Source organism: Hylemonella sp. GW821-FHT10B10 (assembly GCF_059415585.1).
On sequence record NZ_JBWKNN010000002.1, the window covers coordinates 273,731 to 331,401 of the forward strand.

Annotated in this window: 42 protein-coding genes and 1 tRNA gene (2 of these 43 running past the window's edge); 19 read left to right on the plus strand and 24 right to left on the minus strand. The window is 60.9% G+C overall.

Going from position 1 to position 57,671, the window contains the following annotated elements; translation table 11 throughout:
* Positions 1-481 carry the 3' portion of an HD-GYP domain-containing protein gene (locus tag AC07NT_RS11540; RefSeq protein ID WP_498598885.1) on the plus strand. The gene continues 482 nt to the left of window position 1, outside the view, so only the last 481 of its 963 coding nucleotides appear in the window; its start codon lies beyond the left edge, outside the window; the stop codon is at positions 479-481.
* A 10-nt stretch (positions 482-491) separates the two neighbouring features.
* Here the strand turns inward: AC07NT_RS11540 and plsY are convergent, their stop codons facing one another.
* The 3 genes from plsY to ybaK form a co-directional block, all read right to left on the minus strand.
* Complete coding sequence (gene plsY, locus AC07NT_RS11545; RefSeq protein ID WP_498599166.1) at positions 492-1,124, minus strand: glycerol-3-phosphate 1-O-acyltransferase PlsY; 633 nt, start codon at positions 1,122-1,124, stop codon at positions 492-494.
* A gap of 66 nt (positions 1,125-1,190) precedes the next feature.
* Positions 1,191-2,570 (minus strand): diguanylate cyclase domain-containing protein, encoded by a 1,380-nt coding sequence (locus tag AC07NT_RS11550; RefSeq protein WP_498598884.1) that lies wholly within the window; start codon positions 2,568-2,570, stop codon positions 1,191-1,193.
* 76 nt (positions 2,571-2,646) lie between these two features.
* Positions 2,647-3,138: a Cys-tRNA(Pro) deacylase gene (gene ybaK, locus AC07NT_RS11555; RefSeq protein ID WP_498598883.1), complete on the minus strand. Its 492-nt coding sequence runs from the start codon at positions 3,136-3,138 to the stop codon at positions 2,647-2,649.
* Positions 3,139-3,201: 63 nt separating this feature from the next.
* Here ybaK and AC07NT_RS11560 point away from each other — a divergent pair, with 63 nt between their 5' ends.
* Positions 3,202-3,819 (plus strand): YitT family protein, encoded by a 618-nt coding sequence (locus tag AC07NT_RS11560; RefSeq protein WP_498598882.1) that lies wholly within the window; start codon positions 3,202-3,204, stop codon positions 3,817-3,819.
* Here AC07NT_RS11560 and AC07NT_RS11565 read toward each other — a convergent pair.
* Positions 3,804-5,033: a GGDEF domain-containing protein gene (locus tag AC07NT_RS11565; protein ID WP_498598881.1), complete on the minus strand. Its 1,230-nt coding sequence runs from the start codon at positions 5,031-5,033 to the stop codon at positions 3,804-3,806. The two genes, AC07NT_RS11560 and AC07NT_RS11565, sit on opposite strands and share 16 nt — an antisense overlap.
* Before the next feature lie 111 nt (positions 5,034-5,144).
* Here AC07NT_RS11565 and AC07NT_RS11570 point away from each other — a divergent pair, with 111 nt between their 5' ends.
* Complete coding sequence (locus AC07NT_RS11570; RefSeq protein ID WP_498598880.1) at positions 5,145-6,581, plus strand: coniferyl aldehyde dehydrogenase; 1,437 nt, start codon at positions 5,145-5,147, stop codon at positions 6,579-6,581.
* A gap of 15 nt (positions 6,582-6,596) precedes the next feature.
* On the opposite strand, the gene AC07NT_RS11575 is transcribed toward AC07NT_RS11570, so the two are convergent.
* Both AC07NT_RS11575 and AC07NT_RS11580 read right to left on the minus strand, forming a co-directional pair.
* Entirely contained in the window at positions 6,597-7,664 is a 1,068-nt protein-coding gene (locus AC07NT_RS11575; RefSeq protein ID WP_498598879.1) for an aldo/keto reductase, read from the minus strand.
* A 31-nt stretch (positions 7,665-7,695) separates the two neighbouring features.
* Positions 7,696-9,492: an acetate--CoA ligase gene (locus AC07NT_RS11580; protein WP_498598878.1), complete on the minus strand. Its 1,797-nt coding sequence runs from the start codon at positions 9,490-9,492 to the stop codon at positions 7,696-7,698.
* A 25-nt stretch (positions 9,493-9,517) separates the two neighbouring features.
* Between AC07NT_RS11580 and AC07NT_RS11585 the strand changes: the two genes are divergently transcribed.
* From AC07NT_RS11585 to AC07NT_RS11605, 5 genes are all read left to right on the plus strand, one after another.
* Entirely contained in the window at positions 9,518-10,432 is a 915-nt protein-coding gene (locus tag AC07NT_RS11585) for an alpha/beta fold hydrolase (RefSeq protein WP_498598877.1), read from the plus strand.
* A gap of 94 nt (positions 10,433-10,526) precedes the next feature.
* A protein-coding gene (prfB, locus tag AC07NT_RS11590; RefSeq protein WP_498598876.1) for a peptide chain release factor 2 occupies positions 10,527-11,631 on the plus strand; the annotation gives its coding sequence in 2 pieces (ribosomal slippage) (positions 10,527-10,607 and positions 10,609-11,631; 1,104 coding nt in all).
* Between the two features lie 9 nt (positions 11,632-11,640).
* Positions 11,641-14,331 (plus strand): aminopeptidase N, encoded by a 2,691-nt coding sequence (gene pepN, locus AC07NT_RS11595; RefSeq protein ID WP_498598875.1) that lies wholly within the window; start codon positions 11,641-11,643, stop codon positions 14,329-14,331.
* Positions 14,332-14,347: 16 nt separating this feature from the next.
* Positions 14,348-15,367 (plus strand): class 1 fructose-bisphosphatase, encoded by a 1,020-nt coding sequence (locus AC07NT_RS11600; RefSeq protein WP_498598874.1) that lies wholly within the window; start codon positions 14,348-14,350, stop codon positions 15,365-15,367.
* Between the two features lie 11 nt (positions 15,368-15,378).
* A tRNA-Thr gene (locus AC07NT_RS11605) sits at positions 15,379-15,454 on the plus strand.
* A gap of 1,006 nt (positions 15,455-16,460) precedes the next feature.
* Here AC07NT_RS11605 and AC07NT_RS11610 read toward each other — a convergent pair.
* Together AC07NT_RS11610 and AC07NT_RS11615 are read right to left on the minus strand one after the other, a co-directional pair.
* On the minus strand, positions 16,461-17,468 hold the full coding sequence (locus AC07NT_RS11610; RefSeq protein ID WP_498598873.1) for a tyrosine-type recombinase/integrase: 1,008 nt from the start codon (positions 17,466-17,468) through the stop codon (positions 16,461-16,463).
* The gene (locus tag AC07NT_RS11615; protein ID WP_498598872.1) at positions 17,465-18,325 is read right to left on the minus strand and encodes a rolling circle replication-associated protein; all 861 of its coding nucleotides are present in this window, start codon (positions 18,323-18,325) and stop codon (positions 17,465-17,467) included. Before AC07NT_RS11615 ends, AC07NT_RS11610 begins: the two co-directional genes overlap by 4 nt.
* A gap of 1,375 nt (positions 18,326-19,700) precedes the next feature.
* Between AC07NT_RS11615 and AC07NT_RS11620 the strand changes: the two genes are divergently transcribed.
* Positions 19,701-19,877, plus strand: a complete 177-nt coding sequence (locus AC07NT_RS11620) for a hypothetical protein (protein WP_498598871.1) — start codon at positions 19,701-19,703, stop codon at positions 19,875-19,877.
* Between the two features lie 87 nt (positions 19,878-19,964).
* On the opposite strand, the gene AC07NT_RS11625 is transcribed toward AC07NT_RS11620, so the two are convergent.
* Both AC07NT_RS11625 and AC07NT_RS11630 read right to left on the minus strand, forming a co-directional pair.
* Positions 19,965-21,251: a gallate dioxygenase gene (locus AC07NT_RS11625; protein ID WP_498598870.1), complete on the minus strand. Its 1,287-nt coding sequence runs from the start codon at positions 21,249-21,251 to the stop codon at positions 19,965-19,967.
* A 38-nt stretch (positions 21,252-21,289) separates the two neighbouring features.
* Positions 21,290-22,264 carry a Bug family tripartite tricarboxylate transporter substrate binding protein gene (locus AC07NT_RS11630; protein WP_498598869.1) on the minus strand — a complete coding sequence of 325 codons (975 nt, stop codon included), beginning with the start codon at positions 22,262-22,264 and terminating at the stop codon, positions 21,290-21,292.
* A 159-nt stretch (positions 22,265-22,423) separates the two neighbouring features.
* Between AC07NT_RS11630 and AC07NT_RS11635 the strand changes: the two genes are divergently transcribed.
* From AC07NT_RS11635 to AC07NT_RS11655, 5 genes are all read left to right on the plus strand, one after another.
* Positions 22,424-23,326, plus strand: a complete 903-nt coding sequence (locus AC07NT_RS11635) for a LysR family transcriptional regulator (protein WP_498598868.1) — start codon at positions 22,424-22,426, stop codon at positions 23,324-23,326.
* A gap of 726 nt (positions 23,327-24,052) precedes the next feature.
* Complete coding sequence (locus AC07NT_RS11640; protein WP_498598867.1) at positions 24,053-24,949, plus strand: DUF4007 family protein; 897 nt, start codon at positions 24,053-24,055, stop codon at positions 24,947-24,949.
* On the plus strand, positions 24,942-28,280 hold the full coding sequence (locus tag AC07NT_RS11645; RefSeq protein ID WP_498598866.1) for an ATP-binding protein: 3,339 nt from the start codon (positions 24,942-24,944) through the stop codon (positions 28,278-28,280). Before AC07NT_RS11640 ends, AC07NT_RS11645 begins: the two co-directional genes overlap by 8 nt.
* Positions 28,273-29,118, plus strand: a complete 846-nt coding sequence (locus AC07NT_RS11650) for a phosphoadenosine phosphosulfate reductase domain-containing protein (protein WP_498598865.1) — start codon at positions 28,273-28,275, stop codon at positions 29,116-29,118. The genes AC07NT_RS11645 and AC07NT_RS11650 overlap by 8 nt, the downstream gene beginning before the upstream one ends.
* Complete coding sequence (locus tag AC07NT_RS11655; protein WP_498598864.1) at positions 29,097-29,942, plus strand: hypothetical protein; 846 nt, start codon at positions 29,097-29,099, stop codon at positions 29,940-29,942. The genes AC07NT_RS11650 and AC07NT_RS11655 overlap by 22 nt, the downstream gene beginning before the upstream one ends.
* A gap of 19 nt (positions 29,943-29,961) precedes the next feature.
* On the opposite strand, the gene AC07NT_RS11660 is transcribed toward AC07NT_RS11655, so the two are convergent.
* From AC07NT_RS11660 to AC07NT_RS11720, 13 genes are all read right to left on the minus strand, one after another.
* Entirely contained in the window at positions 29,962-31,866 is a 1,905-nt protein-coding gene (locus AC07NT_RS11660; RefSeq protein WP_498598863.1) for a hypothetical protein, read from the minus strand.
* On the minus strand, positions 31,866-34,235 hold the full coding sequence (locus tag AC07NT_RS11665; RefSeq protein WP_498598862.1) for an ATP-binding protein: 2,370 nt from the start codon (positions 34,233-34,235) through the stop codon (positions 31,866-31,868). Before AC07NT_RS11665 ends, AC07NT_RS11660 begins: the two co-directional genes overlap by 1 nt.
* Positions 34,236-34,296: 61 nt before the next feature.
* Positions 34,297-39,771 (minus strand): FtsK/SpoIIIE domain-containing protein, encoded by a 5,475-nt coding sequence (locus AC07NT_RS11670; protein ID WP_498598861.1) that lies wholly within the window; start codon positions 39,769-39,771, stop codon positions 34,297-34,299.
* The gene (locus AC07NT_RS11675) at positions 39,771-41,297 is read right to left on the minus strand and encodes a methylation-associated defense system protein MAD7 family protein (RefSeq protein ID WP_498598860.1); all 1,527 of its coding nucleotides are present in this window, start codon (positions 41,295-41,297) and stop codon (positions 39,771-39,773) included. Before AC07NT_RS11675 ends, AC07NT_RS11670 begins: the two co-directional genes overlap by 1 nt.
* Positions 41,294-43,195, minus strand: coding sequence for a hypothetical protein (locus AC07NT_RS11680; RefSeq protein ID WP_498598859.1), 1,902 nt, complete (start codon positions 43,193-43,195; stop codon positions 41,294-41,296). The genes AC07NT_RS11675 and AC07NT_RS11680 overlap by 4 nt, the downstream gene beginning before the upstream one ends.
* Positions 43,196-43,277: 82 nt before the next feature.
* On the minus strand, positions 43,278-43,586 hold the full coding sequence (locus AC07NT_RS11685; protein ID WP_498598858.1) for an N-6 DNA methylase: 309 nt from the start codon (positions 43,584-43,586) through the stop codon (positions 43,278-43,280).
* 338 nt (positions 43,587-43,924) lie between these two features.
* Positions 43,925-44,644: a hypothetical protein gene (locus tag AC07NT_RS11690; RefSeq protein ID WP_498598857.1), complete on the minus strand. Its 720-nt coding sequence runs from the start codon at positions 44,642-44,644 to the stop codon at positions 43,925-43,927.
* Positions 44,645-44,786: 142 nt separating this feature from the next.
* A complete protein-coding gene (locus AC07NT_RS11695) occupies positions 44,787-46,856 on the minus strand; it encodes an AAA family ATPase (RefSeq protein WP_498598856.1) in 2,070 nt (689 codons plus the stop codon).
* Between the two features lie 84 nt (positions 46,857-46,940).
* Positions 46,941-47,306 (minus strand): hypothetical protein, encoded by a 366-nt coding sequence (locus AC07NT_RS11700; protein WP_498598855.1) that lies wholly within the window; start codon positions 47,304-47,306, stop codon positions 46,941-46,943.
* Between the two features lie 202 nt (positions 47,307-47,508).
* The gene (locus AC07NT_RS11705) at positions 47,509-48,579 is read right to left on the minus strand and encodes a ParM/StbA family protein (RefSeq protein WP_498598854.1); all 1,071 of its coding nucleotides are present in this window, start codon (positions 48,577-48,579) and stop codon (positions 47,509-47,511) included.
* A gap of 181 nt (positions 48,580-48,760) precedes the next feature.
* Complete coding sequence (locus AC07NT_RS11710) at positions 48,761-49,135, minus strand: hypothetical protein (RefSeq protein WP_498598853.1); 375 nt, start codon at positions 49,133-49,135, stop codon at positions 48,761-48,763.
* Positions 49,136-49,232: 97 nt separating this feature from the next.
* Positions 49,233-49,457: a helix-turn-helix transcriptional regulator gene (locus tag AC07NT_RS11715; RefSeq protein WP_498598852.1), complete on the minus strand. Its 225-nt coding sequence runs from the start codon at positions 49,455-49,457 to the stop codon at positions 49,233-49,235.
* A 508-nt stretch (positions 49,458-49,965) separates the two neighbouring features.
* Positions 49,966-51,399: an integrase domain-containing protein gene (locus AC07NT_RS11720; protein ID WP_498598851.1), complete on the minus strand. Its 1,434-nt coding sequence runs from the start codon at positions 51,397-51,399 to the stop codon at positions 49,966-49,968.
* Between the two features lie 1,907 nt (positions 51,400-53,306).
* Between AC07NT_RS11720 and AC07NT_RS11725 the strand changes: the two genes are divergently transcribed.
* From AC07NT_RS11725 to AC07NT_RS11745, 5 genes are all read left to right on the plus strand, one after another.
* Entirely contained in the window at positions 53,307-54,380 is a 1,074-nt protein-coding gene (locus AC07NT_RS11725; protein WP_498598850.1) for a ParM/StbA family protein, read from the plus strand.
* A gap of 14 nt (positions 54,381-54,394) precedes the next feature.
* Positions 54,395-54,715 carry a hypothetical protein gene (locus AC07NT_RS11730; RefSeq protein WP_498598849.1) on the plus strand — a complete coding sequence of 107 codons (321 nt, stop codon included), beginning with the start codon at positions 54,395-54,397 and terminating at the stop codon, positions 54,713-54,715.
* 58 nt (positions 54,716-54,773) lie between these two features.
* A complete protein-coding gene (locus tag AC07NT_RS11735) occupies positions 54,774-55,118 on the plus strand; it encodes a 50S ribosome-binding protein YggL (RefSeq protein ID WP_498598848.1) in 345 nt (114 codons plus the stop codon).
* Between the two features lie 361 nt (positions 55,119-55,479).
* Complete coding sequence (locus AC07NT_RS11740; protein WP_498598847.1) at positions 55,480-56,076, plus strand: DUF6088 family protein; 597 nt, start codon at positions 55,480-55,482, stop codon at positions 56,074-56,076.
* Positions 56,069-57,091: a nucleotidyl transferase AbiEii/AbiGii toxin family protein gene (locus AC07NT_RS11745; RefSeq protein ID WP_498598846.1), complete on the plus strand. Its 1,023-nt coding sequence runs from the start codon at positions 56,069-56,071 to the stop codon at positions 57,089-57,091. Before AC07NT_RS11740 ends, AC07NT_RS11745 begins: the two co-directional genes overlap by 8 nt.
* A 55-nt stretch (positions 57,092-57,146) precedes the next feature.
* On the opposite strand, the gene AC07NT_RS11750 is transcribed toward AC07NT_RS11745, so the two are convergent.
* On the minus strand, positions 57,147-57,671 hold the final stretch of the coding sequence (locus AC07NT_RS11750) for a tyrosine-type recombinase/integrase (protein ID WP_498598845.1). It continues 672 nt past the right edge of the window; the window shows 525 of its 1,197 coding nt (coding positions 673-1,197); its start codon lies off the right edge, out of view; it ends in the stop codon at positions 57,147-57,149.

Here is a 57,671-nt window from a genome sequence, read left to right on the forward strand (position 1 = left end):
GTCCTCGCATCACGACGAATTCACGGAAAAGATCGAACTGCGCCTGCTGCCGGCCCATAAACGGCTGGTGCGCATCCTGCGCGTGGTGGACCGCTACGCCGCCATGATTTCGCCGCGCAAGTCACGGGAAGGCCGCAGCGCCACCGAGTCCGTGCGCACCATCATGACCGGTGCCAACGCCTACAACGATGAGATCGGTCACGCGATGGTGCGCGCCGTGGGCCTGTGCCCACCGGGCACCTATGTGCGTCTGGAAGACAACACCTTGGCCATCGTGATGCGCCGCAGTGTGCGCCCCAACCTGCCCCATGTGGCCGTGGTCTCGGGTACCGATGGCCAGGTGCTGCCGCAGCCGCGCCTGCACCGCACCATCAGCGGCCGGCCGACCATCCAGGCAGCACTGGCCACCTCCCTGGTGCGGCTGCGCCTGAACCATCACATGATCCTGCAGCTCGGTGCACACGCTGCCCAGACGAGCTGAGCGCGCGATCTCAGGATTTTTTCTTCTGGCCGAGCCGGGTCTCGGTGCCACGCGCCAGGCGACCGATATTTTCGGCATGGCGATAGATCAACAGCAGCGACATCAGGCTGACGGTGAACAGCACCGCCCCCTCCATGTACCAGGCCAGACCATCGCCAAAGATGTAGTACAGGGGTGCGAACACAGCAGCCACCAGCGCGGCCAGCGAGGAATAGCGGAAGAAGGCCGCGATGATGACCCAGGTCCCTAGTGTGGCCAGGCCCAGGGCCCAATGTACGCCCAGCAGCACGCCCGCTGCCGTTGCCACGCCCTTGCCGCCCTCGAAGCGGAAGAACACCGGGTACAGATGGCCCAGAAAAGCCCCCAGGCCCACCAACGCGACGGTGCCAGCCTCCAGCCCGTAAGGCTTGCCATACCACTGGACCAGGGCGACGGGCAGCCAGCCCTTGGCGCCATCGAGCAAGAGGGTCACGATGGCGGCCTTTTTCGATCCTGAGCGCAGCACATTGGTCGCCCCGGGGTTCTTGCTGCCGTAAGTGCGCGGATCGTTCAGACCCATGACGCGACTGACGATGACGGCAAAGGACAGGGAGCCCAACAGGTAGGCGACCACAGCGGCCAGGACGGGATAGATCGCAGACAGGGAATCCAAGGCTCTTTTCTCCTCTAGCGTCCCTGCACAGGACAGGAACTGTTTTGGTATTGGCCGCTATTCTGCCAGCGGCGCAGGCCTGGAGGCGGCAACCTTGCGATCGGTCTTGTCGCTGTACATATGGCCGTCGGCTGCGTGCAGCAGCTGGTCCAGATCGGTACCGTCCTCCGGATAGATCGCCACCCCGATGGAAACGCCGACCTGCAGCCTGCAGCCCTCGAAATCGATGGGCTCCTGGATGGAACTGCGCAAGCGCTGCGAGATCGTCTCCAGCATGTCCCGGGAGACCTGCTCCAGCAACACGATCAGTTCATCCCCGCCCCAACGCGCCACCGTGTCGTTCTGACGTACGGCCGCCAGGGCCCGGTTGGCCACGACCATGAGCACAGCATCACCCGCCTTGTGGCCATGCTGGTCATTCACATGCTTGAAATCGTCGAGATCGAGGAAGAGCAATGCACAAAGCTGTTCCGGCTGCCGCTGCTGGCGGGAAAAGGCCATCAACGCCCGGTCTTCGAACAGGCGCCGATTGGGCAGTCGCGTCAAATCGTCGTACATGGCACGGTGCGCCATCAGGCTGCGGTTACGGATCAACATGTAGAGCATGGTCGCCACCAACAGGCCCGCCGCCACGGAACTGGCACGGATCAGCCAGCGCAAGCCGCTGCTGTCGTCTGGGATCTGGCTGCGCACGCCTATGGCCCAGCGCCCGCCGGGAACATCCATCTCCTGCACCATCACGTCCGGTTGCTCAAACAGCGCCATCGAACCCCAGACCGGCCCGCCCCCCAGCCCCAGGGCATCACGCCCCCGGATCGCAAACTCGAACCGGTCGTCCTCCGACTCGGCCTGTACCGCCTGCAGGAGCGAGTCCGAATCGATGACCGTCGACAGCAAACCCCAGTAACGCCCTTGCAACATCAGGGGCATGCGGTAGATCAGACCACGGCCACCCTGCACCAGATCCACCGGCCCGGCCAGCCCGGCCAGGCCGCTCTGGGCGATCTTCTGGATCACGGGCCATTGGGCCGGCTGCTCGGGGTAGTACAGGCCGATGGCCCGCTCGTTGCCCTGGAGGGGGTAGACATACTGCACCCGGAAACCGACCGCCACCCCAAAGCTGCGGACATGCCGGTTGCTGCGATGCAGGACGGCCAGGATGTCCTGGATCTCGCTGGCCTGCATGCTGTTGTTGCGCACGACCAGATAGGCACCCAAACCACTGCTGAGGTAGAGCAGGGAATTGAGCTCGCGCTCCAGGCGCACACGCAGCGTGGTGGCGTAGGACAGCGTCTCGATATGGCGCTTGTTCAGGCGGTCCTGCAGCTGGGATTGCAGGAAAACTTCCCCGGCGATCAGCAACAAGGCGAGCACGATGACCGCGCTGGCCAGTGCCCCGGCACGCCTGGAGAAGAATGCAAAACCCGGAAATCGCATGGAACAAACTCCGTTGCAGGTCCATTCTCTCAGACTCCGCCCGGGAACAGGGTGCCCTGCCCCGACATGCCCTGGTCTATTCGACCAAGGCGCAGTGCACCGGCGTGGCCTCCAGCAGCTGCATGCAGACCTGCGGCGCAATGCCCACCAGATAACCACGCCGCCCGCCATTGATCAGGATGCGCGGCAATGCCAGGATGGTTTCCTCGATGTAGACCGGCATCTCGCGCCGGGTACCAAAGGGTGAGGTCCCGCCCACCAGGTAACCGCTGTGGCGGTTGGCCACCTCGGGCTTGCAGGGCTCGACCGACTTGGCGCCAATCTGCCTGGCCAGGTTCTTGGTCGAGACCTTGCGGTTGCCGTGCATCAGTACCACCAGGGGCCTGGCGTCCTGGTCCTGCATGATCAGCGTCTTCACCACCGTGTACGGATCCCAGCCCAGCACCTGCGCACTGTGCTGGGCGCCGCCATGCTCCAGGTACTCGTAGGGATGTTCGGTGTAGTCCACCTTGCGGGCCTTGAGCAACTGGGTGGCGGGGGTTTCGGAAACATGTTCTTTCTTGGCCATGCCGCGATTTTCCATCAGCCGGCTCAACCGGCCGCCTTTGGCCCGATGCCACAATCCAGCCCCATGGACACCCCCCAAGACACCCCGGCGCTGCACCACAGCAGGGCCGAAGACGCCCTGGCCCTGCTCTCGGGCACGGCCCTGATCGCGCTGGCCGTGGCTCTTTTCCAGCATGCGCAGCTGCTCAGTGGCGGCACGGCGGGCATCGCCTTCCTGCTGCACTACGGCACGGGCTGGGGCTTCGGGCCGGTGTTCTTCCTGCTCAATCTCCCTTTCTATGTACTCGCCTGGCGACGCATGGACCGGGCCTTTCTGATCAAGACCATGATGGCCGTGGCTCTGCTCTCGGTGCAGACCGAGCTCACGCCGCACCTCATCAGTTTCGAGCAGGTGCGCCCGCTCTACGCGGCGCTGCTGGGCGGGGTGCTGCTGGGCGTGGGTTTTCTCATCCTGTTCCGGCACCGCGCCAGCCTGGGCGGCGTGGGCATCCTGGCGTTCTGGCTGCAGGAGACACGCGGCTGGCGTGCCGGCCATGTGCAGATGGCCGTGGACACGCTCATCCTGCTGCTGGCGCTGGCCATGGTTCCGCTGGTGCAGGTGGCCTTGTCCGTCGTCGCAGCCGTGGTGCTCAACCTCACGCTGGCCATCAACCACCGCGCCGGGCGCTACATGGCGACCTGAGTCTCGACCGCAGCCTCTACCCGGTTGCGCCCCAGGCGCTTGGCTTCATAGGTCGCAGCATCGGCACGGTGCACGAAGTCCTCCTGCGCCTCGGCGTTACCCAGGACCGCCACCCCGAAACTGGCGGTCATGTGCAGTTCGACATCCTGGATGCGCAGGGGCGAATCCTGCAAGGCCAGCCGCATGCGATTGGCCGCCTCCAGCCCACCGGCCAGATGCGTGTCAGGCATCAGCACCATGAATTCCTCGCCACCAAAGCGGCCTAGGACATCCACCGTGCGCAGATGTCCCTTGATCACCTGCACGGTGTGCTTGAGGGCGAGGTCGCCCGCCGTATGGCCGTGTGCGTCGTTGATCCGTTTGAAATGGTCCAGATCGAAAAACACGCAGGCCAGGGGATTGCCACTGCGCCGGTTGCGGTCAAACTCGATCTGCAGCCGGGCTTCCCAGGCACGCCGATTGAGACAACCGGTCAGGTAATCGTTCTCGGCCAGCGTGCTGATGTGCATGACCAGCCGCCCGGCGGTCAGGCCCGACAGGGCGATATTGGTCGCCAGCAGCAGCACCGTCAACGCCCAGAGAAAGGGCGTGAAGTCGGGCACCGGAACAAAGGTAGCCGTCTGGTCCACCGGAGGGCTCAACAGGGTCACCACACCGCGCACCCCCATGGCCAGGGCCACCATCAGAAAAGGCGTGCTGATCGCCCAGCGAGCCATGACCGGGAACCGCTCCCCGGTCAAACCGCGGTAGCAGTCCAGGAAACACTGCCCCGCCAGCCATGCCACGGTGAATGAAAACACCAGGGCCCGGACCGTGAAGGAGCTGGGATCCGGTGCAAACGGCGCGGTGATGCCCACGGCCAAGGCCACGGGTAGCAGCCGGCGCCATAGCGGCGGTGGATGGTGTGCACGCACCTGCACCACGATGCCCGCGTGAAAGGCCAGAAACCCCGCAAAGATGAGCCACTCCACGCCGTGGTAGTGCAGGTAGCTGGGCTGGGGTGTGCGATGGACCAGCAAATAGATGCTGATGGCGAGCAGGGCGTTCGCCAGGGCAAACCACCTGGAGGCCGCGTTGAAAATTCTCAGGGAGCCGCCGATCAGCGCCCAGGAAATGCCAAACATGCCCGCCTGCACCAGGTTCATGGTGAACAGCGTTGGATCAGCGGTATAGGTCAAGGCCATGCCAGGGGAGAAACAGAGCGCCGCTTGCATCAGCCCTCTGCCGAATATCGTACCTTGAATCAGCGCAGGCAATCCCGCAAAATGAGTGCCCTTCCCGCAGTTCGCTATATTCCGGCCTGCATGCATCTTCCGGAGAAAACGATGAACGCAGTCAACGATTCCGCCACCGCACTGCTGCGTGCGCCGCTGGAAGCCGCGCTCAAGCGCCAACGCGCCGCCTACCTCGCCAACCCGGAACCTGATTACGCCAGCCGTTGCAACGACCTGCGAAAACTCAAACGCTTTGTGCTGGAGCACCAGGAAGCCATCTGCGCAGCCATCAGCGCCGACTATGGCAACCGCTCACGCCACGAAACGCTGCTGACCGAAGTCATGCCGGTGATCAAGGGCGTCGACCACGCCCTCAAGCACCTCAAGCGCTGGATGAAGCCGCAGCGTCGTGGCATTGACCGCCTGGCCTTCGGCCTGGCCAGCAACCGCGTGATCCCGCAACCCCTGGGCGTGGTGGGTGTGATCGTGCCCTGGAACTTCCCGCTCAACCTCAGCCTGCTGCCACTCACCGCCATCTTCGCTGCCGGCAACCGTGCCATGGTCAAGATGAGCGAGAACTCGCGCCACTTGGCCAAGCTCCTGATCAAGGAATTGCCGGATTATTTTCCCGAAGAGAAGCTGCAGATCTTCGACGAGACCGGCGGTGTGGGCATTGCCTTCTCCAGCCTGCCCTTCGACCATCTGCTTTTCACCGGCTCGGGCCAGACCGGCCGTGCCGTGATGGCTGCCGCTGCGGCCAACCTGTGCCCGGTCACGCTGGAGCTCGGCGGGAAATCACCAGCCATCGTCTGCGAGGACTTTCCCCTGCGCACGGCGACCGAACGCCTGCTTTACGTCAAGTACCTCAATGCCGGCCAGATCTGCACCACGGTGGACCACGTCTACCTGCCTGAGCGAAGCATCAAGGAGTTCGTACGCCTGGCCCAGGAAATCGTGCCCAAACGCTATCCCAAACTCGACACACCGGACTACACGGCCATCATCGACGAGATCGCCTACGCGCGGCTGCTGCACGCGCTGGATGAGGCCAAACAACGCGGCGCCCAGGTGATTCCGCTGATCCCGGGCAAGCCCTTCGATGCCAAGCTGCGCAAGGTCGCACCGCACATTGTGCTGGACGCCCCCGCAGACTGCCTGCTGATGCAGCGCGAGATCTTCGGCCCCATCCTGCCGGTAATCGCCTACGAAGACCTGGAAGACGATGTAATCAAGCGCATCAACGCCGGGCCGCGGCCACTGGCGCTCTACCCCTTCACCAACGACAAGGCCGTGCAGGCGCAATTGCTGACGCGCGTAATGTCGGGTGGTGTGTCCATCAACGACGCGCTCTTCCATGTGGGCCAGGAAGAGCTGCCTTTCGGCGGTGTGGGCGCCTCAGGCATGGGCCACTACCACGGCAGAGAAGGTTTCCTGACCTTCTCCAAGCTGCGCCCGGTGTTCCATCAGGCGCGTTTCTCCACGGCCAAGCTGCTGGCTCCACCCTACGGGCCGCTGACGGACAAGCTGCTGAAGTTCCTACTCAAATAGGCAGGAGCTTCCAGCCTAGACAGCCGGGTCGCGCATCTCCTTGCGGATCGCGTCGATGGCCTTGAGTAGCTCGGGGCTCAGTGTGGTACCCCAGGCGTTGAGATCTTCGTCCAGCTGCGCGATCGAGGTCACACCAATGATGGTGCTGCTCACCTGCCACTTGGTGTAGCAGAAGGCCAGGGCCATCTGCGTCGGTGTGAGGCCGTGTTCGCGCGCCAGCGCGTTGTAACGACGCGCAGCATCCAGCGCCTCGGCGCGGCCCCAGCGCTGCTTGCGCACGCTCTCGAACTTGGCGATGCGCCCGTCCTTGGGCGCATCACTGCCGAGGAAACCACTCTGGTCGTATTTGCCCGTCAGCAGGCCGAAACCCAGCGGTGAGTAGGCCAGCAGCGAGACGCCCAGACGGTGCAAAGTCTCATCCAGGGCATTTTCGACCGTCCGGTTCACCAGGCAATAAGGGTTCTGCACCGTGGCCACACGCGGCAGGCCGTGCTGCTCGGCCAGGCGCACGAACTCATGCACACCATAGGGCGACTCGTTCGAAAGACCAATGGCGCGCACCTTGCCCGCCTGCACCAGCTGGCCCAGGGCTGCCAGCTGTTCGTGGATCGACGTGACCGTGAGATCGTCCTTGGCCGGATCGAAATACATCTGACCGAACATGGGCACGTGGCGCAGGGGCCAGTGGATCTGGTAAAGATCGATCACGTCGGTTTTGAGGCGTCTGAGACTGTCGTCGCAGGCCGCCACCATTTCGGCCGGCGTCACATTGGGGCTGCCCTTGCGCACCCAGTCCATGCCGCGCGAAGGGCCGGCCACCTTGGTCGCGACCTGCATCCTGGCACGGGCACCGGGACGGCTGGCAAACCAGTTGCCGATGATCTTCTCGGTGGCGTTATAGGTCTCGGGCCTGGTGGGTACCGAGTAGACCTCGGCCGTGTCCAGGAAGTTGACGCCTCGCTCCAAGGCGCGGTCCAGGATGGCATGGGCCTGGGCTTCGTTGACCTGTTCACCAAAGGTCATGGTGCCCAGGCAGATGGGGGTGACTTGCAGATCGCTCTGGCCGAGCCGGACGCTATTCATTGTTTTCCCTCTCAACAGAAAGACGTGGAGTTTACGGAGTCTTCAATATCCCCGCTTGCCGCGCCCGTTCCTCCTCACGCAGGCGCAGCACACGGCGCTGCACCTTGCCGGTGGTGGTCATGGGCAGGGCGTCGATGAACTCGACTTCCTTAGGGTACTCGTAGGGTGCCAGCATGCCCTTGACGTGGCGCTGCAGATCCGCCACCAGGCGCGCGTCCCATTGCGCGCGCGCGATAGGCTCATCGCCGCGTTTGGCCTGCGCATCGGGCGTGAGCACCACGTAGGCCTTGACGAGCGCGCCGCGTTCGGCATCGGGCTTGGGTACCACTGCCACATTGGCCACGGCCACGTGCTTGACCAGGCAGTTCTCGATCTCGCCCGGGCCGATGCGGTAACCCGCGGCCTTGAACATGTCGTCGGCCCGGCCCTGGTACCAGAGGTAGCCGTCGGCATCACGCAGCGCCAGGTCGCCAGTACGGCACCAGTCGCCGGTGTATTTGTCGCGTGTACCCGCCTCGTTTTTCCAGTAGCCCAGGAAGAAGATCGGGTCCGGGTGGCCATGCACGTCGTAGCGATGGATCGCCACCTCGCCCACCGTGCCCGCCGGGCATTCCCTGCCCTGCTCGTCGATCACCGTCACGCGATGGCCCGGATAGCCCTTGCCCATGCTGCCGGGTTTGGCCGGGTAGAAAATCGCGCAGTTACCCACGATGTAGTTGACCTCGGTCTGGCCGAACATCTCGTTGACTGTCACGCCCAGCTCTTTCTGGCAGTAGGCGAACACCGCGTCACCCACGGCCTCGCCCGCGCTCATGATGGCCTGTAGCCTGAGCCTGAAGAACTGTCTCGGCTGCGGAAAGGCCTTCATCATGGCCTTGAGCGCTGTGGGGAAGAGGAAGGTGTGTGTGACTTCGTACTTCTGCAACAGCTCAAAGGCGGTCTGCGGGCTGAAACGGCCGTTCCAGGCCACGATGGGACGGCCGAAATACAGCGAGGGCAAGAGTGCATCCATCAGTCCACCCGTCCAGCTCCAGTCGGCCGGACTCCAGAAAACGCTCGGCGTTTTGGGCTGCGGCAGTTCCGGCAACGGTCCCCTGGCCTGGGGATCAAAACCAAACCAGTTCTGGCTGCAGACGAAACCCGTGAGGTTGCCGATCAGCGCGCGGTGCGGGATCAGCGCCCCCTTGGGGTTGCCCGTGGTGCCGCTGGTGTAGATCAGCACCGCGGGGTCCTCGGCACGGGTGGGCACGGGCGCGTAGGCGGACGGCTGCGTCGCCAGCAGCGCCGCGTAATCCAGGTCGGCCGCGCCCGCTGCACCACCGCCGGCATCTCCGCCAACACTGTCGCCTACGCCGATCACGTACCGCAGGGCCTCGCAATGGCCGCGCAGGTTCTGGATGGTGAGGATGGCCGCGTCGTCACAGACCAGCACCGAAGCCGCGCTGTCGTTCAGGCGGAATTCAAGAGCCTCGGGCCCGAACCAGGTGGACAGGGGCGTGGCCACCGCCCCCATCTGTAGCACCGCCATGTAGGTCACTGCGGTCTCGAAGCGCTGCGGCAGCACGATAGCCACACGGTCACCGCGCCGCACGCCCAGCGTGCCCAGGGCCGTTGAGAGGCGATTGGCCTGCTCCTGCAGTTCGGCGTAACTGTGGGTACGTGCCCGCAGACCCGCCCCGTCGGCATGGACCGCGACACGCTGCCCCGCGTCCGCGGCCTGCGCCCAACGCCGGCAACAGACCTCGGCGATATTGAAGGACTCGGGCACCTGCCAGCGAAACTGGCGATGCAAGGATTCGTAGTTGTCCCGCTCCTGACTGCGCGCCATACGGTGTCTCCTTATGATGGTGCAAATGTACCAAGCCCGCCGCCCCGCCCACAGCGAATTCGCCCCAGTCCGCAACCTGAAGTACCACGTCTGGCGCTGGGGGGAGGCCGAATCCGCCCTGCCTCCGCTGGTGCTCATGCACGGCTGGATGGATGTGGCCGCTTCCTACCAGTTCGTCGTGGACGCCTTCAGCCCGGCTTTTTTCCAGGGTCGCACCATCATCGCGGCCGACTGGCGCGGTTTTGGTCTGACAGACTGCCCTGGCCATGACAACTACTGGTTCCCGGACTATCTGGCCGATCTGGATTTTTTGCTCGACCAGTACGCCGGCGACAAGCCCGTGGACCTGGTCGGTCACAGCATGGGCGGCAATGTGGTCATGCTCTACGCCGGCGCGCGCCCCCAGCGCATACGCCGCCTCGTCAACCTGGAAGGCTTCGGCATGCCGGCCACCAAAGCGGCACAGGCGCCCCGTCGCTACGCCAAGTGGATGGATGAGCTCAAGAGCCTGCACCGCGGTGAACTGGACCTCAAGACCTATACCAACGCCGACGGCGTCGCGCGCCGCCTCATGAAGACCAACCCGCGCCTGGGCGAGGACAAGGCCCAGTGGCTGGCCCGGCACTGGGCACGCCCGAATGCGCAAGACCAGTGGGCCATCCTGGGCGACGCCGCGCACAAGATCGTCAACGCCCAGCTCTACCGCGTCGACGAGGTGCTGGCCGCCTTTGCCGCCATCACGGCCCCCGTGCTTTCCGTGGAGGCCAGCGACAACCAGATGGAGCAGTGGTGGGAAGGCAAATACACCCTCGCCGAATTCCATGAACGCCTGAAAAGCGTGCCCCAGCTGCAGCAGGCCCGGGTCCAGGATGCCGGCCACATGCTGCACCACGACCAGCCTGAGCAGCTGGCGCGCCTGATCGAAGACTTCCTGGCCTGAGCCCGCGTGGACATGAGAAAATGCGGGGTTACGGGTAAAAAGCGTGCTCCCAGCACCCTGCCCGCCCCCGCAGAACACAGACAGGATCCCCATCATGGACGCAGAACAAATCAATGCCATCGGTACCAAACTGGCTGACCTGAGCCAGCGCACGGTCGAGCTCCGGAGGTATCTTTGACTACGATGCCAAGGCTGAACGGCTGAGGACGGTCAACGCATCGCTCGAAGACCCCACGGTCTGGAACGACCCCAAGCGCGCCCAGGAACTGGGCAGGGAAAAGAAGGCCCTGGACGATGTGGTCGTCACGCTGGACAAGCTCACCAGCGAACTGGCCGACAACTCCGAGCTCTACGACATGAGCAAGGAGGAAGGCGACGAGGCCGGTCTCAAGACCATCTCGGCCGAAGAAGCCAAGCTCTCCGAAATCGTGGAGAAGCTGGAGTTCCGCCGCATGTTCAACAACCCGGCCGACCCCCTGCCCGCCTTCCTGGACATCCAGGCCGGCGCCGGTGGCACCGAAGCCTGCGACTGGGCCAGCATGCTGCTGCGCCAGTACCTGAAGTACGCCGAACGCAAGGGTTTCAAGGCCACGGTGGAAGAGGAAACCCCGGGTGACACCGCCGGCATCAAGAGTGCTTCCATCAAGATCGAGGGGGACTACGCTTTCGGCCTGCTGCGCACCGAAACCGGTGTGCACCGCCTGGTGCGCAAGTCGCCTTTCGACTCGTCTGGCGGGCGCCACACCAGCTTTGCCAGCGTCTTCGTCTACCCGGAGATCGACGACACCATCGAGATCGACATCAACCCGGCCGATGTGCGCACCGACACCTTCCGCGCCAGCGGCGCTGGCGGCCAGCACATCAACAAGACCGACTCGGCCGTGCGCCTGACCCACATCCCCACCGGCATCGTGGTGCAGTGCCAGGACGGCCGCAGCCAGCACAGCAACCGCGACGTGGCCTGGAAGCGTCTGCGCAGCCGTCTGTACGACCACGAGATGCGCAAGCGCCAGGAAGAACAGCAGAAGCTCGAAGACAGCAAGACCGATGTGGGCTGGGGCCACCAGATCCGCTCCTATGTGCTGGACCAGAGCCGCATCAAGGACCTGCGCACCAACTACGAGACCTCGGCCACCCAGAAAGTGCTGGACGGCGACCTCGACCCCTTCATCGAAGCCTCGCTCAAGCAGGGCGTTTAAGGAATCACCATGCGTGAAGGACAAGCCAACGTCATCCGGCGTGAAGACTACGCCGCCCCGGCCTACTGGATCGACACCGTCGACCTGAGCTTCGACCTGGACCCGGCCAAGACCCGCGTGCTCAACAGGATGACCCTGCGCCGCAATCCGGCCGTGGCAGCCCAGCCCCTGCGCCTGGACGGCGAGGAGCTGAACCTGGCGCGCGTGCTGGTCAACGGCCAGGGCACGAGTTTCAAGATGGACGGCAGCCAGCTGGTTCTGGAAAACCTGCCCGAGGGTGAGGCGCCTTTCGAACTGGAAATCTTCACCACCTGCGCCCCGGTGAAGAACAGCAAGCTCATGGGCCTGTACGTGAGCAACGACTCTTTCTTCACGCAATGCGAGGCCGAAGGCTTCCGCCGCATCACCTATTTCCTGGACCGTCCGGACGTGATGGCCAACTACACGGTGACCCTGCGCGCCGACAAAAAGAAATACCCGGTGCTGCTGTCCAACGGCAATCTGGTCGAGCAAGGCGATCTGGAAGATGGCCGCCACTTTGCCAAGTGGATCGACCCCCACAAGAAGCCCTGCTATCTCTTCGCCCTGGTCGCCGGCCAGCTGGTGGCGCGTGAACAGCGCATCACCGCGCGCAACGGCAAGGACCACCTCTTGCAGGTCTTCGTGCGCCCGGGCGACCTGGACAAGACCGAACACGCCATGAACTCCCTCATGGCCTCCGTGGCCTGGGACGAAGCGCGCTTCAATCTGCCGCTGGACCTGGAGCGTTTCATGATCGTCGCCACCAGCGACTTCAACATGGGCGCGATGGAGAACAAGGGCCTGAACATCTTCAACACGAAGTACGTTCTGGCCAACCAGGCCACCGCCACCGATGCCGACTATTCGAACATCGAAAGCGTGGTCGGCCACGAGTACTTCCACAACTGGACCGGCAACCGCGTGACCTGCCGCGACTGGTTCCAGCTCAGCCTCAAGGAAGGCCTGACCGTCTTCCGCGACCAGGAATTCAGCCAGGACCTGGCAGGGGACCTGTCCGCACGCGCCGTCAAGCGCATCGAGGACGTGCGCGTGCTGCGCACCGCCCAGTTCCCCGAGGACGCCGGCCCCATGGCGCATCCGGTGCGGCCCGACAGCTATATCGAGATCAACAACTTCTACACCGTCACCGTCTACGAAAAAGGCGCCGAAGTCGTGCGCATGCAGCAGACGCTGACCAGCCGCGAAGGTTTTGCCAAGGGCATGGCCCTGTACTTCCAGCGCCATGACGGCCAAGCCGTGACCTGCGACGATTTCGCCCAGGCCATTGCCGACGCCAACCCCGGCTCCGAACTCGCGCGCCTGTTGCCGCAGTTCAAGCGCTGGTACAGCCAGGCCGGGACCCCGCGCGTGACGGCCCAGGCCCAGTACGATGCCGCCACCCGCAGCTACACGCTGACGCTGAGCCAGTCCTGCGCCCCCACACCGGGCCAGGCGCTGAAAGAACCCTTTGTCATCCCGATCAGCCTGGGCCTGATCACCGCTGACGGTCGCGCCCTGCCCCTGCAGCTCGAAGGCGAGAACGAGCCCGGACCGAGCTCACGCACCATCGTGCTGACCGAGACGACACAGACGCTGCGCTTTATCAACGTCGATGCCGAGCCCGTCCCCTCCCTGCTGCGTGGTTTCAGCGCCCCCGTGGTGCTGGCCTGTGACTACAGCGACGAACAGTTGCTGGCCCTGCTGGCCCACGACACCGACCCCTTCAACCGCTGGGAAGCCGGCCAGCGCCTGGCCGTCAAGCGCGCTCTGGCCTTCATCCGCGGCAGCGCCCAGCCCGGCGAGGCCAAGGTACTGGACAGCGCCTATGTCGAAGCCATGCGCCAGGTGCTGCGCCACCCCACACTGGACGCCGCCTTCAAGGAGCTGGTGCTCACCCTGCCGGCAGAGACCTATATGTCCGAGCAGCTCGATGTGGTGGACCCGCAGCGTGTGCACGCCGTGCGCGAGTCCATGCGCCAGCAACTGGCGCTGGAATTGCGCCACGACTGGGCTTGGGCCTATGAGGAACACCATGACACGGGCGCCTACCGCCCCGACGCCCTATCCTCCGGCCGCCGTGCCCTGACCGGTCTGGCGCTCACCATGCTTTGTCTGGCCGCGCGCGAGACCGGCGACGTGATCTGGCCCGGCAAGACCTACCAGCGCTTCAAGGACGCTGGCAACATGACCGACCGCTTCAACGCTTTGGGCGCCCTGGTCCACAGCGGGCATGAGCTGGCCGGCCAGGCGCTGGCGCGTTTCCACGCCCTGTTCAAGGACGAGGCCCTGGTGCTGGACAAATGGTTTGCCCTGCAGGCCGGCGCCAGCGACCGCGGCGGCCAGGTGTTGCCGGCCGTGCGCCAGCTCATGAACCACCCGGACTTCAACCTGCGCAACCCGAATCGCGCGCGCAGCCTGATCTTCAGCTACTGCAGCGCCAACCCCGGCGCCTTCCACCGCGCCGACGCGGCCGGTTATGTCTACTGGAGCGAGCGTGTGCTCGAGCTCGACGCGATCAACCCGCAGGTCGCCGCCCGCCTGGCGCGTGCGCTGGACCGCTGGAAGAAACTCGCCGAGCCCTACCGCCACGCCGCGCGCGAAGCCATCGCCCGCGTGGCCGCCAAGCCCGACCTGAGCAACGATGTGCGCGAAGTGGTCACACGCGCCTTGGCCGAATAAGAAAATCGGAGCCCTTATGTCTTCCAAAATTTCCCTTACCCGTTACCTGGTCGAACAGCAGCGCGTGCACGGTCACATTCCGTCCGAGCTGCGCCTGCTGCTCGAAGTGGTGGCCCGCGCCTGCAAGAGCATCAGCCAGGCCGTCAACAAGGGTGCACTCGGCGGCGTGCTGGGCAGCGCCGGCAGCGAGAACGTGCAGGGCGAAGTGCAGAAGAAACTGGACATCATCGCCAACGAGGTGCTGATCGAAGCCAATGAATGGGGTGGCCACCTGGCCGCCATGGCCTCGGAGGAGATGGACGACATCTACGCTGTGCCGAATCGCTATCCCCTCGGTGAATACTTGCTGCTGTTCGATCCCCTGGATGGCTCCAGCAACATCGACGTCAACGTCAGCATCGGCACCATCTTCAGCGTGCTCAAGAAGCACAACGACGACCCCAAGACTGCCGAACCGGTCAGCGCGAGCGACTTCCTGCAACCGGGCAAACAACAGGTGGCCGCCGGCTACTGCGTTTACGGCCCTCAGACCACGCTGGTGTTGACCGTGGGCGACGGTGTGGCCATGTTCACCCTGGACCGCGAGCAGGGCTCCTTCGTGCTCACCCAGGAAAACGTGCAGATCCCGGTCGACACCAAGGAATTCGCGATCAACATGAGCAATATGCGCCACTGGGACGAGCCCGTGAAGCGCTACATTGACGAATGCCTGCAGGGCAAGGAAGGCCCGCGTGGCAAGGACTTCAACATGCGCTGGATCGCCTCCATGGTGGCCGACGTGCACCGCATCCTCACGCGCGGCGGCATCTTCATGTACCCATGGGACAAGCGTGAACCCAACAAGCCTGGCAAGCTGCGCCTGATGTACGAAGCCAACCCCATGAGCTGGCTGATCGAGCAGGCCGGCGGCGCTGCCACCAATGGCCGCCAGCGCATCCTGGACATCCAGCCCACCAGCCTGCACGAACGTGTGAGCGTGATCCTGGGTTCGAAGAACGAGGTGGATCGGGTCACCAGCTACCACGCCAAGGTATAATTTCGCCCAACGCCGGTGTAGCTCAGTCGGTAGAGCAGCTCATTCGTAATGAGAAGGTCGGGTGTTCGATTCATCTCTCCGGCACCACTCTTAAAAGCCCCTCGCTGTCATGGTGAGGGGCTTTTTTACGTAGCTAGCGCGTAACTTGTTAAAAATCCTACTCCCAAGTCCGCCGCTTATCAAATTCCATAAAACAAAATTTCCCAGTAGCATGTCAATCACAAGACTGCTTTGATTTCACGCGTGTTAGGCCATGCCTGGCATATTGACATGGCATCCTCCTATGCGCCCAAGATCTACCAATGCCGAAAGCCCCAGATAACGCAAAGTAGCCGGGGGGGTACCTTCCTCCAACGGCGAACAAACCATAAAGGGGAAATAACCACGCTCATCGGAAATTCCCATTTGCAAATCTCCACCAATGCCGGGGTAGGTATTCTTAGAGATGATCTTAGAAATGACTGACTTAGGTGCCCGCCACCATTGAATCGATCCGTACTCCAAACCGGCCCTCTCCCTTTGAATTTCCTTAAGAATCTGATCCCTGCACTCCCCAAGAAGGAGGATCTGATCCTCAGCAGAAGTACACGCCTCCGAACAATCAACCCTAAAAACTTGCGCAGAAACGATAGGAGTTAAGTGGAAAATCCTGAACCGTGACTCCACGCAGCAAAATCCAAATATTGAGACCTCCGCAAGCGCACGATCCAATAAGTGCTGATTCCGGGAATGGGTAAGTCGATGCAGCAACCGCGCGACAAATTCAGCGATGTGGTCCAACCTCGGAACGCTCCCGTCAACGCTCGCCAAACGAGATAAAAGAGGCGGCAATGCGGAATACAAATTCAACCCAATAGCGGCATTGCCGGCATACGCAAAACCGATAGTGTGCGAAAAATAACAGTCAGAAAAAAAACCGCTTGAGTCAGGTCGGCAACACTGGATTGGCAAAGAAAAAAGCTTTGTAGCCTCGTCTAACACGCTAACTCTCTCATTGCCGGTAGACGATAAACGCGTATCTCCGACTGCCCAAATATGCGGCGCGGGCATCTCTCGATTGATCCAAATCGCAACAGTAGTCATACGAAAGCCCCTAAAGGAGACGAATAAATGAGTCTAGTCGACCAGCAGCAACTTGTAGCCCTTCCGGCGCAACATGCGCATAGCGTTCGACCATCGACTGCGTTTTCCATCCTCCTAGACGCTGCAGCTCATGGGTAGGAGTCCCAGCCTCTCGATGCCATGTTGCGAAGGTATGGCGCAGGTCATGCCAGCGGAAGTTCTCTATCCCTGCCCGCTTTAACGCCGCTCTCCATGCCTTTGTGCTTACCTGCTCGACTGGGTTACCCTCATAAATGAAAACGTGCGTCGGGTGGTCGCCTTGGCGCCTTACCAGTACATCCATTGCCGCAGCATTGAGAGGAACTGAGTGGGCCTTGCCGTTCTTGTGCTGATCAGCCGAAACCCATAGGTGCTGACGCTCCAGGCTAATTTGCTTCCATTGGAGTCGCTTCACGTTCGCCTGTCTCAGCCCGGTTGCCACGGAAAAACGCGCCATATCAGCCAGGTGGTCGGGTAGCTCGGCCAGCAGGCGGGCGAATTCCTCTCGCGTGAGCGAACGAACCCGACCGTCTGACTGGCGCATCATTCCGACTTTGGGCACTCGGTCTATCCATTCCCAGTCGTAGCAAGCGCGGCGCAGGATAGAGCGCACCAAGGCCATATAGCGATTGACCGTGGAGGGAGTAACGCCCTTAGACCTCACACGCCGCACTTCATCCAGCAGTTCCCGATTGATCGTGTTCAGGGAGCGGGCACCGAGGTGTGGCTGGAACCACCGAATCATGGATTTATCCCATTCGTGCGTACGCTTGTGGCAGGTCTCTTCCAGCCATTTGGCTGTTGCGTCATCCCACGTGCGAGCGGGCTTGGTCCCGATCTTGTCGAGCTCCCATCGCTCCGCACAAAGCTTGTCATGCAACCGCTGCGCCTGGCGCTTGTTGCCCGTGCCTGTGCTTTTGTAGAAGTCCCGCAACTCCCCCCGGATTGGAGGGAGCTTGATCCACCAATTGGGCGAGTCCTTGCGTTTGTACAGGCTCATGGCACGTACATCCTTGGACGTATGTTGAGATCTATGACCCACCAGAAGCCGTCCTTCCAGCGATGCAGACCCCACCGCAACTGTTCACCAACGCAGGCCGGCAGGTCATCGAAAACAACGCGAGCCATGTCCAGCAAGGTGTAACCAGTAAACCGCATGCGTTCTGGTTTTGGCACTGTGACACCCCGGCTTGAGCTAAAGCGGTTGCTCCATGGCTCTCCATCGGCAAATGCCTTGGTCATGTACTTGGAGATATACGCCGCGATCTTGGATGGTGCTCGACTGCTGTTGCGCTTACGCGCCTGGACGTCAATGTTTCCGCCCATCTCGCCAGCAACAGCACGCCAGACAGCCCGAATGACGTTGAAGCTTTTGACCTTCACGCCGTTTGCGGCTTCCAGCTCCGCCGGGAGGCGATGCACGGCCATATGGGCGTGCCATGCACCCCTCTTTTGCCGCTCAAACGCGGCCACATAGAACCACCCCGGGATGAGCTTGGCCATCCTCCGGTTGAATTCCTTCATGTGCCGTTTGAGTTGCGCCCAGTCCGTCATGTTTTGGGCATATGTCAGCGTCAGCAGGGTATCGATACCAGCAGCCTTGCAGAGATGTCGGACACGGGTTTTGGCACGCTTCGCCGCACGCTCAAGGTTCGCTTGCCTGCGGTCCTCTTCCGTTGCGGCCATGCACTCCAGGCGATGCTCGTATGCGATATCGGACAGCTCCCCGACGTGCTCCCAGGTCTTGATAGGGGATGTCCGGTACTCAAAATGTCCATTACCCAAGGGACGCCGGACCAGCTCATACCCTCCGCCTACGTGACAACGCAGGATGTCACGTCCTACAATGCGTTCCATCGACATTCCCCTTTTGAATGTTGGTCATGACCCCCGGAGTGTTCGTAGCACTCGCGGGGGTTTTCTGCTTCCCAGGGCGCGAAGAGGTGCGAGGGCGCATCACTGCGTTGCCCGCGGAATCAGATGGTTTGAATGGCCTCTGCTGGGCTTGCATGGGGGGAACACCCCCCATACCCCCAGACAAGGTGCGTTGAGGCTGTGCGACGCTGTTTTGGCGCCTCCAGCTGGCATAGAGCCGATCGGTGAAGGCGCTCATGGCATCGCCTCCCCAGGCGTGTAACCACGAACGCGTAGATCCTCTGCGCAGTGGGCGTGCAAATTGAGCAGCCAGCGCATTACATCGGGAGGTGTAGTCCCGAGCTTGACCCCTTGCTCCGCGATCTGAACCAGCCAATCACAGGAGCAATACGTTGTATGCAGCGCCTCAGTAGACACACTAGCGGGGGCGGTCATGACTTGCCCCCTCGTCAACCCGCAGGCACATTCCAGCAATAAGCTGGCCAGCTTCCTTAAGGAAAGCCCTCTGGGCGCGACGTCGCTCGGCCCGATTCTCGAAGGCATCAGCGTTGACATGCAGAACCGCTGTCCGAGCCACGGTGTCAACGGACAGCCGGAACACATCCACTTCCTCGGAGAAGCAGCGCTTCCCCGTTTCTGTTGTTCCAAAGTGTCCTAGTGATAAATCTAGGGGCGGGTGCGCCGCCCCCGTCCGGAGCGCAAGCGCTTCCCGGAACGGGGTCGCCGCAGCCTGCCTACTCGTAATTGCCTTAGCCATACCTGGCCTCCACACAGTTTCGTTGTGAACACGCAGCAGCCGACCCGAGCTAGGAGCTTGGATGCGTTGAGGCGTGGATTGGAGTGCAGGGACCGCGTACCGGGTAACCGGTACTCCTGCTAGGTCAGGTTCAGGTACGTGGACCTGTGGCGCGAAGGCCGAATGAAAGTCATTCTGATACCAATGAGACGGGCGCGTCAAGCTTTTCGCCTGACGAATGCAGCAAATAGCAAACATTCGCGTAACTCCTATGTAGTCAATGACAGCCACCACGAGTTACACGCAAGGGGCAAAGGCCCCGCCAGAAGCAACCTAGACCGATTCGTAATGAGAAGGTCGGGTGTTCGATTCATCTCTCCGGCACCAAACCAAAAGCCCTGATTCGCAAGAATCAGGGCTTTTTTCTTGGCGGCCCGGCGCCCTCTCGCACCGGACTCACTCCGGCCCTTTTTTCCGCCCCATCCGGGAAGACTTTACGCACAAGGTGCGCAAGGTGTGAAATTTGCCGCACAGACTGCGCTAAATCGTCGACCCGGCCGTTGACCTATAGGAGGGGCGAAGGAGAATGCGTCTGGCCTGTCCTTCAGGCAGGATCAATCCATGCACCCAGCCCTTCCCCCGTCTACCGAAGACGCCGCGCGCGAGATCGAAGCGATGGCCCGTGCGGCGGCCCTGCTCCTGGACATCGGCGACCTCAAGAGTTCGGAAAACGTGGCCCGCCTGCTCATGGCGATCGAGCAGCGCGCCGCGGAAATTGCCCGCAATACCGCAACCTGAGCCCGATGCCTCAGGTCCGACAGGATGCCCGACGCACGGTACCAGCGCTCTTGGACCCAGCGCGATTTTGAAGCGCCTGCGCCTCGACTATTTGCTTTCGACCCAGTCCTTCTTGCCCGCCTCCGTGCTCGCCACCGAATACAGCACCGGTGAATTGCGCGTCTTCTGGAAATCTTCCAGACTCTCGCCGCGCATCGCTGCGTAGATGTGCAGGTTGGAAACCCCCAGTACGGCGCCGAGCTTTTCCAGGCCGAAGAAGATACAGCCGTAATGGATCATGCCGCGCCAGTCACGCCGACGCAGCAGGTCCTTCTCTTCTTCGCTCAAACCGGCCTGGACGTAACTCGCCTCCTCGTCCAACTTGAAGGCCGTGCGGTGCGCGGGGTCAATCATGTCGTGCAGGAACTTGTTCAGGCGATAGGTTCTGACGCTGCGCTCCAGATTGAAGGGATAGGTTCCTTTTAGCCGCTCGGCACCTGCCAGCTGCTCGACCATGCGGGCACGGTGGCGCGCGACTTCACCGGCCAGGGGAACCGAGGCCTCGTTCTCGTAGATCGCGGTGGCAATGCCCGTCATGGACGGCAGATAGTAGGTCTGGTGGATCTTCTTCACCTGGGCGGACAGTGCCCCGCGCATGATGAGCCACATGATGATCTCGGCGCCCTCCAGGCCACCGAGCTCGGCCAGTTCGGCCTGGGTCATCTCGGTCACACGCACGGGGTCTTTCTCGATCAGGTCGAGGAACTGGGCGTCCCAGGCCGTGTTGTTGAAACCGGCGCGCTCGCCATGCACCTGATGCGAAAGACCACCTGTGGCGACGATGGCCACCTTCAGGTCCTCGGGGTAACTCTCAATAGCCCGGCGCAGGGCTTGGCCCAGCTTGTAGCAACGCAGGGCCGAGGGCACGGGGAACTGCAGCACACCAACCTGCAGCGGCACGATCTGCACCGGCCAGTTGGGCTCATGCGGGCACAACATGGACATGGGCGAGAAGCAGCCATGGTCCAGCGCCTTGTGCTGGAAGAAGGACATGTCGAACTCTTCGGCCACCAGCGACTGCCCGATGTGGCGGGCCAGCCCCGGGTGGCCGGGCAGCGGCGGCAGCTTGCGCGCGCCACCGCCTTCATCGGCCACGGGGTAGCTCTCGCCCACCCCCAGACTGAAGGCCGAGTAGTGGTCAAAGAAGAAGGAGGTGATGTGATCGTTGTAGATCACGAACATCACATCCGGCTTCTTCTGTTCGATCCACTGACGCACCGGACCGAAGGCCTCGAAGATGGGGCCCCAGACCGGGTCGTCCTTCTGGTTCTTGTCGAAGGCGAAACCGATGGTGGGTGTGTGCGAGGTGGCGATGGCGCCGATGATCTGTGCCATGTTCGTCTTCCGTGTTGCTGTAGGGAATACCTGGAACTTCAGTCCAGTGCAGCCTTGGCTTTCTGGATCACGGCCGCCTGGCGTGCCGATTCGGCCTGGATGTACTGCGCGAATTGCGCGCCCCGCAAGGACGACAACTCATAGCCGAAGGACAGGTACTTTTCCTGGATGTCGGCCTCGGCCAACACCTTGTCGACATCCCGCGTGATCTTCTCGGCCACGGCACGCGGCAGGCCCTTGGGCGCGGCGAGTGTGGTCCAGCCGCTGACCTCGAAGCCTGCGGGGCCACCAGCCTCGGTAAAGGTCGGCACATCCTTGTAGGCGGGAATGCGGCGCGGTGCGGCCACGGCCAGGAACTTGATCTTGCCCGAGCGGTAAAGCGGTCCGGCCGTGGCGCTGGTGCCAAAGGCGAAGTCCATGTCACCCTGCGCCACCGATGTGTAGAGCTGCGAGGTTTCCTTGAAGATCACGTGCTGCATCTCGGTACCGGTGACGGTCTCCAGCAGGGCCGAGCCTAGGTGGACAGGATTGCCAACCGACCAGGAGCCGTAGTTGAGCTTGCCGGGATGGGCCTTGGCGTCGGCGATCAGGTCACTGGCATTCCTGTACTTGCTGTTGACCGATGTGGTCAGGAAGAAGTAGGTCTTGAACAGCGGGAGCAGCGGATCGAAATCGTTCTGGGGGTCGTAGGGCAGCTTCTTGAACAGGTGCGGATAGGCTGTGAGATGCACGTTGTCGAGCTGTATCAGGTCGTGTCCATCGGTGGCACCACGCTTGAAGGCATCGATGGCGATGAAACCATTGCCGCCCGGGCGGTTCTCCACCAGCACCGGCTGGCCCCAGAGACGGGAGAGCTTGTCGGCGACCATGCGGGTTACACCCTCGGGGCCGCTACCCACCGGGAAGGGTGTGATGATGCGCACGGGCTTGGTCGGGAAATTCTGGGCCTGTGCGACCAGGGCCAGCGTCAGGCCCAATGTGATGAAGATCTTGGTGACGATCGGTTTGAGCATCTCGGTTCCTCGTTTTTGATTTCGGTCAATTCCACTCCGGGGAGCGGGCGTGATTTTGGACAGGCACGGGCCAGCTGCACAGATGCCAAATTCACGGTCGCGATAACATGGGGTTATCGCGACCGTGTTTCACGGCCGCCATCCTTTCCCGTCCTGACCATGAAACTGAGCACCTTGCAGGCCCTGGTGGCCGCCATCGAAGACGGCAGCCTGCGCAGCGCCGCCCGCCGCCTGAACGTCTCGCAACCCGCGCTGACCAAGATGATCCGCGAGCTGGAGATCGAACTGGCCGCGCCCCTGCTGGTACGCACCTCACAAGGCGTGCTGCCCACGGCCCAGGGCCAGGTGCTGTTCGAGCGGGCGCTCAAGGTGTCCAAGGAGTTGCAGACGGCCACCGAGCAGATCAGCCAGCTGGGCGGGCAGATGAAGGGGGAACTCAACATCGGCGCCGTGCCGGTGGCGGTGATGCTGCTGATACCGGAAGCGCTACGGACTTTCGGGCGGGATTTCCCCGACATCAAGCTGCGTGTCAGCGAAGAACTCTACATTGCACAGCTGCAACGCCTGCGCTCGGGGCAGGTGGATGTTGCCGTGGGTGGCATCCCCACCGGCCTGTCCAGCGGCGAGTTCATCACCGAGGAGTTGATGACCACCACCATGGTCGTGGTCGTGCGCAAGGGCAGCCCGCGGGCCAGGGCCAGAAGCCTGGCCCAGCTCTCGGATGCCAGATGGGTCTACACCGGCTCCTCCACGGACACGGGCTACGCCAAGCTGCTCTTCGAAAACCATGGCCTGCAAGCCCCGCCTGTCGGCGCCGTGGTCAACTCCACGCTGACGCTGCTCTCGCTGGTGGGCTCGGGCGACTACGTGGGCCTGCTGCCGCGACAGATCGCACAACACCCGCTGGCGGCGCCCTACATCAGCATCGTACCGGTAGCCGAAACCGGGCTCCCACTCAGGGTCGGTGTCATCATCCGCAGCGACTCGGTGATCTCACCGGCCATCCGGCACTTCATCGCACACCTGCACCGCGCGGCACATCAGCTGTCCAAGCTGGATTGATGCCGATCCCTGCGGGACATTGAAGGCGCAAAGAAAAAAGCCGCTGCATTTACATGCAACGGCTTTTCGATTTTTGGCGGAGTGGACGTCCCCTTTTAAACTAATAAATACGAGGGAAAATTTGGCATTTGATTTTTTACCCCACATAAAACCCCACTAATTACCAGCCACAGTTATCGCAATCCATCGAGCCACACCCAAGACGAATTCAGGCTCGGGCGGGATGTCCCCTTAACGATGTGCCCAGGTGGGGAACGCGCATGACGGCAGTTATGTAGAGGGCGCTCAGAGCTTTTTAAGCAGCGCGTCCCACATCTCAAACGTCTATGCTGTATATAATTACAGTATCTATGAATAAGCCGATGCCAACCCAATGGATCTCGCGATGCGCAGCGCGTCTTGGGCAACGCTGGACGACGGTTCCTCCGACCGAACTCGAAGAAGTGGCGGTTGATCTTTGGCGGGACTTGCGATTTAGGCCGCTCGAGCCGGAAGACGCGGCGGCCGCGTGGCTCAGCCCGGTCGGCGTCAATCGTCCGGACCTAGACTGACAGAAACGCTCATGCGCCGGTTCGGAGCAGCGTTTCCCCTGTTGAGTTCGAATGCCTGTGCATCTAAGATACACATCGGAGTGCAGACGTCTGCACTTACCCCTGCCCCCACTTACTGGTCGAAGTCATCCAGTAAGATGCGGGTATGAGGAGAAAAAATACTGCTGAAAGACCCGTGGCGCATTTCGCTGGCCATGAGACGTTTCCTTTACGGCAGATGTGGCTCAAGAAAGCGTTCGACCAAGCCAAAGATGGTGTAGTGAAACGCTCCGCCTTCGCTGACGAGGCAGCCATCGCCGAATTTGGCGTCGGTAAGAACATGGTGGCAGCCATCAGGCATTGGGCCTTGGCGTGCGACGTGATCAAAGAGCCCGACGGCAACGCGGACTACCCGTTGACGGAAAACGGGCGGCTCATCTTCTCCGACGACGGATACGACCCTTACGCCGAGCATCCCACCACGGCTTGGTATTGCCATTGGTGCCTTGCGGGCCGGGGAACGCGTGCGACAACTTGGTATTGGCTTTTCAACCACGTGGTGGGCCCCACGTTCACGCGCGATGAGCTCGAGGAGCCCTTGGCCGACTATGCCAAGAGCATCGACGCCAATCGGCGCCTCTCGCCTGCGACCTTCTCGCGGGACATCGAGACTTGTATCCGCGGCTATGCGCCCCGCGCGTCCGGCGCGTCGCCCGAGGAATACGCGGAGCCCATGCTCGCCGAGCTCGGCCTCATCTACGAGGAGAAGAAGGGGCATTTCGCCTTTCGGAGAGGCCCGAAGTCCACCCTGAGCGACGGACTGTTCGCATTCGCGCTGCTGGACTTTTGGAAAAACAAGGGCGGCAGCCAGAACTCGTTGGCCTTCGAGACTATCGTGTATGGGGAAGGCTCGCCGGGCCGCGTGTTCAAGCTCGACGAGGAGTCGGTCGCCGAGCGACTTTTTGGGCTTGCCGACCTTACGCGCAACGCACTGACCTGGACGGACTCGGCAGGCTTGCGCCAAGTCATGCGCGACCCATCTAAGGGAGCTCAGCTCCCCGATCGCATGTTGAAGAAGGCCTACCATGGCTAAGCGCGGCGAAGAGCCACTATCGGAATTTGTCAGCATTTCGCGGCTGTATCAGCGCTCGATCCGAATCGATGTCGACCTGGGGCGAACTGACGCCCTCGACGGCTACATCTGCCACGCGACTGCGCGCGGCGCTCTGGAGAGCATGGCCACGCAGCTCGCGCAGAGCAATCAACGAGCCTTCACCCTCACCGGCCCCTTCGGCGGAGGCAAGTCATCGTTGGCCGTCGCGCTCGCGAGCGCCCTCTCAGAGTCCAAGCCCGTGCGCCAAAAGGCTCGTGACTTGCTGCGTACCTCGGAGATTCCGTCGTTCGATGAGGCGTTCGCATGCAGGCGCGGCTGGCTGATTCTTCCGGTCGTCGGCAAACGGGCAAGCGTCGTCGAGGAGCTCACCAAGGCTCTGCACAAAGCGCGAGGAGCGCGAGGTGAGCCGAAAAGGCTTACCCCCACCGCTCTGATCGATCAACTCTGCGAAGCCGCGGAGTCGCGAGTCTGGGACGGCGTCTTAGTCCTGATCGACGAGATGGGGAAGTTCCTCGAAGCCTCCGCGCTTGAGCTCGGGGACGATGTCAACTTCTACCAAGACCTTGCGGAGCGCGCTGGCCGCGTGAAAGGCAAGATCGTAGTAGTCGGCATCTTGCATCAGGCGTTTGCCCAATACGCGAAGCGCCTGGGCATCGAGACCCGCGACGGGTGGGCGAAGGTCCAAGGCCGCTACTCCGACATCCCGCTCGTCGCCGCGAGCGACGAGGTCGTCGAGCTCATTGGGCGCGCGGTGATCAGCAAGATCCCGGAGGATCGGGGCGACCCGGCAGCCGAGGCGGTAGCGTCGTCGATCCGCGCGCGGCGGCCGGCCGTCGGCCCCGATTTCGCCACGAGCCTCGCCAAGTGCTGTCCTCTGCATCCGGCGATGGCCGCCCTGCTCGGGCCGATCTCCAAACGTCAATTTGGCCAGAACGAGCGCAGCGTGTTTGGCTTCCTGGCATCCGTGGAGCCACACGGGTTCCGTTCCTACCTGCAGGCGACGCCCTCGAAAAGCCAGCGCTGGTATCGGCCCGACGATTACTGGGACTACCTGCGAGCCAATTTGGAGCCGGCGATTCTGGCCTCACCCGACGGACACCGCTGGGCGCAGGCCGTGGAGGCCGTAGAGAGGGCCGAGGCAAAGAGCGGCGACAAGCTACTTGTCGCATTGATGAAAAACGTGGCGGTCATCGACCTGTTCCGCAACGGTTCGGGGTTGGCCGCGGAGCTCGACGTGCTCGCTGCGATCTTCTCGGATGTTCCTAGAGAGCGAGTTGACGCGGCGCTCTCGGAGCTTGCCGCGATGCGGGTATTGCTTTTCAAGAAGCACATCTCGGCCTGGTCGGTATTCGAGGGCAGTGACTTCGACATCGAAGCGGCCATCGCGCAGACGCGCTCCGCTCAGCCCGCGCTCGATTTCGGCTTGCTATCGAGCCTCGCGAACCTTCATCCCGTGGTCGCCAAGCGGCACTATCACAAGACCGGGACGATGCGCTGGATGAACATGGCGCTCTGCCGGCTAGCGGACGCCTCGAATCTCGCCGAGAAGTTTGAACCGGTGGCAGGCGAATTCGGAACGTTCCTCCTCGCTCTGCCCGATCGAGGCGCGGACCTCAAGGGTTCGTCGCGCCTGGCCGCGCAGCACGCGCGGCTGCGACCTTGGCCCGTCGTGGTGGGCGTGCCCCCAAATTTCGCGAAGATCGAAGACCTCGGCTTCGAGCTCGTCGCGCTTCAACAGGTCCAAGCCCGACATGAGCTGCAAGGCGACGCCGTCGCGCGGCGCGAGGTACACGCTAGGCTTGCCGAGGTCCGCTCCAGCCTCCAAGAGGAGCTGCGGGCCGGCATTCTCAACGCCCGCTGGCAGTTCGACGCCGAGCCAGCGGAGAGTGGGCTGAAGCTGTCCCGCATCGCCTCCAAGCTGGCCGACAAGCTTTACGATCAATCCCCCGGGGTGTGGAGCGAGCTCGTGAATCGCGAGAGCCCGTCTAGCAACAGCGTCAAGGCGCGTCGCGACCTTATGCACAGGATGCTCTCACACGAGAGCCTGGAGAACCTCGGCATCGAGGGATTCCCTGCGGAGCGCGGGCTGCATGTTGCGCTTCTCGCCCACCCGAAGCTGCATGTGCAAGCGCCCGATGGCCAATGGAAGTTCTCGGCCCCGCGCGACGACGAGTCTGCGGGCTTCAAGGGTCTCTGGGAGGAGACGCGAAAGCTGCTGGGCGACTCTGCGGCGCGCGTTTCGGCGACTGATATTCTCGCGCGTTGGGCGGCCCCTCCGATTGGCATGAGGGCCGGCATCATGCCGGTCTACCTGACGGCCTTCCTGCTCTCCAACAAGGGAAACTTGGCGCTCTACAAGGACGGCGTGTTCGTCCCCGAGTTGACCGAGGCAGACCTCGACGAATACCTTCAAGACGCGAGCCGATTCTCGCTGCGTTGGATCGTGATCGACGAGCAAAAGACGGCGATTCTCGAAGGCGTGGCCAAGGTCCTCTCCGAGCTCGGAGCCGCGCCGGAGTCCATGGACCCCTTGGAAGCCGCGCGCGGCCTGGTGGCCGTCGTCTTCGCCCTACCCGCCTGGTCGCAGCGCACGATGCGCTTGAGCGCCAAGGCCCGCGCAGTTCGCGACACCCTTCTCAAAGCGAACGACCCTCACCGCGTGCTGTTCGTCGACCTGCCGGCCGCACTTGACGGGAAAGTGGGGGCCCAGTTCGTCGAGGAGCTGCGCGCGCCGGTCGCCGAGCTTGTAGGCGCATACGACCAACTCTTGCTCGGGATAGAAGAGGCCATGCTCGCCGAGCTTGACGCTTCTCGCGACGACCTGGCGAGTCTGCGCCGCCGGGCCGAGACGCTCGAGGGTGTGAGCGGCGACCTTCGCCAAGAGGCGTTCTGCGCTCGCTTGGCCAAGCACGACGGTGGCCGCGCGACCATCGAAGGCATTCTGAGCTTGGCTGCGAACAAGCCTCCGCGAGACTGGAACGACCGCGATATCGACGCAGCGAGCCTCGACATCGCCCAGGCTGCCCTGCGATTTCGGCGCGATGAAGCCTTCGTGGCAGTCAAGGGCCGCAAACCCAAGACTGAAGCGTTTGCGGTGGTTTTCGGAGCCGGTCCCGAGACGCGCACGCTCGCGCGCGCATTCTCCATCCCCGACAAGCACGCGCCGAAGTTAGACAAGCTCGTCGACAGGCTCGTCGCGGACCTGATGGCGCAAGGCCTGGACACCGAACTGCTGTTCGCGGCTCTGGCGAAGACTGGCATGCGGCTCAGCGAGAAAGACATCAAAGACAGGAGTTCCACCCATGGCTGAACGACATGTGCTCGGCATCTCGGGCGGGCGCGACAGCGCGGCGCTGGCGGTTTACGTCAGGCAGCATCGCCCCGAGCTCGACGTGGATTACTTCTTCACCGACACCGGCAAGGAGCTGCCGGAGGTCTATGAGTTCCTAGGCCGCCTCGAAGGCTTCCTGGGCAAGCCGATCGCCAGGTTGAACCCGCGCCGCGACTTCGACTTCTGGCTGCGCGAATACAACCATTTCCTGCCCTCGCCTCAGACTCGATGGTGCACTCGCCAATTGAAGCTCGCGCCGTTCGAGCAGTGGGTCAAGCCAATGCTCGCTGCGGGAGACATGGTGACAAGCTATGTGGCGATCCGATCCGACGAGGACTACCGGGAAGGCTACAGCGCCAAGCATCCCAATCTGAAAGTGAGCCTGCCCTTTCGGGAGGCGGGGGTCGACAAAAAGGGAGTGCACGACATCCTCGAGTCCTCGGGCGTTGGGATGCCAAAGTATTACGACTGGCGCTCTCGCAGCGGCTGCACTTTCTGCTTCTTCCAGCAGAAGATCGAGTGGGTCCGCTTGAAGGAGCGGCATCCCGACGCGTTCGAAGAAGCTAAAAGCTATGAGAAGAACGCCTTGGAGCATGGCTCGCCCTTCACTTGGTCGAAGGGTGAATCGCTCGACGAGTTGGAGAAGCCAGCCCGCGTGATCCAGATCGTGGCGGACTACGATCGCCGCAAACAACGAGACCTGGCTAACCGCCCCGTCAACCCACTGCGTCCCACCTCGATCGCCAGCTCCGAGGACATCGACGACCTTTTCGGCGAGGACGAAGGCGGCGGTGCTTGCGTCGTTTGCCACAAGTGATCGGCTCGACACACGCCAGCACAGGAGCACCAGCCCCCACCAAGCTCGAGCCGATCGATCGGCATGCGATGGCCATGGTAGCGATTATGGTGCGATGGCCCGACCGGGTGGATTGGTCCCTCGCCGCGGACTGGCTGTCCATCGTCGGATCGCTCGGCAGCGTGTCCCTGGATTCCGAGAAACTCAATCCGGATTTTGGTTGGTGCTCGGAAGCTGACGCGTTCGATGCGGCACGAGAGGACTTGTTGACCGCGTTCGTGCGCGAATTGACTCAATTTAGCTTTTGCTGGGGAGCTCTCGAAGCCGCATTGAACGTCATGGCTTTGGAGCGACCTGCCAGGTCGGACAAACGCGGAAAGATCCAAACCGCGTGTAGTTTCATCCGTAAGCACTTCGCGTCTCACGCCGTCATCGCAGGGCTTGATGAGACGGTCCAGCGATTCCGCTCGGCTGCCGCCGAATGCCTAGGAGCTGACGGCGTCGAACATCGCTTTCGCGCAGGGGAACCTTTCGGCAGCCAGGCCGTCGGCCTATTCACTGTCTACGAGCTACGCAATAAATTCGCGCACGGAAGCCTCAATTTCCCAATGCCGGACTACGAGGGCAACCCAGTCAGCGAGCACGCTGAGATGATCGCCAGCGCAAGCCGGGTCGTCCTGCTCCAGCTGCAAATGCTTCTGCTTGCCTACTCGAAAGAAGCTTCGACACCAGTCCAAAGCGTTGGCTACCACCTGGCGCTGGGGGAAGAGTTCGACGATGTCGACGTCCCGCTGAATTTCGCGCTGCGCTGCTGCCACCTGCAAGCCGTCGAAAAGCCCGACTAGGCTTCGTGCCATCGCTCCCTTACTTCTCGAAAACGACGGTGAATTGCACCTGATCCTCGGCAGCGTCACCCTTGACTAGTGCCTTCCAGGCGTTATCCAAATCGTCGTATTCGCGCACTTTCACCAGAAGATCTCCCGGAAGATTTCGGTCGGTTCGCCAGCCCTTTCGCAAGGCCGTGCACAACGGGTCAACCTCAATCTGAACATCGAGCGCTGCCAACTGCGAGGCCAGCCATAGCGCCAAGTCGACGCAGGCATCGTCCTGAAAGCTATACAGGTCCTTGTCTTTTGTCAGCAGCAAGACGCGAGCTTTTCCACCATCACCCATCAACGGCGCGCGCCCGTTTTTTAGCTTCGCGGATTGGAGGAAGGCCTTGGCTCGGACCATCCCGGGGCGAAGCATGGCCTGAGAAGCGGGCCTCGAAAGATGGCTGCTAGTCGCAGCCACGATGTGATTGGCAATGTCGCTTCGCAAGCGGCCAATCACTCGTAGGCTCTGCTGCCGCGCTCTCGAAATCAGCTCCCGCAACGGCAGGGCGACGATTTCACCAGGCAACACCGTAAGGTCGAATTCGCGATCAACTCCGCCCTCGCGCACATGCAAGCTCCTCAGAACAATTCTGTTTGCTGGCGGGCTTGGATTGTCAGACGGGAAGAGCTCGTGTGCTTCTGCGACGGCAAAGATGAGCGTGCTCTTGAAATCCTTCGTCCTCGACATGCCGTTGAGATCGCACTGCTGAGTGATGTGGACTAGGCACTGAGTGCCGCTCCCAAGCGTGGAGCCGCAGAGCACGCTCCCAAAGGGCAACGACTTGCTGATTCGTTCTGCGTTCTCGGCGTCGTGAAACGACACGAGCCGCTCGGAAGGCAGCGCGCCAAGCCAGGCGAAGTGCGACATCAAAGCTCGCGCGTTAGCTACGTCCGTCAATGGCGCGATGAGCCGGTTGTCGATTTCAGCAGCATCTTTAGCAAGATGTTCGCGGAAGGACGCATCGAGCTGCTTGATGCGAATGCCGACCTCGGCATCCGATTCGACGCAGAATAGATGCTCCCGGCCAAGCAATTCGCTAAGGTGTTCATCGAATGGATCGGCGTCGCGCGCGGAAGCAAGATGGATCTGCTGCATCGCCGAGGCGTCGAGGTTCCACATAGTCTTGGCGGTGTTCACTGTGGCGCTCTCCAGCGCACGCATCCAAGAAGCCATGAAGCGCCGCATGGAGTGGGCCACCGACGACTGCCGTGATAGCTGATCGAAGCTGAGTCTCAGGCCAGGCGCGCCGAAGTTTGGATCCCCGATTTTTGCCTTCGGCAAAATCATCAAGCCTGCCGCGCTGATGCGGGAGCCATCGCTGAAATTGCGCCGGTTCTGTTCGAGCTCTATGTGGGTAGACATGAGCACGATGGGAGGAAGGACCGTGTCTTGCGCCTGCTCCGAGAGGCCGCGCAGATATTGCTTGACGGTATCGACGGAGCCAGGCGAACCGTCTTCAAGGAAGAGATCGAGGAAGACGGCCGCCGACAAGCACACTTCGTTCAGAGGAGGACGAGCAGCTACAAAGTCGACTGCGAAGTCGGGCTCCGGAAAGGCGGACAAGAAGTGCTGCCGCAGCTTATCCACTCGATTCGCCCTGTCCCAGACTGGCTCGATCAGGGCGCGCAGCGCCGGGCCAGCGCCGTCCCGCACCTGCGCGCTCAGCAACAGGCTCTTCACCGCCTCGTCGGAGCCGAAGTAGGCGAGCGCGCTTTCGTCGTCTCCGACATTCGGATGCGCCGCTTGCACCGTAGTCGCCAAATCCTTGAGATTCTCGAACCTCGGGTCGGTGGGGTCAGCGACGACATCGTAGAAGTCCGCCACCGATCCTTCAACGTGAACCCTGCGGATGCCGGCGAGCTCGTCGTCGACCACGAGAATTCGACGTGGCATCAGCGGGACTCCTTGGGCAGTTCGAGCACAAAGGTTCGAAGGCGTCCGTCCTTCTCGCCGCTCGCATCTAAATACAGCTTACCACCGTGGTACTCCACCAACTCGCGAGCGATGTAGAGCCCTAGCCCTTTGCCTCGCTTGCGAGTGCTGTAGTAAGGCTTGAATACGGCCTCGGCGGAGCCTGGGTCGATACCAGGTCCGTTGTCGGTCACAGTAATTGAGCTTGCTCGAGTGTCGACCTCGACGACGATGCGCCTTAGATTCTCACCTTCTTTCAAGCTCTGCTGAACCCAGTAGGCGGAGTTGGTCAGGAGGTTTTCCAAAACTTGCGCTATCAGACCACGCACCAAGTTTGCTAAAAACCGCTGGTCCGCCGCAGGAGCGCCATCGACAAGCACGGCGCACGCGATCTGATGCCTTGTGAATCTCGCGTCGAAGCCTGCGACGACGGTCTTAACTTGCGCGACGACATCATATTGCTCGCGCCGATTGCGCCCTGACGGGCTCATGACGTCGACTGAGCTGATTCGCTTGTTGGTCGCCTTGATCTGCGTCTGGAGGTTGTCCACTAGCGACATCAAGCGCGCGTCAGCCTCGCTAGTTTTTCTAAGGTCGATCAACAGGTCGCCAGTCCGCTGCGTCAAGCGCGTGAGCTCGTGGACGACGATCTCGACCACCAGTCCAATATTGGCCAACTCCAAGAGCTCCACGCGGTGCTCCCGTGCGAGCTGCAACGCATTGCGCACGGTCTCCACATACTCAACCTGGCCTTGAAGCGCTTGACGAATCTCGTCCACCTTCGGGCGAATTTCCGTCGGGAGCGCGCGCCCTATCTCCTCAACAGTCTTCATCGTTTGCCTTAAGGAGTCCTCGGACTTTCTGAGACTCTCCTCGGTCGACTCTTCTTCAATGGCCCTCTTGATCTCCAACTGTTGGATGGCGTCGATGTGGGATCGAAGGTCTTGGACAAGGACCGTTCCGAAGAGCGTTACGAGAAGATTCTGCTCAGGACATGAAACGAGCCGCTCGCGATTGGCAGCATCGATCAGCGACGGATTGCCTTTTGAGGAGATCGCGATGCTGCCGACTGTTTGATATCGGTTGAGGGTAAACCCCTTCGTCTTGAGGGCGCGGCTATCCCACTCCAGCCAGTCGTCCTCCATTCCTCCCGTCTGGCCCACGCGGAAGCCGTCACGATAAATTGCGAATCCTCCGCACCAAACATTGAGCTCGTTGGTCAGCTGACGTTTCGTCTTATCCACGGTGCCCACCAGCAGCCCGCGGTTGAACCACAAACAGGAGGCGGTGAATGGGCCCAGACTTCTGCACGTCTCCACGGGCAGCTCGGCGATTCGCGCGAGCTCCTCCAAAGTCCACGTGCGGCTTTCCGCTGTCTGGCTGCCCTTCCAGGTCACTTCCCTCCGCAACGCAACGCCCTCCGAAGCGGCGCTGGGGTCGTAGCGGATTTCAGCGCGAAATTGAGATGTTTCGACCAACCACTGAGGCAGCGGAACGATCGGCAAGCGATGCCCATTGAGATGGATGTCTATCGGATAAGTCTTGCGCTCCTTGTCGAACGGATTTTGGAGACGGCGCACATACTTGTTGAGAAAGTCTTGGACCTTCGCGCCGGACCAATTCGCCACCATGCCTCGGATCGTGATGACGGTTCCACAATGGTCGGCTTCGTCGTCCGCACCGGATACCACTTCGAACTTGACATCGCCGAGATACGCCTCAGGGTCGTCGAATTTTCTCCAATCGAAGACGATCGAGTTCCATCTCGGTTCACCTTTCACTTTGGAACGCACTTCCGCCACGACGCCGAGCTTCATCATCGACAGACGGCCGATGCCTTTTTCGCCGAGCAAAATCCGTGCGTCTGCGGATTGGGAGCGCTTCTCGATCATCTTGCGCGGCGTGCCTACAACCATGAACCGCTCGCGCAAGTCCTCCGCGGACATGCCTACGCCGGTGTCCCGAATCTCCATCCAGAAGCCATCATAGAGAAATTTCTCAAGGTACTCCGCGAGTTCTTCCGGGCTTCCCGCCGCACTCTGGAAAGCCGCAAGGGCGCTGCCCCGCTGATCCAGAGCCAATTCCTTGGACAGCGCCTTCTCCAATCGCTCAAGGGCGATCTTGACGGTCACCTTCTTCGCTTGAAGCTGCTCACGCACAAGCGAGACAGCTCCAGCATCAGCGGGGGCCGAAATGGCAACCATCGCCCGCGCTGAATTCGCGTCGAAGGCGTTTTTTATCAGTTCATACAATGCCATTTCATCGGAAGTGATCAATTCCGCGCCAAGCTGTCGCATGGCCCGCGCGGCGATTCGAAACGGTTGCGCGCCCGTGGCGGACTCGGTGCTCATAGTTTGATGGCTCGGCGCGTGGCCTGAATGAATCGAAGGGCCGTCAGTTCAGGTCGTGATATCACTTGTAGTTCTCCTCAATGGCGGCGACCGCCAGGCTCATGTCCTCGTCGCTCAAAAATGGGGCTTGGGCGTAGACAAGGCCCTGTTCTCCGTTGAGCTTCGCGGCCAAATGGCCCCGCCCAAGAAGCAACTCCGCGCCAGGCCGGTCAAGTGCGATTTTTGAGGTCGCTTCGCTGGCCACCTTCAAGATCAGCCGGTTCCCCAAGTTTTCGCGAAGCTGCATCGGCATCACATCCTTGTCGGGCCGCTGCGCTGCGAAGACCAGGTGGATGCCGGCGGCGCGGGCTTTGACGCCGAGCCGCTGAACGGCCGATCCCACCGCCTGCTTGTAGCCGTCTTCCAGCATCCAGTCGGCGAACTCGTCGTGCACGACGAAAAGCATGGGCAGCCTTTCTTCAACCGCCGACTTGGAGTTGTAGGTGGAGAGGTCGCGAGCGCGGGTGGCGGCGAAGCGGCGATAGCGGCTCTCCATTTCCTCCACAAGCTCGTCGAGCAGCTGCGTCGCCCGGTCGCGCGTGGTGACGATGGGCTCCCGCATGTGGGGCAGCGCTTCGAGTGCCGAATAGTCAACGCCCATCTTCGGGTCTATCAGGACGATTTTGGCCAGGGCGGGGGTATTTGTCGCGGCGATGTCCAGCAATAGTGCCTGGATCAACACCGATTTGCCGCTGCCTGTCGCGCCCGCCACGAGGGAATGCGGCTCGTGCGAGGAGAGGCCTCCAAACTCTGAGCCCAGGTTCAAGTAAAGGATCGAGCCGTTGATTTCCTGGAGGCCCAGGACGAAGGAAGTGTTGATGCCGGCGGCGTTGCGGTTCACCGCGCGGCGCGACCAAAGCTCCCACAGCGACACCGACTGGCGCTTCTCGCCGGCCACCGTCACGACGATCGCTCCGGGCTTGGGCTGCACAGTCACAAGGTTGATCGCGTGGGTGGTCAGGAGCTGAGTGCGCTTGGCCTCGATGTCCTCCACCCTCAACTTGTCTGACCCCGCCAGCCTCACAAGGCATCCGTTGGGAGTGAGCCTGGTGCCCAGGATGCCCGCCTGAAGTCCGTAGCTGTTCAGGGCCGTCTTCAACTTGCGAGTCGTCTCCTCGGCCCACTGCCCGCGCTCGTCAAGCCGCTCAGAGGATCCCGCGGCCTTCGCTTCGATGATGCCGGCAAGCTCGGCGCCGCACCACCCGGCGCCAGAGGCGCCGATGGCGGCTTGAGATCCGGCGCTCGCGGGGCTCGTGGAGGCCGTCGAGGGCGTCGGAGTAACTGGCGCAGCTTCTTGCCCGGTCGGAGGGGCGGCCGGAGTCTCAACCGTCCTCGCCTCGCCGCCGTTTGAAGATCCGGACGCCAGCCCAAGCGCGGGAGAAGTGCCTCCTCCGACGACAGGTCCCGCATTGCCAGCTCCACCGCCGAGTGGCGAAAGCCTTTCGATCATGGAAGTCCACGACACGCGCCCAGCGGGAGGCATAGGGTTGCAATCGAGCCAAGGCGTCATCGGACCGAGGCGGGAACGCACCGCGGCAGGGTCGGATTCGCTCGCGTAGCCCTCAACCAATGCGCGCAGATCCGGGCGCTCGAAGACCTCTTGCCACGCCTCCACGCCATCGGCTTCCTCCAATTTGATTTGATCGGAGTTGAAGCTGTTGGCCGCGTCGGCCGTGTGCACGAAGACGTGCGAGTAGCCGCGCAGCGAAATGAGCGCATCCCCGTCCCGCAAACCGGAGCGCGCGCGCTGCAGCAGATCCGAGCACGCGGGCGGTACGTCGGCGTCGAGGAGCAAGTCGGCTAGCCTGGCGAGCCACACGTCGCGATCCAATCGTCCCGGGTCGCCGAACAGGGCGGAGCGGAACGTGGACAAGGTGGCCATCAACTGCGCCTTGGATGATCGGCGCGCCTCGGCGGCGCCCGGCGCACCCACGTATTTGGCTTCGCAAATCGCGATATGCAAGTGGACGACTCCATCGCGCTCCTCGACGCACAGGCCAAGCAAGTCGGCGATTCGACTCTCCCTCTGCGCGAGCCAGGTCGCGTAGTCGTCGAGGAGGAAGAAGACGGTGAAGGCGGGGCGCGAGCCCGAGCCCGACAGCACCAGGAGCTCGTGGGCCACCAAGTGCCGGCTCATGACCAGGCCCAGCATCTCTCCGGCCGATACGCCGCGCTTGGCAGCCCTCAGCACAATGTCGCCCGAGACCGACAGGGCGTCCTTCTCCATCCGCGTGGCCAGTTCGTCGAGGGCGTCGGGAGGGATCGAGAGGCCCAGCTCGGAGAGCCTGCGCCGCGCCAGCACTCGCAGCAAGCGCAACTCGGAGGTCGAGCTCACGATCATATTGCGGCCGTTGGTGCTCGCGCGACGGTATCGGACTACCGTGATGCCGTTGGCCTGGAGCTGGCGCTTGTCCAAGAGCTCGTCGTAAGTCGCGACCCACTCGGCCAGCCCGTGGGCGTCGTCAAGCGTGGCTTTAAGCGCCTCGTTTTGCAGTGAGATGCGGCGCACAGGCAGCAGGAGCTGGCCGTCCACGGGGTCCTCCTGCCTGACCAGGGACGCGACCGCCGAGACGTAGGTCCAGCCGGTTGCGGTCTGCATCGGACAGGTCAGGAACGTAGTTGACTTGAGCTCGTTCTCGCCGGAGACACTGCGATAAGACCAGCGCGAAGGGGCATGCTCGAGGCTTGGGCGCTCGTTGATCCAGCCGACCTTCGCCCAGTCGACCGAGGCCGTGCGCGACACCACATCGTGCAAGAATGCCACGTCGTAAGGCCGGAACGCCCCGGCTTCTCGCGCGGGCGTAGCCGATGCTGGAACGACGGCGATTCGAAGCTTGGACATGAACGTGTCGGAGGTCTCGCTAACCACCGGCAAGTCGGGGTCGTCGCCCGCCTTGCTAACCAACTCCGCATAGACTCGCCGCAGCTTGGCGGGATCGCGATGGCGTACGGACACCCCGCATTTGAAGTCCTCGTGGGACTGATCCCCCGACAACTCGCGGACGACGGCCAGAGGCAGCTCCGCGGCGTCCGCGTTGTAAAGAACGACATTGAGGTTGTCAGCCTCGTGCGGCTGCAGCCCCACGTAGCGCGAAAGCAACTCGCGCACCTGTTTGGCCGCGCTCGTCGGGTCCACGTCTGTGAGCGTGTCATCCTCGCCTCGGACCGGCGCCTCCAAGAGGCTGTAGCCGTTGACCGTGCTGCTCTCCGCGACGAGCATGGGCTCGCCGCCTCGCGAGATCGTCGCGATCTCCGGATAGAACGGGTGGGCGAGCTCGTCGAAGAACTCCCGGAAAAAAATGTGCCGATCCCCGAAGAGCACGTCCTTCCCACCGAGGATGTGGCTCACCAGGCCAGCCGCGCGCCGGCTCTTCACCGCAAGCGCCTTCATGCGCTCCGGATGCCAAGGAGGAACGATCAGGCAGGGTTGCTCGCCGACGACCTTCACGGTTCCGATGGAGAGAATCTCGGAGACCAGCTCCGATCGGCAGACGTCGCCGCGGGCGTGCGTCGCGAGCGTCCGCAGCAGCGCGGCGAACGAATCCGCCTGCCTCATCACGGCTTCGCCGTGCAGCCCCACCGCCACGAAGTCTTCCAGCGCCTTCGCGTAGTCCTCTTCGAATGCCTTCCAGGCGGCCCTGACGGCGTCGCGCTGTTCGCTCGTCAGCTTCCCGCGCTCGTGCAGGTCCTCGATTCTCTTCTTGATCTCCGCGCGCAGGCTTCGCAGCTTGCCCGCCTGCGGCACCAGAGATCCCGCGTCGCGCTGGAAAGTCGCCTCGAGCGTGCTGGTGTCCGAGAGCGAAACGCTTTGCACGCCGCCCTTCTTACTCACCATGCGGCGCGGGACTTCGGTACAGGCAACCCCGCCCTTCTCGCGCAGGCGCTCCATGTCGTCCACGAGAGACATGCCGATGGCGTCGGGCTTGTACGACCAGACGAGCTGAGTCTTGTCGATGACCTCTTCGCCGCCCGCGCGGCGCTCGACGAGCGCGACCTCGAATTTGATCTGCAAGGAATTCCTGGCGACCGACGTCACCGGCTTGGGTTTGTCCTTGCGGTTCTTCTGCTCCCAGTCGAAAAACTCGGGGTAGCGGAACAGCGGGTCGGGGAGGTCGGCTGTCCCCATGCGCTCAACCTTCCACTCCGCCTTCGCCCCCAGGAGCTCCTTCAGGCCCCGATACATGGCACCGAAGTAGGATCCCACATCGTGGTTGAAGCGCTCGCGCCACTCCTTGCGACCCTTGCCCACGGTGAATCGGAGGAAGCGTTCGGCGCCGGACTCCTCGGAGCCGGCCACCAGCGTGTGGGCCACCTCGATGACGCCACGCAGGAAGTCCGTACATTCCGTCGGCTTGCCGAAAATTACCTTTTCCCAACGCGCGTTGAGCTTGGCGTCGTCGCGCTCCATATGGTGGCGATGGAGATCGTAGAACTCCTCGTCTTCCTCGTTCCAGTCCGAGCGCCGCTGTCGCGCCTTGAGATCTTCAAGATGCTTGCGCCACTTCTCCGATAGCGCCATGGGCTCTGCGCAGTCATGATCGAAGAAGTAGATCGTCGCCTCGGCCAGGTCGAGCTGCTTTTCGCGCGGCTTCTCGAAAATATGGTGGACACCGTCGCCTTCCCATTCCAGTTCCGCCAAAGCGGCGACCGCTTGCTCGTCCGAAGCCGATGCCTCGATGAACGCCACGATGGTTGGCATCACCGTCGCTTCGATCTGTGCGGCGTTCTCGTCGAGACGTTGGCGCATTTCCTCGGCGTCGATCGGCTGGCCGGTGGGGCGCAGGCGACGCAACAGAGGCGCGCGGTTGGCGTAAAGCTTCTCGAACGCCTTGCGCCACGGCGTCATCGCTACCCCATAGGTCTTGGGATTCGAAAAGAAAGAGGTGTCGCGAGGGAGTCCGACGCACGGGAGCGCCCAGCCGATCGCGTCGCGGATCGCCCGACCGTGCGAGGGCTGCGAGGCTTCGGCGATCCTCGAGCAGAACTCGCCGAGTTGGATCAAAGACAAGTCAACCACGGCCAGCAGGCCGCGAAGCGCGGAGGCGAAGACCTGCCGATCCTCGGGAGTCGGCGCCATGGCCGCGACGTGGCACGTCGCCTCGACCCAGGCCGCTTCGTGGGCCCGCAATTCCTTGGCCCCCAGCCCCGTGACGTGCTGCAGCGTGTCCGCCTGGTTCTGCTCGGTCCCGTTGGCGGTAAGAAGCGCCAGCTTGCTGGTGCCCGCGTTGCGGACGAAGCCCGCGTTGCGGTCGGTCAGCGCCTCAGGCGGCAGTCCTTGGCCAATAACCAACGACTCAGGGATTTTGACGTCGACCAACTCCGCGAGCTGCTGGTTACCGACCACTTCCCAGACCACCGCGGCGATCTGCTCTGGCGAAAGCTTGTCGAGCCGAAACATGGCAGTCGATTGCGAGACGCCCTCCTCGGGCCGGGCGTCGCCAAGGCGCTGGGCAAGGATGGTCGCCGCCACGCGCCCGATGATTTTGTTGGAAAGCATCAGACTTGCCCTCCGGAGGCGAATGGGTTCTCCACGAAGGAGCAGGAATCCGAGAGGCGTCGGACAAGCCCGAGCCCGGCCAGGCGTGCTTCCAAGTTGGCACGGTTGTCGCTGAGCGCCTCCTGGTCAACCAGCTTCTCGTTTATCAGCCGAGCGCCTTCGACGTCGCCAACGACGAGACCATAGCGGGACTTCGCCTCGGCCAAGAACTCGTCGAATTGCATGCGGTTTTCGACGATGGCCACCACAAGCGATTTGAGCAGTCGATCGTTCGGAGCGTAACGCGTCCTGCGAGACAGCCGCCGCGAGCTCAGCCCGATCGCGCGAGACCATGCGGGATGGATTTTGTCGACGTGCTGCTCGTGGCGGGAAAGCGCTTTCTCGACGAGCTGCTCGACCAGTTGGTCCCCATCCTTGTTCAGCGCGTCAGCATCGTCGCCACCGTCTTCAGGCGGCCACTGGAAGCGCGATCGCAGCACCGCGGCGCAGGCGTCCTTGGGATCGGACGACGCCAAGGCCGAGCCCCACTCTGGCGACAACTTCGTCGATTCGATCGAGAACCGGATGGCAGCCGCCGAGTAGCCTTGATTCGCCAGATAGGACTCGGCCGAAAGAGCCCGGACCTTGGTGCGCTCGCGCGAAACCATCTCGCAGACGATTTCGACGGGCTCCGCCTGGCCCGCTTGCGCCTTGCCGCGCTCGAGGAAATACAACATGAGGTTCAGGCCGGTGATCGAGATGAGGTGTTCGAGTGCGTCGTATACCGGCATGTCGCGGGACAGGATCGCGAGCCAGTCCTCGCAGAGGCGATCAAAGCGCGGCAAGGACGCATAGGGCAGATATCCCACGGGCCGGTCGTCGGGAGCGGTCTGGGGTGGCCCTTGCAACGCGCGCACGAGTCGGTTCATCGGAAGCGATTGATCGTACAGGCGCTCGACGAGCCTCTCGCCGAGCTCAGGCCCGCGCTGGGCGCGCGAGAGCATGAGATAGAGGAGCTCGCCCGTTCGGGCGAAGAAGCGCCGGTCGTTGGAGGCGGATCCCTTCGCATCGACGCGCAGGTCTTCGTAGAGCGCGTCGGGCCCGAACGGGAACACGAACTTGGAGCTCCAGCGTTTGTTGCTGCGCGCCTCGAACGACGAGGAGCGCAGCAGCTCCACGGCGCGAGCGAAATCCTCAAAGTCGCCGAACGCTTCGCGCAGGTAGGCGAAGTCCGCCTCGGCGAGGCCCTCAGCGTCTTTTTTGAATCGTTCGCTCCAAGCGTTCCATTTTTCGGGATCGGAGAGCGGGCGCGCGCGGATGGTCTCGACGAAGGGGTTGTTGAACAGAATGGCTCGGAGCCTCAGCTGCCGCTGTGGCTTGTATCGAGGCGCCGCGTCCCCGGCGGGTCGCAATGGCGCGTCGGTGTTGGATCCCAGAACGGTCAAAAATTCCAATACCGTCAAGTGCGGAAGCTGCTCGTCGTAGAGACGATGGCCCCAGACGTGCTCGTCGACGGCGAAGTCGACGCTGTCGATTCTTGGCCTCATTGCAGCGTCCTGACGGTAACAGGTTTCGAGTAGCCGTGGCCACTCATTTCGATCTCGATGAATCGCAGGGTGAGCGCGTTCGCGCCGTCGTCCGAATCCTCGTCGTCGGCCGACCTGTCCTTCTTGGCGAGTTCGGCTTTTCGGAGCAATCGCGCCTTGAAGGCGAGCATGTCTTCGAGGCACTCATTTGAGAAACTGCCAGGCAAAGCGCCTTCAGCCACTCGGCAGAGAAACTCGAACCTGACAGGGGTGAGCTGCAGGCTCGCGGAGAACCAAGCGCCTTCGGCGATGGCCACTTCGAGGACGCCGCTGCCGGAGACGCCGTCGAGCGCCACCTTCATGCCTACACCCTGGGTTCTGCGAGCCGGCGACTCCGTGTCGCACAGCACGCTGATCCGCGACTGGGTGAAGCCGCCCGAGCTCGCGACGAAGAGCTTGTCCGTATTCTCGATCAACAAGCCCGTCATGACCCGGTTGAGCCCGCGAACGAGCCGGGAGCGTAGGGCGTCGCTGATGTTTCGCTTAGCCGCTAATCCGGACATCATGTCCAAGTAGTCGCCCGCGAATCGAAACGCGGTCATCGACCAGAAGCGGTAGTCCGAGTCATCCTTGGGCAAGACGAAGAAGAGCCGGCGCCTCTGCGAAGCCAGGCGCTCCAGAAAGGCCGCGGCGCCGTCGTCCACGCGAGCAGCCTCGTCGCCTTCCAAGTAGCGGTGAAGCCCCGCCAAGTAGCTGGGCGTGGCGCCGTAGACGGGGTCTGAGGCCAGGTGACTGGCAAAAGAGTCCTTTAACTTCGGGTCGTCCGCCCCATACACCATGAGCCCGTCCGCCCCGTTTGTGGTCTCAGAGCCGAGGCCGAACGCTGCGAGAGCCCGAAAAATCGGCTTGTTCGACGCGCGCCGCTTCAAATTGGCCCCGAACACGTTGTCGTAGATGCTCGCCATCTCGACCGTCCCGCGCTCCTGGATCTTGGGCACGTCCGAGCAGGACATCAACCCTTCCTTCGCTTCGGGGTGGCCCAGGATCATGTTCGACGCGAGCGCGAGCAAGTCGCGGATCGGGAGGTGGGTACCGTTGGCCCGAGAAATTTCGGCAAGGGTGGAAAGGCGCGTTCTAAGGCGACCTTGGTCTTCAGCCCCCAATATCCGATTCCTGTTCTCCATGATCGGACATACCCGACCGTTACCGTGCCACGAACATGAGCCGCACTTCGTCCATTCAGGGTGCTCAGAGACAGCTCGAAGCACGTCTTGGACAGCCTCTGCGCGAGCTTGGCGGCTCAGATCGAACAGCGCCAGCCGGTCGGGAGCCGCCGCTCGTTGAAGGAACGCCTCTTGGATGGGCACTCGAAGCGGATGCGCGCGGCCTTGGCGACGGCCGCATTCCCGCAACCTCTCCAAGATTTGCCCGTGGTTGGCCACCAAGACAACGAAGCGCTTGTCTTCGGCGGCCAACACCGATTGTTCGAAGAGGCTCAACGCATCGTCGCTCTCCGAGTCGGACAGCTCAGTCAAATCCTTGACGAAGATGGCCACCCGTCCATCCGGCAGGGAAATCTCCTTGACGGGATTCTTCTGGTCCGTCCAGTCGGCCGCGGTTCCCCCCATGTGGCCCCAGAGGGTTCGGGCGTGATACGTCTTACCGTCTCCCGCTGTCCCGGCAATTAGGATGGATCCAGGAAGACCAGAGTCCACACGCGCCATGATTTGCTCGAGCAGGGGGCTCGTGAGCTGGATCGGGCTGACGTTGGCGCGGCGAAGGGCGTCGACGGTGTATTCGTCGAAAAGTGTCGTGTTCGACGGAGTTGGCCCATAGGACCGCAGAAAGCGCACCCAGCCGCTTGCTGGATGACCACCTAAAGCTGGCGCGGCCGGCTGTACCGCCGTTGCGTTCGTCATTCTTACTCCCCGTTGAACAACCGGAGGGCCGGACTGCCCTCCCCTTTGCCTTTTGCTGGCGTCTAGGCGCCCTCGAAGGCCATTATTGCCGATAAGACGTCAGGGGGAAATTGCACCGCGCCAGTGAGACGCGCGATGAAAAGCGAGGCGGAAAAGGGGGATCAATAGGCTTGAGCGTTGCCCTAATCGGCGGGTTGAACAGCATGTAGTCAAATTTTTTGCGGGTGTGGCCGTCTTCGCTGAACGTATTGCCAAAGGTGATATTGGCCGGGTCCTGATCCTTGATCAGCATTTCGGCCTTGCAAATGTCGTGGGACTTGGGGTTGAGCTCCTGGCCAAAGACCGTCAGCCATGCCTGCGGGTTGTGATCGACCAGGTACTCGCCCGCCACGCTACGTATCCCGTTGATACCGGCTGTGGGTCGTAAATGATGCGTACCACGCCGGGCATGCTGAGCACGTCGCCATCGTCGATGAAGATGATTTCCTCCATCAGGCGGATCGTTTTGGGTCGGGAGTACGAGTTCATGTGGGTGGGGAGAGGTTCCCCGACTGACCCAGCCAGATCAAGTCCTGCCCAGTCACTCAAGCATCTCGCTTAGCTTCCGACCGGGCCTTCACAGGCAGTACCACCACACAACTGTTTGCCGACAGGAAGCGTTAGTACACCCGCCAATGGTCACCGGCAGCAATCGCTGCATATTGCCCGTTCACCACCACGATGCCAGGTTCAGGCAGGAACCAAACATTCGCGTAGTACTTCCAGTACCCGGAGACTGTGCGCCCGTCGCTTATCTATAGGGATCTGCCAGATTTCCTGTAGCGTGAGGCTGGCCACCACAAGCCGGATAATTTCTGCGTAGAAATCCTCCCGGTTGAGTAACACTAGAATTTTCCCATTAGCCTGTCTGCGCGCCAGAGGCTCACATAGCAGGGAAGTCAGATATGTGTAGTTTCTGAAAGTCGGCTCCAGGAAATGAAGCCAATATGGCCATTGACGATTAACTTCTCGAAAATGCTCTCGCGCAACATTTTCCCAACTTTCACGTTGATCAGGCGGAAACCCCTTGAATTCAAGGTGCATCCTTCCCATCGAGCCGATACAAACAAATGGCTCATCACTCAACGCATCCATTAAACGGATCACGTCCTGGGCAGCCCGTGCATCCATTGACGACGCATAGGGATGCAGTTGGATCTGTTCGGCGCCTTCGGACAAACCGGGGGCCGGATCGGATTTCGCCCTCAGCATTTTCTCTCTGCTCATTGCCGTTCTCAACCAGCCGGGCAAAGAACTCATCGCGTCGCGATTTGTCTGTTCTGCCGATTCCAGTAACCTAAGCTGGTCTGTATAGAACTGGTGAATCAGATCGACAAGGGCTATGGGCTCATCAGAGCGCTCGGCGTGCGTTGCAGTATTTTGAGAGGTCATATAAGTAAGCAGCACCAAGTACAAAGCTCATCAGTCCGGGGCAGAAACTGGTCTGCCACGGCTATCCTGTCACCTTAGGCCAAGTGCCATTCAGGCGCCTTGCGGCTCCGACTAAGGTATACGCGCGCGCTTTTGGTCTGATTGCCCTGATCAGCATGGATCAAAGGTTCCCGAGAACAGTTGATGTGCCAGTCTCGATATCAGCCTGGGACAGCACGATTTCATCGCCTGTGGAGCGCGAGATAGCGCGATTGACGGCGTGCTGCAGCACGGCCTCGACGTTGGCGATACTTTGCTGGCCCAGATTGGCAGCAATCTTGTCGGCAGTCTGGCCCTGGCCCAGCCGGAGATTGCGTTTGGCGATCCAGTTAGCCACGTGTAGTGCTATCTGGTCTTCTTGCGGCAGTTCGAATTCAATCTTCTCGGTGAAGCGCCCTCCACGCAACAGCGCACCGTCGATTTGGTCCGGGCTGTTCGTCGCCGCGACAAAGAGTACATCACGTACACGGTCGCCCGCACCATCCATGATGGTCAGCAGCTTATTGGTGGCTTCGGTGCAGTTCGAATACTCTCGGTTACGCAGCAGGTCGTCGGCCTCGTCAATGAAGACGATCGCCGGGCGCAGTTCCTTCGCCTTGTCATAGATCTTTTGCAGGCCCTTGGGGTCGCGAGACAGATCAGTACCCGAAGTCGGCAGGAATGCCCAGCCAACTTCCTTGGCCAGTGACTTGCACACCGTGGTCTTGCCGGTACCGGGAGGACCGTAAAAGAGCACGCCAGTGGGCAGCGAGCCACCCAGGCGCTCGATACGCAGCGGGTCGCGCAGGCGATTGGCCAGCATGTCAAGAGACTCCCTGGATCGGGCCGAAAGAATCAATTGATCCAAGGGGATAGCAGATTCGGGCGTGGAACCGCGGCGGCCCTGAACCCGCCGCAGCGCGGCCATGAAGTCTTCGAAAGTGACTATACGATCACCGTTACGCTTTTGCAGGTAGGAGGCCAGTTCCTCGGTCACAGCCAGGATGCGCTTGACAGAGAATCCGTTCCAGCGTGCGGCGACATTCTTAATCGTGGCTTCGTCAGCACTGTAGCCTTTTAGGTTGTCAGCAAAACCCTTGGTCAGCAGGCCGAAACGGGCTTCCATATCGGGTGGGGTGACTTCAACTTTGAAGTCAAAACGACCCTCGCGAACCGCAGCACTATCCAGTCGGTCCATGTGGTTCGTGGCGGCGATCACTAGCACTTTTTGCCTACGGATGTCGACCAGCAAGGTCAGCAGAGCATTGACAGCATCGGTGTCTTCCTTGATGCTGGAATGGCCGGAAGAACGGTCAGGTATGAAGCTGTCGATCTCATCGATGAACAGCGCACAGGGCTGACGACGGATGGCTTGGTCAAAGGCACGCTTGATGCGGGTAGTACGCTCGCCGACCCACTGGCTGGCCACATCAGCATGGGTCAACTTGAGTAACGGCAGCTTGAGCTCTCCGGCAAGCGCTTCGGCGAAAACGGTCTTGCCGTTGCCAGGCTCTCCGGACAGCAGGATACCGTTGCGCGGGGCAGCGCTGTTTTTTTCACGACCTACGATGGCCTGTCCCGCCTGCAGGAGGCGGCACTTGAGTTCGGTATTGCCGTAGATATCCTTAAAGGTGATCAAGGCCTTCTCGAGCCGAGCGATCTGCTCGCCATCGTCTCGGTCTCGCCCACCGGTCTGGGTATGAACGCGATTGCGTGCGAGACGACGAAACGCAGGGATGCCGTAGTACCAGTCGAAGTAGCAGTCGAGCCAGGTCAGCCCGACCACTGCCACATAGGTGGCGGGAAGCGCCAGATCTATAAGGCCCTGCTTGCGGCCCCAAATGGCAAACCAGAACGCAACGATACCTAGGCCAAGGATAAAGCCAAGTGCGTTCGCATATATATGCTGCTCGTCACCTTCATCAACGGTAAAGCCGAAGCGCTGCTTGAGCACCAGTGCTACCGCGAGATATACGAGACGCACAACGTGAGAGAGGATCGCCACCCCTATTGCATAGGCCAGAAACCCGCTCAGGGTATAGCTGTCGAGGCCACCCACCTGCCCTTCGCGCAGAAGTGCATACGAAAAGCGCGGCACCTCGGTTCTCCATAGCAAAGCCGTTAGCAGTACAAGTGCGATAGCAGCCGTTACAAACAGGCTCGCCAGCTTTAACGGCAGATATAAAGTGGTCCGAAAAATTTTACCCAGCATGTTCTATCCTTTTATGAGGGAAATGGCATGACTCGGATCTTTGTCAAAAGTCATGCCTTACAGCGCTCTCTGCAGTTTTGGTCTCTATCGACCGAGAAGCGCGGCCTTCAGGGATCTCCACTGAAGGTAGATCAATGTGAGCTCCTTTTGCAAAGCATTAGTGGGCTCTTCGAGGTGTCGCAGCCCAAGCTTGTCGACGAAAAGCTCAATTTCTTCATCGATCGACGGTGGATTGCTGAACCACGGCAGCTTGGACCTCGGGCTGCAGCGGGCGGCGGCCGTTTTGAGGAGATCGCGCCCCGTCGGGTTGTCCATGAGCCAATGACGTACTTTTGGGACGCCCTCCTCTAATGGAATTTGGGCGTGCTGGCGAAACATCGACCTGGTGGAAAGTTTGATTTTTTGTGACACCTCATCGCTCCATTTCGCGTCGCACATCGGCGCCGTCATTCAAGTTCTCACAGAAGACCTCCTTGTCAACCCCAAGATAAAGAAACCCGGGCGCTGGGCCCGGGTGTTCTTCGCAGAATCCCATTCTTAAGATGATGCAAGAGTTCCTCTAGGTCAGAATCAATGCTCAGTCAAATCGCTATATCGGTTTGAGTCAGACGGGGAAGCATCAGACGAATCGCTTATCTCCCTACTTTCCGCCTTACTTCGACGCCGCAGTCAGATATTCCCCAGCAAACTGGAAGCCTTTGACGTTAGCGAAAACTGGGTCCGCATCCATGCGCATGATCGATGCGCGCTCCGGGAACCTCCGCGTCATGTAGTCGTAGAACACAGCGGCACCGCCACCAGTGAAAAGGATGGCGTCCAAGTTCTCCAGCTTCTCAGTTTTCGAAATCAACTGATCCACCGATTCAATCAAAACTGCCTCGATTGCATTGGAGTGCTCAGTCATTGGGTACGTCTCGCCGCCAACTTTGAACGAGTCTGCGCCAGTTCGGATAGCGATATCAATCCGATCAATGATCTCGTAATTGTTCCGCCAGTCGCTGTCGATACCGTCGGAAACAGCGTAGGCGCAGGCCAGCGTTGACTTAGGGTACGCACCGGAGAGCTGCCAGTTGGGCTGGTGGCCACAAGACATGAACCAACCAAGGTTGCCGCCGCCGGCATCGACAACCAACGAGGAAGCGTCGTTCAAAACACGACCGCTTTGAACGATGTGACTGATGAGCGCCCCCTGCGGCTGCACGACGACCGAGACGCGCTGGACCGAAACGCGGCTAACCTCTTTAGGCTCGGTTGAATCTGGCAGCAGATGCTCACCGACCAAACGGGTTTGGAGCTCCCCCTGATAGCGAGCGAAGTGTTTCAACGGCAAACCGACGACGAGGTGCTTGATGACCAATTCAGCCGGGTGGCCGACGTCCTTGGACATGTAGTAAAGCGCACCACACAGTAGCGCCATGTACTTTTTGCTCAAGCAGTAGTCATCAAGCACAGGCCGGGGCTCGCGGCCGGAACTAAAAAGTACTGCATCGCGACCGACGAAGTAGTTCACGCCATCTACTTTCACCACTGTGCCATCTGGTTGGGTATTTAATGCGCTGCTTGGAGGCATACTGGCCAGAAGTCGAGGCGCAAGGCTAGGAAAATTTTGGGTGGAGACAGTCATACCGGTCGGTTCATAGCGCCGGCCGAGGCTTACTTTCACCGAAAAATAGCCGACATCCGCAGCGCGGACATCAACGACAACAGGGGTATCGGATTTCATTTCAGGAATTCCTAGAATAAAGGCAACACAAGCGCGTGTTGGGCCTGATGATCAAAGGAGTCCTTGAAATCGTCAAACGATGGAGACCAGAACGTGGCAGGAGGATGGGCTGGTCAATCAAACTGAGAATGCATCGTCACTGATGACCTCCGACTATGTCCCGGTTACATAGACAGGCACATCAGAATTTTTGATGTTCTGCAGAGTAGATCATTCCGGGGAGCAGCATGAGACGGCCTGGCCGCAGCTTAGTCAGATCCAAGGGAGGTGAATATATACCGTCGAACTCGTAGCGTTCGCCGCTTTCCATCCACAGGTACTGGTGTATGGGTTCACTCATGAACGTACCAATGATCGGGCCCCGACGCTTGAGGCAGCGAGCCGAAATCTCGCAATCTTTGATCTTCTCCAGTTCTGATATCGGCATGGCTTCGAGAAGCGTATCGTAATTGGCGAATCCTTCGGCGGAACCTTGCGGCTTGATTCCACCAATGCAAAGCCCAGTAGACAAGTAGTAGATCGCGATCCCTATAGTTGGTGTTATTGGTTGGCTCATATAACTAGGCTACGACAAAAGCCATCAATGTCAATTCGACGGGTTTTCGCCTATTCAGGATTGAAACCCCTCGTCATTCGAGCTGGCGATTTTTCATTCAATCATTGCGATAACCGAACGCATATTGGATTCCGCGTTCGACCAAAATATCGATGTCGGTGCTACGCCAGCGAACTGCACGCTCACCAATGAGAACAGGCTTGGGGTAGTGACCTGCTTTTATTCCCCTATAGAGCGTAGCGCGACTGATATTTAATCTTTCAAGCACTTGAGGGACGCGAAGTAGCGTGCTTGAGCATGCTTGAAATAGTGAGTCCTTCATTGGGCATGGACACCCCAGCGCAACGCAGTTACCAGTCCCCGGCCTTCTCTTCCGTGGTTGCTACGTTGTCCCTTCATCATTTGGAGGCAGACGAGGTTCGCCTGGCTATTGATAGGTAGCCAACCTGTCACACATATCCTGTATTTCTAGGTTTGAGTGCACGCATTTCCCCGCGATAGCTGAGCCTGGTATCAGCTTGTGGGGGGACATCAGATCGTCAGCAGATCTATATCGTCCTGGATAAGGCTATCCATTTGACAGCTGAACTTATTCTATGGTGCACCTAGAAGGTGTCAAACGATCAGGACCATTGATGCATGACGCTTCTGATCGAGGCGCTGGATTCCCGAGTGACATCCCAAATCATTGCCACTGCGCGAACATCGCTGGATAAGACCACGGCCGTCTATGTCAATTGTCATCAAGGAGGCTGTGGATCGGGCCTCGCTCGCGGCAGTGGTACAACCCGGCCGTTATAGCCTTAGCCAAGACCGAGGGTCCGACAGGGCTATTGCGGATCACGCACTTCGGGAAGCTGAAGTTCAATTGAATCGTCGGGGTCCGTGGTGCGGTGGTGTTCGGTAAGGTCGACACTGCGGCCGAGGATATCCCTGAGTTCTTGCTTGAGTCGGAACAAGATGTTGCTATCCAGGAGCTTGAGGTCTAGGGTGGCGATGAACAGGCGCATCTTCTGGTTGGGCGCCACAGGTAGGCCGGCCGCGAAGTTCTCGCCGAGCCAGACGCGGGAGACGCCGGCATCGGCCATGGCTTTGACGAAGCGCGGATTGTTTTCTGTAATCCTCCATGTGGCCTTGAGGCGCTGAGTCTTTTCTTTCTCGGCCATGGGGATAGTGCCGATGTAGGCGCCAGCGATGTCGGGACGAAAGTGGCCCATGTCGAGGCTGACTTGCTTGCGGGCCTCTAGGTCGGCTTCCTTGACCATGGCATTGACAACGGTCGGGCTTTCCGCCGAGACCGGTGGTTCAAACCCGGCGACCTGCCGGTAGCGGCGTGCCGCGAACTGGTGGCGTAGTCCGTGAGCTGTCACGCCCAGCGCGGCCCGGGTGACGCCAACCTTCCGCATCTGATAGTAGAAGTGGCGCAGGGATTGTTCCAGGGTGCGACTGCGAAGTGCCAAGATACGCTTGGGGTGATGGCCTGCGGCGAGCTTGGCTCGTTCAACAATCTCACGCTGCCAGGCCGCCGCTTCTTCCTCGTTGTCAAACCGCACACTGCGCTCCAATCCCCCTTTCGTTCCGTACTTGATACGCAGGTGGTCACCCATGTCGCATTCGTGTGGCTTAATCATGATGGACTCCTTAACGCGTAGTCCAAAAGCTGCCTGAAATTCCAGTTGCAGTGCTGTGATCGGGCAGTTTGCGCGCACCTTCTTCAGAACGACGTCAAATTCGACGGCCTTCTCTTTCCACGCCTTGGATTCCCTTGCGACGATTGAACGCGGCAGTATCGGGCTGATACCGTTATCAAGCAGCAAGGCGTTGAGCTTGACCGCGGTGGGCAGTATGTGACCCTTGCCAATAAAGTTGAAGAATCGCCGCAAGCGTGAAAGCCGGTTCTGAATGGTACTGGTGCTGAGATGGCGAGCGTGCCAGCGTTTGATGAGCCTGAGCAGGTGTGCTTTGCCGAGCTCGCTCAGGTTGCGCACAGCCGCGCCCTCTTCTCTCAGTTCGGCAATGATCAGCTGGAGTGTGTCGCCGTAGGCGTCGGATGTGGCCTCCGATACTGGACGCTTGCGCCCGGTTCCGGACTTGATAGTGAATTCTCCTAGGAACGCCGCGACTTGCTTGTGCGGGTTGTTCGGGTACTTGCGCTGGGCGCGCATCATCGCATCGATGCCTGCACCCGCGCCCCGAGCACTCGGCCCGATACCTGCCTTGAAAATAGAGCGTCTCGCTCTGTCATGCTTTTTCTCTTCTTTCATTTGTTGGCTGATCCTTTGTGGTGTTTCTCTGTCCGTCGTCGTGACAGGTACTCATGTATTCCGAAGCACTCATCTCTTTCTGACACCGACTTCCCGCTCTTGTGTCTAAAACTTTCCGCTCATGAACACCTCGCAGTGCGTATTTCTCATCCGACCGCATCCGAACATGACGACGCAAATAGATGGCACTCGCCCACTGCGGATAAGCGGGTACCTGCCGTTCACGCCAAAAAGTGACTTTCCGGCGTCTGGCGGGTTGACCCGCCATGCTTTCTTTGGTGCCGCCCATTGCGGCGCTGGTGATGTATCCCCTTTTATTGGCGAGCCCGGGAAGGCTTTCTGTCAGTACGGTTCGCAATACTCGTAAACAAACTGTCCTGCCACGTCGTTGCGAGCGCGAGGCAACACCTGTCGGTGTCACTTGAGCCACGCGTTCGCGGCGGCTCAAGGGGGCTGGATTCCTAGTCCAGGGTCGTCGAAGGTGACCAACCTGTTCACACCCCCGTGAGAGTGGAAATGTCCATTCACTTGCCCTGCACTGACATGTGCAGCACCCGGATCCAGCGGTTCATCCGGCAAAGCTCTTTGTAGGCCCCAAGCGGGCTCCCAGCTCAAGCGCCAGGCGACTTTGTGGATCTCTCAGCAAGTCGGCGAAATCGGCCTGCAGGCCTCAACGCAACTCCATCGAGACGTTGGTTGGAACGTGAATGTGTATTCGCATTGCTGCTTGCACAGCCCCAGCTCTACGCCCTTCACCAGAAGAACCATGAGTGGCGACCCATCGATGGGTCATAAATCCGTTTGCCTACGTATGAGCCTCATTCGAGGTCACTGCTTTCAAGGCAACCCGTTGGTTCCTTGGCTCACGAGACTCGTCTCGTTCACGTATGACGACAACTAACTATTCCTACTGTCGCCGACCCATTTCCAGTCCCCTGGGAGCGTCAGAGCCGTAGCCATTGACGTTCCCGCGGGGCGGGTTGAGGAATTGCACCTATTACCGTACTTGAGGTCAGCAGTAGCTGAGCATCGTTCGAGGATTCGCCTTGGCGAGTCACGTTGGATGTCGGATCAGTTGTCGCGTTCGCTCAGCTGCACAAAAGGCGCGGAGCCTTCTGCATGGTCCTGCTGTCGCTGGGCCCCAAGGACCGCGCTGCGATCCAGAGCTGTTGTATGCGGAAACTGGTTCCGCGTGGTGCCCAAAGGGCGTCACGGTTTGTAATGTAGCGGGCGAGATTCTTGCGGTCAAACGATGGTGACCAACTTCCCTATCCGATCGTGTTATCCACAAATTCAAATTTTCTGTCGCTCGTGCTTTGTCTCTTTCACCGCTTCCGTCAAGGCCTTGTGGCAGTAAGGCCGGGTGAACTCTCTCCTTCGAATCACTTCTCGAAACCGTTGCTGGAGTCCCGCCCTCGCGTCCTGTTGATATGTCGTCGTGGGCGCTCTGCATTTGCCGTCTACAACCCCTTGATTGAAGAAGGTCTCGATCGCACAAGATACCGGTTGGCGGCTCATTCTGCGGGGCTGGTCCTGACGAAAGCGATCCTCCAGCACGGCACTGATGTCCCGAAATGAGTTGAGATTTCTGGGGCCAGTCTGGCTTTCTCTCTTATAAATTGGTCGGCTATCGACGTTCTTTTGGAAAACGGAAAAGATTGCCAGCCCTCCAAGCCACCAAGATATTTTCTGGCTTCAAACCGGCAATCATTGCCGTAGCACCAGCAAGCTGCGTACCCTTTCTGGCTTCAAAGTGGCAATGATCTCCACCGCGCCAAACTGCGGAATGTTCTCTATGGCTGCAAAGTGGCAATGATTGCCGGCACTGGTCTCGATCGTTTGACAAACTGAAATGCTCTGAGAGGATTCCATACAGCACACATGTGTTGTCCTTGTTTGGAGCGTTTATGAAACCTGAAACTTCTGTAGTCGTTGATGTACGTGCTGTCGATGTCGGCTACTTTTCCGTCAAGCTGACCTTCGGTCGGAAGGTCCTGAGCGGCATTCCGTCGATTGCTGTTAATCATTTCCCGAGTTTGGCTCCTCGCCTCTCGCAAGGAATGTCACCTCAGTCCGTTCTGAATAGTCGTCCGAATGGGTCGTTGGTCGAAGTCGACGGTGTCGAGTATTTCGTCGGACGTGACGTAAACCTCTTCAGCTCTGGCCAGGAGCCCCGAGATGTCCTGCCGGACTATTGCTTGTCTTCCAAATATCTGGCGCTGGTCCGGGGCGCCATGCACTACATGTGGCTCGACGCCGGCAGCCCCGGCGAGCTGGTCATCAAGCATCTCGTGCTGGGCCTGCCACTTACGACATACCAAGAGCACCGGGAGAGGCTTCAGTCTCGTGTGATCGGCGAACACCTTTTGCCAGACGCCACCCAAGCCGACTCGTACCGTCGGATCACAGTTGAAAACTGCAGCGTCATCGTGCAGCCTCAAGGCGCTCTGGTGAATTACGGGAATCTGAACCGTCGTATCTACGAGGACCATTTTTCTATGGTGGTCGATGCCGGCGGCGGCACGCTCGACTGGTTCGTAACCCGCGGTCGCAGCCCTAACTGGCAACGCTCGGGCGCCTATAACAGGAGCATGTTGGCTTGCTCCTACGCCGTTGCCGACAAGATCGACCGCGGCTGGCGCGACAACTTCGACGTCATCGAGCGCATCGACCGCGCGATCTGTGAAAAGCGTGAGTCATTTACTGTTTCGGGAAGGTCGTACCGCCTGTCGGACTATGAGTCCGACATCACCGCTGTCCTCAAGGAGTCGGTGGATCGTATGCAGGCGAAGGTCGTTTCGTTCGACGGGTTAGATACCATTCTGTTCACCGGCGGTGGCGGTGCACTGTTCTATGAGTACTTCCGTAACCGCTTTCCGCACCTTATCCACATCATGCACATTGACGATGAACCGTTGTACTCGAACGTCAAGGGCTTCCAGCTCGCCGGCGAGATCCTTTCGCGTCCGAAGCTCACGTAGGAGACGGGGCGACCATGGCAATGGATGTCAAGAATAGGGATGTCGGCCTGAGGTTCTCGGTGCCGGCGGAGATGGCCGATGTCTATGAGCGCCTTCGCAGTTCGGCGCCCAAGCGTCGCAGCTTTGAAGCGCTGCACCTCATGCGACTCGGCCTAGCGTTTGAGCGGCTGTCACAAGGGGGGATGCTGGCAACAGTCGCGGGCCGTGTGGCGGCGGTTGGGCCGGCCGCTGCTCCTGCGGTTACACCCGAACCGTTCAGTCGTCCAGCAGTGGCTGAGCAGCCATCGGCGGAGGAGCGGCAACCGATTGACGGCGGCTTCTTTGAAGTCCGGTAGTCTGGAAAGTTTGGGGCGTCTTGGCCTAAATGCGGCCTAATTCGTTAGGGTAACCATCATGACAAAGAAACGCAGTCGAAGGCTTCGCAAAAAGTTGCGTGTCGGCGAGTTTCAGGAACTCGGTTTCTACTGGGAAGCTACATTCAAATCGCTTTTGACTCCGGAGCAATCCGAGGCACTTATCGAGTCCCTGCTCTCGGAGGTCATTGAACCGGAGGGGCTCGGATTCGGAGGTTGGGCAAGTGGCGGATTCATCGTGGGCTTCAAGCGTGGTTCGGTCTCGGAATCGCAACGAGAGACCGTGTTGAAGTGGCTCCGATCTCGTGCGGAGATCGACGAGGTCAAGGCAAGCGGCCTTGTTGATGCATGGTATGGCGAAGATAGAGGGGATGAGCTCGAGTAGTTTTTTCTGACCGGTCGCCTGCTTTGGGCTGCTGCCGGTTTCTCGGACACCACCTAAGCTTCTGACGCTTCTTGAGATGGTCCCCTCGCCTATACGCCGCATCGGCCGCACTGCCGATGGCATGCGCCAGCGTCATCTTCACTACCTCGTTCGGGTATCGCGTCGTCTCCGAGTCCCAATCCCCGAAGGTTGATCTGGAACCATGCACGGTGCGCTGCGTGCAGCAACGTACCCAAAAGCGGCTGTACCTTTATCCCTGGAAACGACAACCTCGCCCCCGGATCCTTGGGGGTCGTCAGCAGAGCAGTCATCTTGCAAAATGTCAGAAACTTATATATACTTCTGACAAACGGATCCCACCATGAGCTCCCTAGCCCAAGCCATCCTGTCAGCCGCCCAGGCCTTGCCCGAGGGAGGTCTGCTCTCGCCCAAGGAGTTCTTGCATCTAGGCTCCCGAGCAGCGGTAGATCAAACCCTCACGCGTCTGACGCGTGAGGGAAAGCTGCTGCGTGTAGGTCGGGGGGCTTATGCCCTCCCCGTACAAAGCCGCTTCGGCACCCGCCCCCCCTCCACACAGACCGTGGTGCAAGCCATCGAATCCGTCAGTGGCGAACTGGTAGTAGCCAACGGCGCGGCCGAGGCCAATGCCTTGGGACTGACAACGCAAATGCCAACGCGCGAGGTGTTCCTGACCTCCGGACCGTCGCGCAAACTACGCCTGGGCAACCGCAGCGTCGAGCTCAAACATGCCAGCCGCTGGCAGCTCATACTGGGTAAGCGCCCGGCCGGTATGGTCATCCGTGCCTTGTCCTGGCTTGGGCCTGAGCAAACCTCAACAGCTTTGCAGGCCTTGCGGTCCAAACTGCCAGCAGAGGAATGGGCCGCCTTGCATGCCGCACGGGCCACCCTCCCCAGCTGGATGGCACGCGCTGTAAGCGAAGTGAGCATGCATGGCTGAACCCTGGTTCAGCCTCAGCCCGGAGGATCAGGCCGAGGCACTGGAGGTGGCCGCAGGTCAAAGCGGACGCCCCGCTCACTTGCTGGAGAAAGACATATGGGTCGTCTGGACCTTGTCAGCGATCTATGGCTCAGCACTGGCCGACAAACTGACCTTCAAGGGTGGTACGTCACTGTCCAAGGTATACAAGATCATTGACCGCTTCTCCGAGGACATCGATCTCACCTACGACATTCGTGAATTGGTGGGGGACCGACTGCGTGACGGCAATCCCATCCCAGCATCGTCAAGCCAGGAGAAAAAGATCAGCAGCGCGGTACGCTCGCGTCTGCCCGACTGGATCAAGGGCACAGTTCAGCCGATCCTCGAAAGCGCCCTAACTGCCGCTGGCTTGAAAGCCACGCTGACACAGGCTGGGGACAACCAGGACAAACTGATCCTGGCCTACCCAGCCGTCCGGACGGGCACAGGCTATGCCGCACCCACCATTCAGCTGGAGTTCGGAGCACGCGCAACTGGTGAACCCAATCAAGTTCACCCAGTGTCATGCGACATGGCGCCTTTGATCGAGGGACTTGAATTTCCGACCGCGCACCCCCTGGTGATGGCCGCTGAGCGGACGTTCTGGGAAAAGGCTACGGCCGCCCATGTTTACTGTCTTCAAGGCCGACTGCGAGGTGAGCGCTACTCGCGGCATTGGTACGACCTGGCCGCCATAGCCAAGACCGATCACCTCGACAAGGCCATCGCTGATCACGCACTTGCGCGTCAGGTCGCAGAGCACAAGTCGATGTATTTTGCGGAGAAAGACGCCGCCGGTAATTGGGTCGACTACGTCGCAGCCGTTTCTGGTGCGCTCCAGCTTATCCCCGAAGGCGAATCACTCAAGGCACTGGCCAATGATTACGCAGCGATGCTGGAGGACGGTCTGCTCGCGGTGGAGCAGCCAGAGTTTTCTGAACTTCTCGACAGATGTCGCGCTATACAGAATCGCGTCCATCAGTCAGTCGGCTAAGGACCAGCACTCCCTTGCCGCCTAAATGGCAGGACCTTCCGACCGGTTACGTCGACTAGCGCGATGTGCCCGCCATGGCCCAGTCAGCCATCAGGCTATGGCGCTTCTTGAACAGGTCACCTCGCCGGTAGGCTGCCTCGACCGCATTGCCGATGGCATGCGCCAGTGCCATCTCCACGACCTCGTTCGGATAACTCGTCGTCTCCGAAGCCCAGTCCCTGAAGGTGGACCTGAAGCCGTGCACCGTGATGTCCTTGCGATTCATGCGCTTCAGGACTGCGGTCAATGACATGTCTGAGAGCGGTTGTCCCTTTGTACCTGGGAACAGCAAACCCGTACGATGATTCTTGGGAGTCGATAACAGCAGCGCTAGCGCCGCATCAGAAAGCGGCACACGATGTTCCCTGCCCGCCTTCATGCGAGCCGCGGGTACGGTCCAGAATTTTCCCTCCAGATCCACCTCATCCCAGGTGGCACCTCGCACCTCCCCCGAGCGCGCTGCGGTGAGTATGGTGAACTCCAAGGCGCGTGCGGCGACACCGCCAACCTCCCTCAGGGACTTCATGAACGAGGGCACCTC

Coding starts and splice junctions, on each gene's coding strand:
- AC07NT_RS11550 (WP_498598884.1), bottom strand. CDS start 2,570: ATGCGATTTCCGGGTTTTGCATTCTTCTCCAGGCGTGCCGGGGCACTG.
- ybaK (WP_498598883.1), bottom strand. CDS start 3,138: ATGGCCAAGAAAGAACATGTTTCCGAAACCCCCGCCACCCAGTTGCTC.
- AC07NT_RS11560 (WP_498598882.1), top strand. CDS start 3,202: ATGGACACCCCCCAAGACACCCCGGCGCTGCACCACAGCAGGGCCGAA.
- AC07NT_RS11565 (WP_498598881.1), bottom strand. CDS start 5,033: ATGCAAGCGGCGCTCTGTTTCTCCCCTGGCATGGCCTTGACCTATACC.
- AC07NT_RS11570 (WP_498598880.1), top strand. CDS start 5,145: ATGAACGCAGTCAACGATTCCGCCACCGCACTGCTGCGTGCGCCGCTG.
- AC07NT_RS11575 (WP_498598879.1), bottom strand. CDS start 7,664: ATGAATAGCGTCCGGCTCGGCCAGAGCGATCTGCAAGTCACCCCCATC.
- AC07NT_RS11580 (WP_498598878.1), bottom strand. CDS start 9,492: ATGGCGCGCAGTCAGGAGCGGGACAACTACGAATCCTTGCATCGCCAG.
- AC07NT_RS11585 (WP_498598877.1), top strand. CDS start 9,518: ATGTACCAAGCCCGCCGCCCCGCCCACAGCGAATTCGCCCCAGTCCGC.
- pepN (WP_498598875.1), top strand. CDS start 11,641: ATGCGTGAAGGACAAGCCAACGTCATCCGGCGTGAAGACTACGCCGCC.
- AC07NT_RS11600 (WP_498598874.1), top strand. CDS start 14,348: ATGTCTTCCAAAATTTCCCTTACCCGTTACCTGGTCGAACAGCAGCGC.
- AC07NT_RS11610 (WP_498598873.1), bottom strand. CDS start 17,468: ATGAGCCTGTACAAACGCAAGGACTCGCCCAATTGGTGGATCAAGCTC.
- AC07NT_RS11615 (WP_498598872.1), bottom strand. CDS start 18,325: ATGGAACGCATTGTAGGACGTGACATCCTGCGTTGTCACGTAGGCGGA.
- AC07NT_RS11620 (WP_498598871.1), top strand. CDS start 19,701: ATGCACCCAGCCCTTCCCCCGTCTACCGAAGACGCCGCGCGCGAGATC.
- AC07NT_RS11625 (WP_498598870.1), bottom strand. CDS start 21,251: ATGGCACAGATCATCGGCGCCATCGCCACCTCGCACACACCCACCATC.
- AC07NT_RS11630 (WP_498598869.1), bottom strand. CDS start 22,264: ATGCTCAAACCGATCGTCACCAAGATCTTCATCACATTGGGCCTGACG.
- AC07NT_RS11635 (WP_498598868.1), top strand. CDS start 22,424: ATGAAACTGAGCACCTTGCAGGCCCTGGTGGCCGCCATCGAAGACGGC.
- AC07NT_RS11645 (WP_498598866.1), top strand. CDS start 24,942: ATGGCTAAGCGCGGCGAAGAGCCACTATCGGAATTTGTCAGCATTTCG.
- AC07NT_RS11650 (WP_498598865.1), top strand. CDS start 28,273: ATGGCTGAACGACATGTGCTCGGCATCTCGGGCGGGCGCGACAGCGCG.
- AC07NT_RS11660 (WP_498598863.1), bottom strand. CDS start 31,866: ATGCCACGTCGAATTCTCGTGGTCGACGACGAGCTCGCCGGCATCCGC.
- AC07NT_RS11665 (WP_498598862.1), bottom strand. CDS start 34,235: ATGAGCACCGAGTCCGCCACGGGCGCGCAACCGTTTCGAATCGCCGCG.
- AC07NT_RS11670 (WP_498598861.1), bottom strand. CDS start 39,771: ATGCTTTCCAACAAAATCATCGGGCGCGTGGCGGCGACCATCCTTGCC.
- AC07NT_RS11675 (WP_498598860.1), bottom strand. CDS start 41,297: ATGAGGCCAAGAATCGACAGCGTCGACTTCGCCGTCGACGAGCACGTC.
- AC07NT_RS11680 (WP_498598859.1), bottom strand. CDS start 43,195: ATGACGAACGCAACGGCGGTACAGCCGGCCGCGCCAGCTTTAGGTGGT.
- AC07NT_RS11695 (WP_498598856.1), bottom strand. CDS start 46,856: ATGCTGGGTAAAATTTTTCGGACCACTTTATATCTGCCGTTAAAGCTG.
- AC07NT_RS11700 (WP_498598855.1), bottom strand. CDS start 47,306: ATGACGGCGCCGATGTGCGACGCGAAATGGAGCGATGAGGTGTCACAA.
- AC07NT_RS11705 (WP_498598854.1), bottom strand. CDS start 48,579: ATGAAATCCGATACCCCTGTTGTCGTTGATGTCCGCGCTGCGGATGTC.
- AC07NT_RS11710 (WP_498598853.1), bottom strand. CDS start 49,135: ATGAGCCAACCAATAACACCAACTATAGGGATCGCGATCTACTACTTG.
- AC07NT_RS11715 (WP_498598852.1), bottom strand. CDS start 49,457: ATGAAGGACTCACTATTTCAAGCATGCTCAAGCACGCTACTTCGCGTC.
- AC07NT_RS11720 (WP_498598851.1), bottom strand. CDS start 51,399: ATGAAAGAAGAGAAAAAGCATGACAGAGCGAGACGCTCTATTTTCAAG.
- AC07NT_RS11725 (WP_498598850.1), top strand. CDS start 53,307: ATGAAACCTGAAACTTCTGTAGTCGTTGATGTACGTGCTGTCGATGTC.
- AC07NT_RS11730 (WP_498598849.1), top strand. CDS start 54,395: ATGGCAATGGATGTCAAGAATAGGGATGTCGGCCTGAGGTTCTCGGTG.
- AC07NT_RS11735 (WP_498598848.1), top strand. CDS start 54,774: ATGACAAAGAAACGCAGTCGAAGGCTTCGCAAAAAGTTGCGTGTCGGC.
- AC07NT_RS11740 (WP_498598847.1), top strand. CDS start 55,480: ATGAGCTCCCTAGCCCAAGCCATCCTGTCAGCCGCCCAGGCCTTGCCC.
- AC07NT_RS11745 (WP_498598846.1), top strand. CDS start 56,069: ATGGCTGAACCCTGGTTCAGCCTCAGCCCGGAGGATCAGGCCGAGGCA.